The sequence below is a fragment of the Lacrimispora sp. genome (genome assembly GCF_047605665.1).
Lineage (GTDB): Bacteria > Bacillota > Clostridia > Lachnospirales > Lachnospiraceae > Lacrimispora.
Genome location: NZ_JASGFH010000007.1, coordinates 115,344 through 173,014, shown reverse-complemented (window position 1 = coordinate 173,014; position 57,671 = coordinate 115,344). Strand labels below are relative to the sequence as shown.

The window sequence follows — 57,671 nt, the reverse complement described above, 5'->3', positions numbered from 1 at the left end:
GGTTTACCGCCAATTCCTCATCCTCAATCATGGAACCCTTCCGGCTTCTGGAAACCAGACTTCCGTCCCTTTCATAAGCCCTGTCCGCAAATACTTCACTTGCAGCAGATATCCCCATATCCTCTGCCGCCCGAAGCATCTCACTGTTGCTGAGAGCCAGGAGAACCAGACTGTCATCCACTTCTTTTATGGCCTGGCAGATGGCTTTTGCCAGTTCATAATCCTTTACCGCCATATTATACAATGCACCGTGGGGCTTTACATGGCAGAGCCTGACTCCGGCTCCTTTGCAGAAAGCGCTTAAAGCGCCGACCTGATACATGACACTGGCTTTTACCTCTCCGGGCGAAAGACTCATGTTCCGCCTTCCAAACCCTGCCAGATCGGGAAAACCCGGATGGGCCCCTGCTCTCACGCCGTATTTTTTGCACAAGGCCACGGTCTGTTCCATCACTACAGGGTCTCCCCCATGAAAGCCGCAGGCAATATTGGCTGATGTGACAAAAGGCAGTACCTCTTCATCAAGGCCCATTTTATAAGCGCCGAAGCTCTCTCCTAAATCGCAATTCAAATCAATGACCGGCATATTCTCACCTCTAATTTTTTAATTCCGCATTTTTCAAATCCGTAATAAACATGTGTCCCGGAGAATGGGTGATCACAAAGGGCGGCTTGCTGTTCATGACCACTGCCTGAGGCGTTACCCCGCAAGGCCAGAAAACAGGCACTTCTCCGTCATATACGGTCACGGAGTCTCCAAAATCCGGCTTGCTGATATCTTTTATTCCAAGGACTTCCGGATAACCGATGTGGACAGGAGCCCCGTGAACCCTCGGCATGGAAGCGGTGATGGCAACTGCCCCGGAAACCTGATGATGGGGAATGGGTCTCATGCTCACCACCATATTTCCGGAAAACACCCCTGCCGGTATGCAGGGAATGTCGGTATAAAACATGGGGACATTGACTCCCTCCTCAATCTGCCTCACCGGAATTCCCGCTTCCAAAAGTGCTGTTTCAAAAGAAAAGCTGCATCCGATGAGAAAGCTCACCAGCTTTCCCCGGTTTTTCTGATATTCTTCAAATAATTCCGATACATCGGTGTATTCACCGGTACAAATCCCGTATTCATACACCCGGTATCTGGGGATATCCTTTGTGATATCGCTTCCCTTTGCCGTCAGGGGAAAGCTCCTGCTTCCCGCATCCGATACTTCCAAAAGAGGGCAGGACCTGGGATTTCTCTGACAGAACAAGAGAAAATCCCAGGCCAGCTCCTGAGGAAGAACCACCAGATTTCCCTGGGCATATCCGCCGCACATTCCGGTAGTAGGGCTTTGGATCACACCTTCCCTGATCAGGCGGCGGACTTCCTCTGGTTCCTTATCCATGTATTCAAATCCCATGCTTTCTTCCCCTCTTTCCTGTCTCATGACAATTTACCGGTAAACGGTATTCATCAGCCATTCCTTCAGCTTCCCCAGCTTTTCTGCTTCCTTCCGGCAAATTGCCACGGCCTCATCTGGGCTCACATACTGAAAGGCCACCCATTCCCCCGGCTTTAACTGAGCCAGGGCAGGAATATCCGTGCTGATCACCGTGGCAATTTTCGCATATCCTCCGGTGGTCTGATGGTCTGCCATCAGGACCATTGGAAGCCGGTCAGACGATACCTGAACCGAACCTTCTGCAATCCCATCAGATATTATGTCAGCTCCATCCTTCATTTCTATGGGCTCTCCTTCCAGCCTGCAGGCCATGCGGTCACAGTCACTGCTCAACCGGAAAAGATTTCTTACCAGAGTGTTGAGTCCCAGGTCTGTAAATGCATCTTCCTGAGGCCCCATCACTGCACGAAGTAAAACCACGGGGGCATTTTCATAAAAGCGGTAAGGCGTTGAAGAACGGCGCATCCACGGTTCAATTTCTCCCATTGATGCCAGCCCTTTATTTCCTTTTAATCTTTTGGCTGTTTTCTTAAACTGCCGGCTGCCGCTCCCTGATTCCAGGCAATCCCCTTCCAGAAGCTGCCTCCCTTCCAGCCCGCCTATGCGGCATTTTAAATTGGTGGAACGGCTTCCCATGACAGAAGGCACCTGGATTCCTCCGTAAACAGCCATATAAGTCCGCAGGCCGGAAACGGCAAGTTCCATGGTCAGAATATCTCCCTTGTGCACCAGGACCGGAGAAAACATGGGAATTGGACTTTTGTTTACACAGGGCTTCATATCTGCGCCTGTGAGGGCGATGATCTCATCAGAGGTAAAACGGAGCTCGCCGCCCTTTAGTGTAAATTCGATAACTGCCGCTGTCTCCGGTTCTTCCAAGTTCCCGGCAAGGAGATTGGCCAGCTTCATGGAATACTTATCACAGGCTCCGCTTTCCTGAAATCCCTGGCTTAAAAAGCCTCTTCTCCCTTTATCCTGAACCGTGGATAAAGCTCCCGGACGCAATATCTCAAATCCCACCCGATCACCCCTTTTCCTGCTTTCTGCTTATTTCTTCAAATTCTTCCTGACTGATGGGCACAAAACGAATGGAATCACCGGCTTCATAAAGAGGCTTTCCCGCCTCTTCCGGTTTAAAAAGGCGGTAAGGCGTGCGCCCGATCAACTGCCAGCCTCCCGGAGAGTCCATGGGGTAAATTCCCGTCTGCTCTCCGCCGATTCCCACACTGCCCGCTAAAATCCTGGTTCTGGGCGTTTTTAACCGGGGTGTAAAAATCCGTTCATCCATCCCCCCAAGGTAGGGAAATCCCGGAAGAAATCCCAGCATAAAAATGCGGTAATCCCTGCCGCAGTGAATCCGGATCACCTCTTCCTGCGTGATCTTTCCATGCTCCGCTACAAAAGAGATATCCGGCCCAAAGCTGCCTCCGTAGCAGACCGGAATCTCCACCAGCCTTCCTCCTGTCCCTGCCCTGGCTTCCAGTGACTCTGCCAGTTGAAAGAGAACCTTTGACACCGCCTCATAATCCGTTTTCAAAGGATCATAGAAAACGAGAACAGAACAAAAGGCAGGCACTGTTTCAAGAATTCCCTCCAATGAAAGCCCATTGATTTTTTGGTTTAATTCCATTACCTTCGAGTTTACCGCCTCGCTGATGGAATCGCCTAACTCCACCAGGGCGCCGCAGTCGCCAACCGGCTTTATCTGAACCATACTCTATCCCTTTCTTCAAAGAACCCTTTTTCCAGTACAGAACCAAACCAGTGATCGGAATTATGGGAATACCGTACCGCATAAGCCGTACACTGGCGCATCAGGCTGACGATTCCGGTGTTGAGCCGGGTGTTGAACCCGTCGATTCCGGGAACCAGAGAGCCTGTCATATCGATCAGCCCGGTTCTCGATGCCACTCTCATCAGCTCTGCTTCCATTTCTTCCCGATGGAGAATCTCCATATCCCGCTTTAAGTAAGCCAGTGCAGCGATCAAACCGTAACAGCCCCAGTCGGAGCAGGTGGCCGTGATCACATGGTCTGCCCTGCTGGCCGCTAAAATTCCGCCTTTGCAGCCGCACACACATTCTCCGGAACCGGCAAAGGGAATATACTTTTTAATATGGTCTGCAATGGCTCCCATGCCGATCTCATTGCCCAGATCACCGATGGCAATGTTTAAGATTCCCTTTTTGCGAAGCATTTCCCACAGCACGTCTGTCTTGGCTTCCAGCTCCGTCACATCGTTTCCGGCTGCATTGTGATAAACGCCTTTTTCATTGGGACCAGGGGCTTCCACGGAGATCACCGCTCCAGGAGGGGCTTCTTTTATCAGCCATTTTGCTTCGATTTCCGCCCTGGCCGGATTTTTTGTAAAGGCCGCCACTCCCATGCTGTAAGGAAGCGCTTTGACTTCCTCTATATCCTGATATATATGAAGGCCTACCACACCGGCACATTTTTTTACGGATTTCACACAATCCTCCGGGCAGATGATGACAGGCTTTGCCCCGAAAGCCATGACCAGAGCCCGCGCCAGCAGCAGGGAACTGACCATGCCATCCATCTCCGGCTTTTTATGAGGCAGCAGCACAAATCCCGTCAGAATATAAACGAGATCGTTTTCCTTTACCGTTTCACACAGCTTCTCAGCCGCTCTCATGGTAAGAGGCTCTCCCATCTGCTCCCGGCTTCCGGCGTAGAGAATCCGGCACACGCCATATCCTCTGGGGTCTAAATTCATAAGAGCATCCAGGTTTTCCCCCACATTTCTTTTTTCCAGCTCGCCTCTGTCCATCTTAAACTCCTAATCGAATATGCTCGTTTTGCCTGTATACTCCAGGTATTCTTCCAAAACAGCATCCTGAATCCGCTTTAAGGTTTCCGGGTCTTTCCCTCCTGCCGGCTTTCCGTCAATCATATCTGCATGGAGACAGAAGTTGGAAGAAGAGGTCACAATGATCTCATCGGCATCCATCAGCTCCTCCAGGGTAAAGGCCCTCTCCAAAACCTGAATGCCGAGCCTGTAGCAGGCCTCTATCATATGGGTCTTTGCGATTCCCCGAAGGATCAGATTGTCATTAGGATGGGAAATGAAGGTTCCGTTTTTTAAAATGGAAACATTGCTGTGAGCGCACTCCGTAACCGTGTCCCCTCTGTGCAAGACCGTTTCCATGGCTCCCGCCTTTAAAGCCTCCTGAGAGGCGATGACAGAGGGAATCAGGTTTAAGGTCTTAATATTGCAGTGAAAAAACCGGGTGTCTTCCCTTGTTATGAGGCTGACGGGCACATCGGGGTCCCGCAGCTTATTGGGCCTTATCATGACCCACAGCTTTCCGGTCATTGTCTCATCATAAACATGATCTCTGGGAGCCGCCCCTCTTGTGACCTGCCAGTACACAAAATGAGTCTCCCCTTCCACCATGGAAAGAAGCTCCGTCAAAAGCGCTCCAAACGCCTCCTTTTCCATGGGAATCTTAATATCCAAAGCCTTTGCGCTGGAGTAAAAACGGTCCAGATGCTCCTGCATGAGAAATACCCTGTGATTTCCTCCAACAGTGGCATCGTAAACGCCGTCTCCAAAAAAATGAACCCGGTCCTGAAAGGGAACCATCAGTTCCTCCGGGCTTCCGATCTTCCCGTCATAATAAGCAAGCTCTTTCATACTGTCTCCTTCACACTTGGGCCAATCCCAAATTTCAGCTCCACATATTTTTTTATTAATTCCACGCAATTGTCCAGCCCCAGGCTTTCCGTATCGAGACAGAGATCGTAATTTTCAGGGTTTTTCCACATCCTGCCGGTATGGTACACATAGTAGGAACTCCTGTACTTATCCAGTCTGTCTATGTATTTTGCAGCCTCCTGTTCGGATATCCCCTGCCGCTCCATCTCTCTTTTCAAGCGGAATTCCCAGGGCGCATCCAGATATACGGACACCACATTGGGCTCATCCTTTAAGACAAAATCTGCCGCCCGGCCGATGCAGACATAGGATTCGTGATGGAGAAGCTCCTGCAAAACCTTTGCCTGATAATTAAAAAGCTTTTGATCCGATGGAAAATTTCCGCTTTCCCTTGGAATGGTTTCGCCGTTGTAAACTCTTCTTGAGGCGCGGTATAAAAAGGTCTTTTTCGTATTTTCATCTGCATTGGCAAATATGGTTTCATTGATCCCGCTGTCATCCGATGCCAGGCGCAGAAGCTTTCTGTCATATACATCGATCCCGTAATCAGCCGCCAGCTTTTTTCCTATATAGCTTCCGCCTCCGCTCCCGCAGGTGCGGGTAATGGCGACGGCAAAATACTTCTTATTCTCCTCCATGGTCGCAGCCTCCTATTGTCCAAGATATGCTTTCTTTACCCGGTCATCCTTTAACAGATCTTTGGCATTGCCTTCAATGGTGATCTTCCCCGTCTCCATAACATATGCCCGGTTTGATACGGATAAGGCCATTTTCGCATTCTGTTCCACCAGTAAAATGGTGATTCCTTTTTTGTTCACTTCCCTGATAATTGAAAATATCTCCTTTACCAGCAGCGGAGAAAGTCCCATGGACGGCTCATCCATGAGGATCATTTTAGGCTTTGCCATGAGGGCACGGCCTACGGCGAGCATCTGCTGTTCGCCGCCGGACAGGGTCCCTGCCAACTGTTTTTTCCGCTCTTTCAGCCTGGGAAACCGTTCAAATACATCTTCCATATTGGCTGCCATGTCTTTTCCATCGGTAAAGGCGCCCATTTCCAAGTTCTCCTCTACGGTCATCTGGGCAAAAATATGCCGCCCTTCCGGCACATGGGCCAGCTTTAAACTGATGATTTTGCTGGGTTCTGTTTTTATCAGGTCGGCCCCGTCAAAGCTGATCTCTCCCCTGTCTGCCTTTTTTAACCCTGAAATGGTCCTTAAAATGGTGGTCTTTCCCGCCCCGTTGGCCCCGATGAGGGAAACGATTTCTCCGTCATGGACTTCTAAGGATACGCCGTGAATGGCTTCAACGGCCCCGTAAGACACTGCCAGATTCGTTACCTTAAGCATCTTCCTCTACCTCCTCATCGTCTTTACCCAAATAGGCTTCAATGACCTTTGGATGATTGGCAATCTCCTGCGGAGTCCCGGCTGCAATGGTGGTGCCGAAATCGAGAACTTGAATCCTCTCACAGATTTTCATGACCAGACTCATATCATGCTCGATGAGAAGCACGGAAATCTTAAATTCATCCCGGATGTAGTTGATGATATCCAAAAGCTCCTCCGTTTCCGTAGGATTCATCCCTGCCGCAGGCTCATCGAGAAGAAGGAGCTTCATATCCGTAGCCAGGGCCCTGGCTATTTCCAGGCGCCTCTGTTCCCCATAGGGAAGATTTCCCGCTTCATAATCCTCTTTTCCCTTTAAATGCACGATCTCAAGCAGCTCTTTCGCCCTCTTTGTCAGCTCCTTCTCCTGCTTCCAGTAGGCGGAGGTGCGGAAAACCGCGTGGAATAAGTTATAGGAAAGTTTGGCTCCCATGGCTGCCTTGACGTTATCGATCACAGTCATTTTTTTAAATAACCGGATATTTTGAAATGTTCTCGCAATTCCTGCACCAACGATCTGATGAGTCTTTTTTCCATTCATCCGCTGCCCGTTTAAGTAAAAAGACCCTTCCGTAGGTTTGTAAACACCGGTGATCAGGTTGAACACAGTTGTCTTTCCCGCACCGTTTGGCCCGATGAGCCCTACCAGCTCCGACTCTCCGATTTCCATATTAAAGCTGTCCACCGCCTTTAAGCCGCCGAACTGGATTCCCAGGTTCTGTGCCCTTAATACCGGCATGGTTCCTTCCGTCCCTGCCATATTTACACACCCCCTTCTGTATTTTTCCGGCCCTTTTTCCCGCTGCCATCTTTATCTGTCAGCCGGTCATAGATACGGATGAGGGAAAATTCCCACGCTCCAAAGATGCCGCCCGGCTTAAAGATCATGACCATCACCAGAACGACTGAGTATGCCAGCATCCGGTACTGGGAGAACTGGCGCATCATCTCAGGAAGGGAAGAAAGAAAAGCCGCACCGATGATGGAGCCCGTAAGGGAGCCGATTCCTCCGATAATAACCTCGGAAAGAAGCTCCGCAGAGTACATGAAGTTAAAATTAGTGGGAATCATGGCTGTCATGTAATGGGCGTAAACACCCCCGCCGATTCCTGCAAAAAAGGCGGCTACGGTAAAGGTGAGGACTTTATAATAAGTCACATTGATTCCTGAAGCCGCCGCCGCTATGTAATCCTCCCGGATGGCCTTCACAGTTCTGCCAAACCGGCTACGCACATACATGTACATGACGGTAACGCATATGACCATGACCCAGAAACTCCAGTAAAAGTTGGAAAGCTTTAAAATGCCGCTCATGGTCTTTCCGCCGCCTGTAATCGTTAAGTTGCAGAAAAGCACCCGGATAATCTCTGCAAAGGCGATGGTCACAATGGCAAGATAATCCCCTCTTAAACGGAGAGCCGGAATTCCCACCAAAACCCCTGTCATACCGGCCGCAATTCCTCCTGCTAAAAGGGCAATCAGAAATAAGGCTATATCAGGAAGCCCTTTTCCTGTAAGCCCATTGGACACAATGGCCGAAGCATACGCCCCCACCGATACAAAGCCCGCATGGCCCAGGGAAAATTCACCCATACAGCCTACCACCAGGTTTAAGGAAGCCACCATGATGATGGTATAACAGGCCGTGGTGCTGATTCCCTTAAAATACTGGGTGGACTTGCCGAAAGCACCGTTTTCAAAAAGCAGGACAAGCAGGAAAAAGACCGCCAGTACACCAAGGAAATTAAAAAAATACGAAACTTTAAACCTCTTTTCCATGATCCGCCCCCTCACACTTTCTCGCCCACATTCTTGCCGAGAATGCCGGACGGTTTCACCAAAAGAATTACGATCAGTATAGCATAGGTAATAGCCTCATACCAGCCCGGTGCAAAGAGCTTTACAAAAATTTCAATAAGGCCCACAAGGATTCCTCCAAGCATGGCGCCGGGAATGATTCCGATGCCTCCAAGGACAGCGGCAATAAAGGCCTTAAGCCCCATCATGGAGCCCATATCATTGGTGACACGGGGGTATTTGGCGCAGTACATAAGGGCTGCAACTGCGGCCAGACCGGAACCGATGGCAAAGGTCATGGTGATCACCTTATCCACATTGATTCCAGCCAGGATAGAAGCATCCCGGTCCTGGGGCACCGCCCGCATGGCCTTGCCCATTCTCGTATTCTTGATAAACAACTGAAGCCCTGCCATCATAAGGATTCCGATACAGATGGTTAAAATAACATTTAAGGGAAGAGCCGCTCCCAGCAGGTTTACGGAGGGCAGATCAAATATCTTCTGGACATTTTGGGGTTTCGCCCCAAAGAGGACCATAGCCAGATTTTCAAGAAACAGGCTCATGGCCAGGGCCGTAATAAGGGCTGACATGGAGCCTGCCTTGCGGACCGGCTTATAAGCGATCACCTCAACCAGAACTCCCACCGCCGCGCAGATGACCACTGCAAGAAACACGGAAAGCCAGGCCGGCATTCCTGCGTGAGTCATCAAAGGAATGGTGTAAAACAGGGTATAAGCTCCAATCATGATAAAATCGCCGTGAGCAAAGTTGATCATGCGGATGATTCCGTACACCATGGTATAGCCCAGTGCGATCAAAGCGTAGATAGCGCCCTGGTTCAGTCCGTTTATCAGGCTTTGAAAGAATAATGAAAATGTCATAGGACCTTCCTTTCTCAAAAGGAAAATGTGCACCAAAGGTTTTTAAGCCTTTATGCACATCTCCTTATCTTTTTTTCAGACCTTCCTGCAAGATTTATTTCTTTGTTCCTTCCGGTGAAAGAGTCATAAGCCATTTCACCTTGCCGCCTTCAAAGGTATTGATCGCCACGGATTTCTCCGGGTCGCCGTTGCCATCCATGGTAAAGGTTCCTCCCACACCCGTAAAAGTCATTCCCGTCATCCCCTTTACCAGGGAAGCCGTATCAGATGCGCCACCGTTCTTGGCAGCCTCCGCCACCATGTAAATGGCATCGTAGTAAAGAGCCGCACAGGCGTTTAAGCTTTCTGTACCGTACTTTTCCGTATACTTGGATACAAAGTTGACGACAGCCGGAGCCGTATCCTCGGAAGAATAGTGGTTGGTGAAATAACAGTTTTCAAATTTGTCTTCAAAGCCTGCCGTATCCGTTCCATCCCAGCCATCACCGCCCATGACTGCGCCCTCAAAGCCTGCATCCCTTGCCGCGCCGATCAGAAGAGGAACCGTATCAAGAAATGCGGGGTAAAACAGGAAATCCGCTCCCTTTGCCACGACCTGAGAGGTCTGGGACGAAAAGTCCGTATCCTTTGTGGTGCATTCGCCCACATATACAACTTCAATTCCGCTGGCCTTTGCATTTTCAATAAATGCATCCTTTAAGCCGTTGGAGTAATCATCATCTTTTGCGTAAATAACAGCAGCTTTCGTCCAGCCCTTTTCCTTTGCAAACTGGGCCGCCATCTTGCCCTGATAGGGGTCGATAAAGCAGTTCCTGAAAATGGTGGCGCCCTTTAAAGTCACGTCTTTATTGGTAGCCCCTGTTGCGAGAAGGAGCATATTATCTTTAGAAGCCTGTTCGGCAACGGGAAGGGTGACAGAAGAAAAGAAGCTTCCCACGATGGCGCCGGGCTCTTCCTTCATCAGGCTGTTGTAGGCATTGATCGCCTGCTTGGCATCGCCGCCGTCATCCACGATTTTTCCGCCGTTTACAATTTCCACCTTATAGCCCAAATCTCCGGAGTTGATTTCTTCCACCGCCATATCGATTGCATTCTGGGCTCCCTCCCCATAGACAGCAGAACCTCCTGTGACAGGGCCGAACACACCGATTTTAATGGTTTTGCCGTCCCCTCCCTGGGCAGAGGCTGCCGCCGGTGCTGTACTTCCTCCTGCAGCGCTCTGCTGTGCGGATGAGCCGCATCCGGCAAGAAGTGCTGCCGCCATTGCTGCCGTAAAAGCTGCTGATAATAACCTTTTTTTCATAATCGCTTCCTCCTCAATCTTTTATCATTCAGACGGGCAGAATCAAAACAAGGAGGTTTCCCGCAAAATGCAGGGGAAACCTCCTCGTTCTCCATGAAATAAAAAAGAAGCCGCAACCGTACTTTTGTACGCTTGAGACTCCTTCGTTCTCTCGTCTGATATGTTGGTGGCATTATAGCATCCCCGCTTTTTAAATTCAAGGGATTTTGCCACTTCCATGTTTTTCACGGTCATAACCTGATTTTCTTAACTTTACAGCCCCAATTTCCGCTGATTCAAAACCGGAAGCCCAAATTCTGCCGTAAAATGTTTTTACAAGTCTTACCGGCTCATCTGCAAAAGCTTTGCCTTTAACTCGCCTTCCAGCCTGCCCAGCTCGCTTTCCGCCTCCCGGCGTCTGGCCCTTCCCTCTTCCTGAATCCGTACGACTTCATCCAGAGTTGTGATCAGGGATTCATTGGTCTTTTTAAGGGTTTCCATGTCCACGATTCCCCGCTCTGACTCCTTGGCCGTCTGAATGGTGGAGGTCTTTAATACCTCCGCATTCTTTCTCAGCAGCTCGTTGGTCATATCAGAAACCTCACGCTGGGCTCTGGCCGCCTGCTCGGAATGGTTGATGCCGATGGCCAGGACCATCTGGCTTTTCCATAAGGGGATGGTATTCACCAGGGTGGACTGAATCTTTTCCGTCATTAATGTATCGTTATTCTGAACGAGACGGATCTGGGGAGCCATCTGAATGGATATCATCCGGGTGAGCTCCAAATCGTGCAGCTTCTTTTCAAACCGTCCGCACATGGAGGCCAGGTCATTGGCTGCCTGTGCATCCTCCGGAAGACCGCTCCTTTGCGCTTTATCCATCAGCACCGGAAGCTCTTCCCGGCGTACCTTTTCAAGCTTTCTCTTTCCCGCCAGAATATACATGGTGAGCTCTTTAAAATAAACCGTATTCAAATCGTACATCTTGTCCAGCAGGGCCACGTCTTTTAAAAGCTGAATCTGATGATTCTGTAAAACCTTGCTGATCTGGTTCACATTGGTTTCCGCCTTGGCGTACTTGGCTTTCATCCCTTCCAGGCGGTTTGCACCCTTCTTAAACAGGCCGAAAAAGCCCTTTTCCTCTTCCTCTGTTTCAAAGCCCCTCAGCTCTGTCACCACCTGGGACAGCATCTGCCCCACTTCTCCCAAGTCCTTTGACTTTACATTGTCAAGGGCTGACTCGGAAAAATCAGCGATCTTTTTCTGGGCTCCTGCTCCGTATTGAAGAACCAGGTTTGAATCCTTTAAATCAATTTTGGCCGCAAAATCAGCCACCTGCTTTTCTTCCTCAGGCGTCAGCACTTCCTTTGGCGCTTCTTCCACCGCCAGTTCGGCGCCCTCGGTTTTTAATTCCAAAACAGTCTCCTCCAAGGGTCCCAGAGTCAGTTCCGGTCCTTCCTTTAACATCGCTTCAATGTCCTTACTCATGTTTCTTTCCTCCTGTAAAATCACTTCCTGCCCAGCCATCCTGTTTCAGCATTGTCTGTAGGACGGAGGCATCGGTGCTGATGTCCAGGGCAGCGTCCTGATAAAGATCATCAAGAAGCTGCTCAAAAGCCCTGTTAATAGTGTCTAAAGTTCCCTCGATCTCCGCCTTGGCAGAGGCAATATTAGCCCCCTGGGAACCGGTCCGGTCAAAATCCCGGTACGTGGTCACCAGCTTGGCCGTGGTGGGAAGGTAATAATCCATAAACCGTTCCATCTCATCCATCTGCTCCGGATGCTGGGAAACCGTATCAAAAATCCGGCGTATCACATCCTCCAGCCGGGAAATCTTCCCGGAAATCACCTCTCCCGGAATGGCATCATTGGCTTCCCGCAGAATCTTCAAATAGTTCTGTCCTTCCGCCATCATCTGTTCCAGCTCTTTATTTCTCTTAAAGCTTCCGGCTTCTTTCTTTTTCGCCTGTTCCTCCAGAGCTTGTACCCGTTCCCTTTCCTTAAGGGCTTTCTGGGATTCCAGATACTGCCGGTAAGAAGCATCGCCAAGGATGAGGCATGTCTTTTTCTCATCGAGATAAGCCTTTCCCAGGGTTCCAAGCTTAATCATCTTCTGCAAATCTTTTACCACATAGTCCTTCGACTTTCCGACAGCCCCTGCCAGTTCCTCGATCCCGCAGTACATCCGCTTTCCGGCTTGTCTCATATAGAGTTTAGCCCGCTTTAACCGTCCGCTCATGGATATGCCTGCCTTAAGCATGAGGCCAAACCCGCCTGCCATTGCCAGCAAAAAAACCGAAGTGCCGGTCACTGCCCAGAAAACAGGCTCTGCCACCAGCGCCAGAATCCACACCACCAAAAGCACCAGAAGCATGATTCCCAGACCAATGCTGCCAAACACCGTATAGAGGATTCCCGCCACACGGCCCGTCTGATTCACTGACACCAGCTCTCCCTTTTGGGGAACGCGGGGCTCATAGCTCGTCTGAAAAGGCTTGTAGCCCGGCCCTTCTGCCTTCGGCGGCTTTTTCACCATATGGTCTCTGGCCTCCTCCAGGGCAAAATTGACTGTGGCGGATATGGTTTTATTCAATTGCTTAAAATCCATGGAATCAATGGCGTCCTGCACCGAATCCCGGATCTGTTCTCCTAAATTTGAAAAGTCTTTATTATCCATTGTCCTGGTCTCCCAAAATCAAACATTGTGCAGCTTTTATCATACCACGAATCACTCCTGTTTACAAGAAAGTTCGATTTGCCAAACGCCGCCGGAACAAAGGGCTGACCCTTCCTTCCGGCGGCGTTTTATGATCTTAAATCGGTCAGGAAAGGAGGTGGCCTCTCTGCTTCATGACTTCAATAACCTGATTCACACATCTTTCGCAGGTTTCCAGCTCCGATGCCTCCACCATGACCCGCACCACCGGCTCTGTTCCGGACTGGCGCAGCAGGATTCTTCCATCCTGTCCCAGGCTTTCGGCAACCTTCTTCACCTCTGCCTGCACCGCCTCATCATCCTGAGCGGCAGTCTTGTCGTGAACACGGACATTTTTAAGGACCTGAGGATAGATTTCAAGCTCGGAAACCAGCTTGGCAAGGCTCTCCTTCTTCTCCAAAAGAACCTCCATCACCTTTAAGGAGGTCAGAATGCCGTCCCCTGTGGTGGCGTGTTTGCTGAAAATAATGTGGCCGGACTGTTCGCCGCCCAGACAGTTTCCGTAAGTCACCATGTTTTCATACACGTACTTATCGCCTACTGCCGTCTTATCATACTCAATGCCCTCTCTCTCAAAGGCCTTGTATAATCCGAAGTTGGACATGATGGTGGTAACCACCTTGTTGTTCTTTAGAGTTCCCTGCTCCTTCATGTACTTGCCGCAGATGTATAAGATGGCATCTCCATCCACCACGTTTCCGTTTTCATCCACCGCAATACACCGGTCCGCATCGCCGTCGTAGGCAAATCCCACGTCAGCCTTCACTTCCTTTACAACCCTCTGGAGGTGCTCGATGTGGGTGGAACCGCAGTCTGTATTGATATTCAAGCCGTTAGGGGAATTGCTGATGACATAAGTCTCGGCTCCCAGAGCGTCAAACACGTTTTTAGCGATGGCAGAGGCGCTGCCGTTTGCACAGTCCAGGGCCACCTTTTTATTTTTAAAGGACCTGGTTGCGGTGGAAATCAGATAGCCGATATAACGGTTCCTTCCTGCGGCAAAATCCACGGTGCGTCCGATCTTATCCCGCTTGGCAAGAGGAAGCTCCCCTTTTTCTCCGTCCAAGTATGCTTCGATCTCCACGATCACATCCTCTTCCAGCTTTTCTCCCCTTTCATTGATCACCTTGATTCCGTTGTCGTAATAGGGATTGTGGCTGGCGGAAATCATGATTCCGCAGGAAAAGCCTTCTGTGCGCACCACATAGGAAACGCTGGGGGTGGTCGTAACGTGAAGCAGGTAAACATCGGCTCCGGAAGCTGTAAGGCCTGCGACCAGTGAATACTCAAACATGTAGCTGCTGCGCCTTGTGTCCTTTCCGATTACAACCGTACAGGGTTCCTCCGGATTTTTCTGTCCATAATACCAACCCAAAAAGCGGCCTACCTCATAGGCCGCTTCAACGGTCAGATCCACGTTAGCCTCACCCCGGAAGCCGTCTGTTCCAAAATATTTTCCCATCTTCTATCTCCTCTTTGCTTATTCTGCTGCTGTTATAAAAATATATGTACTGCAGCTTATCAGAAATTATCTTTTTTATTTCAAAATAACAGGCGGCTTTAATATACCACAGCACAGCCTATTTTTCAACCTCCGGCACTTCAACGGCATAGAGAATGGTACGTGCATCGTTAAACTCATAGCTGCATGTCACAAAGGACCAAAGCCTTGCGGGCTGCTCCTCCGGCATATCCATGACAAGGCCTCCCTCTGTCATATTCACCACATACTTTTGAAAGCTCTCTTCCGTGTCAAACTTGGTCATACGGCGGATTCCCACTGGAGCCGTATAAAGAACTGCGATGGGCTTTAAGTGAATTTCCCGATCCGGAAGATAGACCGTAATCTTCTGATGCTCCTTAAAATACGCCTCTTCCTTGTACTTGACAATGTCCTTGAACATGGTCCCGTTCTTCATATGATGCCCATATAAAATGTTATGCCTGCCGGAAAAATCCGGTTCACTTTCAAAATCCAGGAAAATGGCTCCCGCCACACTGTGATTTCCTTCAAAATCCGTATCCAGATAAGTTTCATTGTTATCGGTCTGGACAATGGGATAGTCAATGGATGTATTCTCCACCCTGAGCCAGCCCTTTACATCGGGATTGATGGCTGCCAGTTCCTCAAACTGGATCGGAGAAACGTATCTTTCTGTCTCCTTGATTTCCTCTGTTTCCGGGACCGTCTCTGTCGGGGCCTCTGTTTCCGGGACAGTGCTTTCCCTGGCTAAGGCTGCCAGGCTTTCATATTGCTTTTGGGCCCGCACTCTTCTTAAATGCTCAGAGTAGAGACCGCCCACTCCGACAGCAAAAAAGAGGACACCTAATATAAGAACAAAAATGGCTAATTTTTTCTTTTTCATGGCTGCTCCCTTCTTTCTTTATAAATTTGAAGCTGCTACCAGTATACATTATTTTTATAATAATCACAATCTTTTCTATGGCAGCCCTAGACTTTTTCACGATTTTTCTATATACTAGGAGAGAAAATACAAACACGGAGATGTTTATGAACAATCAAGAATCTATCATTTATGTAAATATGCTGGGGGGCTTCTCCATATCAATTGGAGACAAAGTGATCATAGACCAAAACAATCAGGCAAAAAAACCGTGGAGCCTTCTGGAATATCTCATCATTTTCCGGGACCGGGACATCCCGGTGGAAGAGCTGATGGACTTATTCTGGAAAGACGATGCCAGCAACAATCCGGCCGGGGCCTTAAAGACCCTGATGTTTCGGGTGCGCAAGCTTTTGGAGCCGCTGGGATATCCTACTCATGAGCTGGTTGTCCAAAACCGCAAGACCTATGGCTGGACCAAGGAGTTCACCACAGTCTGTGATACAGACCGCTTTGAGGAGCTGTGCCTCCGTACGGAAAATGGCGCCCTTTCCGAAGACGCCCTTTTATCTGTCTGCCAGGAAGCCTTTGATCTGTACAAGGGTACCTTTCTTCCAAAATCTGAGTGGGAGTCCTGGGTCATTCCCATTCACACCCATTATCACAGCCTTTACCGCAAGCTGGTTCATAAGACCCTCATCCTTTTGGATAAAAGAACGGACTTTCCTTCCATCATCGATGTATGCCAGAGGGCCATTGCCATTGATCCCTATCTGGAAGACGCTCACTATTACTTGACTTACGCCTTGTTCCAGAGCGGAAACCAGATGAAAGCCATGGAGCATTACCAGCGGGTGACGGACATGTTCTACAACGAATTTTCCATCACTCCCTCCGCCCAGTTTAAGGAGCTTTACAAGGTGATCAGCGACAAAAAGCACGGAATCACCATGGACCTGGGCACCATACAGGAAGCCCTGCTGGAAGGAAACTCAGACAGCGGCGCATTTTTCTGCGAGCCTTCCGTATTTAAGGATATTTACCAGTTGGAAACAAGAGGCTCAGAAAGAACCGGAGATTCCGTCTTCTTATGCCTTTTGACCATCAGCAACTTAAAAGGAGAGCTTTTAAAGCCGGCAGTCCAGGCCAGAGCCATGGACGAGCTGGGCGAATCCATACGCAGCTCACTCCGCCGGGGAGATGTATATACCCGGTACAGTGTAAGCCAGTACTTAATGCTTTTACCCACCGCCACTTATGAAAACGGGGAAATGGTTTTAAAGCGGATTGTTCAGACCTTTAAGAAGGAGTATTCCAGAAAGGACCTCTCCATCACCTATTCCCTGCAGAGCATTGCTCCCGTTCCAACCGGTTCGAAAGCAAAAGCAAAGGAGGCTTCTGATGTTACAGGATGAATACGTAACACTCACGTTAAAGAAGAAAAAGAACATCGCACTCATCGCCCATGACAACAAAAAGCAGACCCTCATCGAGTGGTGCAGACAGCACAAGGCGATTTTGGAAAACCACATTCTCTGCGGCACCGGCACAACGGCCCGGATGATCACCGACCAGACCGGCCTTTCCGTAAAGGGCTATAACAGCGGCCCCTTAGGCGGAGACCAGCAGATCGGCGCAAAGATCGTGGAAGGCGGCATTGACCTGGTGATCTTCTTTTCCGATCCCTTAACTGCCCAGCCCCATGACCCGGATGTAAAAGCCCTTCTGCGCATTGCCCAGGTCTATGACATTCCCATGGCCTGTTCCAGATCAGCGGCGGATTTCATCATCTCCTCCCCGCTCATGGAATCCACTTATGAGCATCAGGTCATTAATTTCAATAAAAATATTTCAGACAGGGCCAAAACTCTGTAGGAATCTCTTTAAAGTAAAATGAGGCAGCCCCCGGCAAAAAACCGGGGCTGCCTCATCGTTGTTTTTTTATAATCTATCCAAACACCTGTCTGCACAGCATCTTATATTCTTCATAAGCAGGAAGTCCTTCCAGCTCTGTCAGGCGCTCTGCAATTCCTTTATAGTACCAGGCGTGTTCTGACTTGTCTTTTTCATTAAAGCGCTCCCAGACCTTTTCCCCCACCAGCAGGATATCTCTTGCCGTTGTCCGCAAGTTGCTCAGCTTGTCCGCCAGAGCCAGTATCTTGGTTTCCTTAGAGGCCGTCTCCAAATGAATTAAGGTGGCGCCCTTTCTCTCCTTCCAGCATCTGGTCTTGTCCTCTGTTTCCGCCATCACAAATTCTGCCACACGGGGGCCGAATTCTGCCCGCAGCTCTTCCTCCGTAATTCCTGCATCCTCTGCCACATCGTGAAGAATGGCAGCGCAGATCAGTTCTTCATCTTCTGTCATAAGGGAAACAATCACTGCTGTCTCCAAGGGATGGACGATATAGGGAATCCTGGTCCCTTTCCGAAAAGTCCCCTCATGGGCTCTGGTTGCCAATGCAACGGCTTTTTCCACCATACTGCATCTCCTCTTCAGTTTCTTTCTCAGACATACTTCCAGTTTCTATCTTATCACAAATTATTACGATTTAACAGTTAATCTTGTAAGAAACCTGATTTTCTGATATGCTTAGAAACGTAAAAACTATCAGGAGGAACGCAAACCAGTATGAACCACTATAACAACCAATCCAGATCCAACCGCAGGAAAACAGGCTCCGGCTACAAAAAGGGCAGCGGGCGCAGCAGCTTCCTGACAATTCTCCTGTTTTATGTCCTGCCGTTTCTGGTTATAAACGGCCTGATCTTTTTGCTGGTGACCTCCAGGCCAAAGGGCGAGGTCATGATAAGCGAAAGCAAGGACTATATTTCCACCACCATGGAACTGCGGATCAGCTCTCTTCTTCCCATCACCTCCATGGAAATGGCTTTAGACGGAACTCCCGTTGAGGCCACAAAAACAGGCTCCAAGTCCTACACAGCAGTCCTCACCAACAACGGAGTGCTTGAAATAAAGCTGACCAGCTTAAACCAGATGAAAAACATCCTGTATGAGCAGGTCAATGTGCTGGATGACACTCCCCCTTCCATGAAGGAAATCCGGTTTGACGAAGGAGTCCTTTCCTTCTTCTTAGAGGATACCCAGTCAGGCGTGGACTTTTCTTCTATCTATGCCTCTGATGAGGACAACCCTGATATCCTGCCCCTTTCCATTGACAGGAGCACGGGCCTCATCACCTTTGAAATCAAAAAAGAAAATCTGACCGTCAACGCAAAGGACAAGATCGGAAATGAGATGCACAAAACCTTTACCCCAGAGGGAGAAAGCGTCGAAGATTCCGAAGAAGAAACGGAAACGGCAGCAGAAGCCGAAACGGCAACAGAAGCTGAAACGGCAAAAGCACAATAGGAGGAAGCGGTTTAAAACCGCCTCCTCCTGTTTTTATTTGGTTGAAACGTATTCTCTTGTGGATTCTCCAATGACCAGTTGGCCCTTAAACACTTTTTTCTGGTGCTCCGCCTGATTGCGGATCACATCGAATAAAATCCGGATGGTGGCCTCTGCGATTTCCTCCACCGGCTGCCGTATGGTGGTAATAGCCGGATTGTAATAATGAACGATGTCCAGGCCGTCATAACCTGCCACAGAATAATCCTCAGGAATCCGTTTCCCGTGTTCAAAAATAGCCTTGCAGGCTCCGATGGCAATGCTGTCTGAAATGGCATACACAGCCGTAAAGTCCAGCTTTCTATCCAGCACCCGGTTCATCATCTGGTAGCCGTTGTCCATGGTGTAGGATTCGCCGCACCCTTCTGAGTGCATCACCAGCTGCGGACTCCAGACAATGCCGTTGTCTTCAAGCGCTTTCTTATACCCTTCCAGACGAAGGCGGCCAATGCTTTCATCATCAGAAGATGCCGCCAGAATCAATATCTTCTTATGGCCCAGCCCGCATAAATAATTCACCAGCTTCCGGCTCTCTGCAAAGTCATCCACTGACACGCAGGAAAAGGCCGGGGATTCATCAAGGTACTCGGTCATGCCCACAGTGCTGAGGACGTAGGGAACCGTGAGCTGCTCCAGCTTTTCTCTACTGTGGGAGAAGTAGCCTCCAAGGAATACAATTCCCCTCGGCTTTTTCTCCTTAATCAGCTCTAAGGCAACCTCCACTTCATCCTCCCGCTCTTCCACACGCTGCAGGATAAATGAGTATTTCTTTTTCTGAATCTCCTCTTCAAAAATCCGGATCATCTTGCCAAAAAAGGGATTGCTGATGCCCTTGATCAAGACTGCAATAGCTTTGGAATCGGTGCGCTTTAAGTTCCGGGCGCTGTTGTTGGGGATGTAATTATTCTCCTTGATCACCTGCAGAATCATGTTTTTTGTCTCCGGATTGATGTCCGGATGGTTGTTAATAGCCCTGGACACAGTGCTGATTCCAACTCCGCATATCCTGGCAATGTCCTTTATATTTATGGACTCCATCAGAAATACTCATCTCCTTTCGTCACACCCTGCCGTAAAGCCTGGCAATCTTTCTGCATTTCTCCGCAAGTTCCTCTGTCATTTCCCCGGAAATCATGCGCCATCTCCAGTTCTTTCCAAGAGTGGAAGGCTCGTTAATCCTGGCTTCTTCTCCCAGCCCCAGGTAATCCTGAAGGGGGATCACCGCCAGCCTGGCTACACTGGCAAGGGCCAGACGGATGAAATCCCAGTGGATTTCCTCTCTGGGCGTTCTTCCGTTGCCGATATAATCCACGGAAAACAGCCTGTCTTCATAAGACATTTCCTCATACCAGCTTTTTAAGGTGTTGTTGTCATGAGTACCCGTATAGACCACACAGTCGCTGCTGTAATTGTGAGGCAGATAGTCGCTCTCCTCCCTGGAATCAAAGGCAAATTCCAGCACCTTCATGCCTGGAAAGCCGGTGTCCTTTACCAGCTTTAACACGGACGGAGTCAAAAACCCCAGGTCCTCAGCAATGATATCCAGCTTGCCGAACTTCTCTTTCATCCGGTCAAAGATGGCAATTCCAGGCCCTTTTTCCCACCAGCCGCCTACGGCATTTTCATTGGTGGCCGGAATGGAATAATACTCGTCAAAGCCCCGGAAATGATCCACTCTCACCACGTCATAGAGACGGAAGCTGTACTCCATACGCTTTAACCACCATTCATACCCTGTTTTCCCATGGTAATCCCAGCGGTAAAGGGGATTTCCCCAAAGCTGTCCCGTAGCGGAAAATCCGTCAGGCGGGCAGCCTGCCACTGCAACAGGATTGCAGTTGTCATCAAACTGGAACAGCTCCGGATGAAACCAGGAATCCGCGCTGTCAAAGGCCACATAGATCGGGATGTCACCGATGATGCGAAGCCCTTTTTCATTAGCATACGACTTTAACCGGGACCACTGCTCCTCAAACTTCACCTGGAGAAAGCCGTAAAAGCCGATCTCATCCGCCAATTCCTTTTCATATTTTAAAACCGCTTCCTCGCTTCTGAGGCGGATATCCTCATCCCAGAGAATCCAGCTCTTCCCTTCAAAGTGGTTCTTCACTGCCATATAAAAACAGTATCCGGCGGTTTCCTCACTTAAAGAAGCCCTCGCTTCCTCCCCTGTATGGCCCTGGTCTTTCCACCGTCCATAAGCCTTCCTCAGCAGAGGAAAACGGTTATAATACATCTTTTCATAATCAATATCCCTTGGATTATCTCCAAAATCAACGGCTTCACATTCCTCTGTCAAAAGAAGCCCTTCCTTTACCAGCTCATCTAAATCAATGAAATAAGGATTCCCCGCAAATGCGGAAAATGACTGATAAGGGGAATCTCCGTAGCCTGTAGGGCCTAAAGGAAGAATCTGCCAGTAATGCTGTCCCCCCTGCTTTAACCGATCAATAAATTCATATGCCTCTTTTGAAAATGCTCCGATCCCGTACTTTGACGGCAGGCTTGCAACCGGAAGCAATATACCACATTCCCGCATAACCAGTCTCCTTTTTCTGTTTGTTTTCTAACCCTTCACTGCGCCTGCAGCCACGCCCTTAATGATGTATTTCTGACAGCTCAAATAAAATACAACGATGGGAAGGATGGCCAGAACCAGCATCGCCATCATGGCTCCCATGTCAATGGAACCATAGCCTCCCTTTAAATTCTGGATGACCATAGGTATTGTACCTTTTTCCTGCGGAAGAATCAAGCTGGGAAGAAGATAATCGTTCCAAATCCACATAGAATTTAAGATGGCAACCGTCACTGCCGTAGGCTTTAACATGGGAAATACCACGTTAATGTAAGTTTGAAGGGGAGAACAGCCGTCAATCATGGCCGCTTCCTCGATTTCAAGAGGGATAGCCTTTACAAAGCCGCAGAATAAGAACACCGCCTGCCCGGCCCCAAAACCCAGGTAGAGAAGGACCAGTCCGTACATGGAATTCAAGTACAGATCATTGGCTGTTTTGGACATGGTGAACATGACCATCTGGAAAGGCACGATCATGGCGAACACAAACACGTAATACAAAAGGCTGGTAAATACGGACTTCACCCTGGTTATAAACCAGGCTGTCATGGAGGTAAACAGGATGATGACGGCAACGGAAGCCACCGTAATAAAGAGCGAGCGGCCAAATGCCTGGAAAAATCCTGTTTTCCGTATGCCCTCCGTATAATTGGCAAGGCCTACATAGGTGTCCCCATTGGGAAGCTGAAAAGGCGCATTGCTGATAAAAAGCTTGCTCTTAAAGGAGTTGATCAAAACCAGCACAACCGGAAACAAAAATCCAAGGGAAAGGGCGGTCAGACATACGGTGAGAACCGTTCCCGTGGTTTTGCTCACTTCCATTTCTTTGTTATCCATCAGCTTTCCACCTCCCTACGCCTTGTGAGGAAGAGCTGGGTCAGGGAAATGAGCGCCACCATGAGAAAGAACACTGTGGCCTTTGCCTGGCCTACACCCTCCCAGCCCACTCTTCCGTAAAATGTGCTGTAAATATCAAGAGCCAGCATGCTGGTCTGTCTTCCCGGCCCTCCGGCGGTCAGCGCCAGGTTCTGGTCAAAGAGCTTAAAGGAATTTGTCAGGGTCAGAAACAGACAGATGGTAAAGGAAGGCATGACCATGGGAACCATGATCTTTCCCAATATCTGAAACCTTCCGGCCCCGTCGATCTTTGCCGCCTCAATCAGCTCTCCCGGAACATTCTGCAGTCCTGCGATGTAAATGATCATCATGTAACCGATCAACTGCCAGTTCATCAAAATCACCAGCCCCCAGAAGCCGTACCTGGCATCAAAGGAAAGGGTGACCCCAAACCTGGCTAAAATACCGTTTAACAGAAGCTGCCAGATATAACCCAGCACGATTCCGCCGATTAAGTTGGGCATAAAAAATACCGTACGGAATAAATTAGTCCCTTTAATCCCTCTTGTGAGGACGTATGCCAGCAGAAATCCCAGTACATTGATGGTCACCACCGACACAACCGTAAATTTCACCGTGAACACCAGAGCATTCACGAAATTCTGATCCATAAATATCTTTTTATAATTTGATATTCCAACCCAGTCCGCATCCTTTACCGTGGTGAACTCCGTAAAAGATAAGTAAATGCCTATGATAAAAGGGTACAGGAATGCAATGGTGAATGCAGCCAGTGTGGGCAGAACAAAAAGCGGAAAATACCGTTTCATCGTCTTCTGCATGGCAGGCCCTCCTTTCTTCCTATGGAAAATGGGTGAGACATTTCCCCGCTCTCACCCATCTCCCATTTCATCTGTGTTATTTTGTCATAGCCTTTTCATTGGCCCAGTCTGCCTTCATATCCTCAACCACTGCGGTCCACTCCTTGCCGCCCTGAGTGTACTGAAGAAGGGAAGCGCCGAAATTGTCCTTAAAAGTCTGGCTTGGGAAGGAAGTGAAGTTCCAGGTAACAGAGTATAAATCGCTGTTGTTCATGTACCGGTCAATTTCCTTTGCCAGAGGATCGGTTGGTTTCTCATCTTCTGCAAAAGTATCAAAGGGAGCGATAAAGCCCAGCTTGTTGGTCACATAATCTTTTCCCGTATCAGAGGTAAAGAGCCACTCCAGGAAATCCAGGGAAGCCTGCTGATCCTCTTCCTTTGCCTGGCCGTTGATGGAGAAGAAGTTTTCTGTACCGATGCAGAGACCCTGTTTTTCTTCTCCGCTGACTCCAGTGTAGATAGGAAGGAATTTCACGTTTTCTTCCTTAACAGTGTTTCCTTCTACTCCTGAAACCTGACCCCAGCCCCAGTTTCCGTTCTGTACCATAGCTGCCTTGCCCAGAGCGAAATCCGCCATGGAGTCTTCAACCGTCTTGGCGCCTACCATCTTGGGATCGGTGCAGGAATTGTTGATGTATAAGTCAAAAATGTTTTTGTAGTTATCGGAATAGGTGAAGTCAAGGGCATCCTTATCAGCTACGTTTCCATCCTTATATTCATAATAAACAGGAAGGTTTGCCAGATGGGTCTGCCATCTCCAGTCCTCGCCGGGAGCGAAGGAGGTGGAGGCGAACACGCCTTCAATTCCAAGGTCCGCTTTTCTGGCCTGCATATCCTCAACAACTGCCTTTAAGGCTGCGAAGTTATTCACTTCATCCATGGATTTTGCCTTTGCGCCGTCCAGGGCGAAGTATTTCTGCATAATGGCATCGTTGTAAATGATTCCGTATCCTTCCACTACATAAGGAATGCCGTAAACGCTGCCGCCGTCTTTAACTGCCATATCCTTATCAACCAGATGGCTGTAAATAGCGGAATCCTTTAAATCCCTGGTGTACTTGGACCAGGACTTGTAGCCGATGGGTCCGTTGATCTGGAACAGTGTGGGCGGTTCCTTCTTTGCCACTTCTGATTTTAAGGTCTGCTCGTAAGTTCCTGCTGCTGCGGTCTGAACCTTCATGGGAACTCCGGTTTCTGACGTATATTTTTCAGCCAGCTCTGTCCAGATGTCTGCTACTTCCGGCTTAAAGTTCAAGTAATAAATCTGTCCTTTTCCCTCTGCTGCTGCCTGGGTCTCTCCTGCGGCTTTGGTTTCACCTGCCTGGGTGGTTTTCTGTTCCCCTCCTGCATTTCCTCCGGAATTTCCGGAAGAACAGCCCATCAGGGTTCCGGCTGCCATAGCTGCTGCCAAAGTGATTGCCGCCAGTTTTCCTAATTTCATAATATCCTCCTTCCGTGCTCTGCGCACATGCCGAAACCTGTCGGTAACGATTTCGGTAACGTTTCCAATACCTTATGTCATTACAATAGCATATTGCACAAAGAAATGCAATAGTTTTATGAGATATTTTACTCTTTTATTTTTTCTCCGTATGTTTCCTATGCCGGTTGTACGTATTATATACATTTTGTCCTCTTTTCCTTCCTTTTATTATTGTTTTGGTCAGGAAGGAGCTGCTGTTCCATTTTCCGGAATTTTTGTAAATAAAATCTATGAATTTCGACCTGGAATGTTAAGATAAAAGAAAGACTTAATTTGAAATTTTCCGGTACAATAGAATCATGAAAATAAAGGAGGAAATATTTATGAGAAAAATAAAGAAACCATTGGCTGCCGCTCTTATTGCAGCCGCAGCACTCAGCATAACAGCCTGCAGCCAGGCAGAAAACCTTTCCGCTTCAGCGGCCAGCGTCACTGCATCCAATCCACAGACAGGTGCAGCTTCCATTGATGCCCTGTCAGGAAAGACCGTTCAGGTTTTTAGTTCAGAAGCAATTAAAGTAGTTCCTGATATGGCTCAGGTCACCTTTGCCGTGATCACCCAGGATGGCAACCCCCAGAAGTGCCAGGAGAAAAACAGCACAGACACCGCAAAGGTCATTGAATTTTTGAAGAACTTCGGCATTGCCGATACTTCCATCCAGACCTCAGGCTACGGCTTAGAGCCCATGTATGACTGGAAGGAAACAGGGCAGACCATCATCGGTTATCAGATGCGCACCAGCATTACCGTATCCGATATTGCCCTCGATAAAGTAGGAACCATGCTTTCCTCCAGCATTGAGGCAGGAATCAACAGCATTGAAGGCGTCAGCTATCTTTCCAGCAAATACGACGAAACCTACAAGAGCGCTCTTAAAAAGGCCGTTGCCTCCGCTAAGTTAAAAGCAGAGGTCATTGCAGAAGCCAGCGGTTCTTCCCTGGGCGATGTAGTCTATGTAGAAGAACAGGTTACTTATCAGAATGTCAGATATATCGGCATGGCAGGAGACGGAGCCGCCAAGGCAGAAGCTCTTAAGTCCGTGGTCGTGGAACCCGGCCAGATCGGCGTGGAAGCACAGGTTAAGGTTACGTATAAGATAAAATAAGAGAGAACCAAAAGAGGTCAGAAAAGGCGCCCCATATCACATGGCGGCGCCTCTTTTATACCATTCTTTCTATATCAGGAATGCCGTTCCTTGACCTGCACTTCCATCCGGTTATAGGGAATTTCAATTCCCGCCTCATCAAAGGAGGTCTTGACCCGCTCCATGATCCCGCAGCGGGCAGTCCAGAAATCACTCGTTGCAGTCCAGCCTCTGCCTCCCAGCATGACGGCTCCCTGAGCCACCTCGCTGACAAAGACTTCCACAGGCTCTTCCTTTAAAATCCCTTCCTGCTCCCGGAAAATTCTTTCCATGATCTCTTTTGCTTTCTTTAAATCAGAATCATATCCAATGCCGATGACAATATCCACTCTCCGCTTTTCCATGGCAGTCACATTGGTCAAGGCCGAGTTGGAAAGGGTTCCGTTTGGAATGACCACCTGTCTGTTGTCAATGGTGGTCAACACCGTATAGACCAGACCAATGGTCCGGACCGTTCCCTCCCCGTCTTTGGCGATAATGTAATCCCCTACCCGGAAAGGCTTCATGAGCAGGATCAGCACCCCGCCTGCAAAATTAGCCAGACTGCCCTGGACCGCCAGGCCTATGGCAATACTGGCAGAACCCAGCACTGCCAGTATGGACGCAGAATTAATGCCGATCTGCCCTGCTATGATAAATCCCAGCAGACAGTAAAGGAAGGCCTTTAATACGGACAGCAAAAATTTCTTTAAGCTGATCTCCATATCCATCTTTACGAAAGAACGGTTCATCATTCGATAAATGAGTTTGATAACCCTGGAGCCCACAAACAGTATGATCAATGCGATCAAAAGCTTGATTCCAAAGGCGATCAGCTCAGGAAGCCAGCCCTTTATGGTCTCCATAAGGACATTGGGCTTTAACTGGTTTAAGTTTTCCTGAACCTCCTTTTGCAGCTCTGCCAGGGATTCTTCCGGAAGTACGGTGGAAATGGAAGCAAATATCATTACTTAGAGACTCCTCTCTCTTTCACTTTTGCCGGAGACTTTGTCTTTTCGGCTTTCTTCACAGTGGCCTGTTTTCTCTTTTCAGGCGTACACGTAAACACCATCACACTTAAAGGCGCCACAGTTATTTCAATGGAATTGGGCCTTTCATCTGCCTCTTTCTTCTTGGAAGTTCTCACCCTGGCATTCACCCGGCCTTCTCCTCCAAAGACAGCGGCGTCGCTGTTTAAGATTTCCTTATATTTGCCTTCAAAGGGAACTCCCACAGGGAATTTCTCATGGGCAATGGTATCAAAGTTGCAGACAAAGAGCAGCGTTTCCTCTTTTTTCTTCGTCTTTCTCAAAAATGCGATAATACTGTTCTCAGAATCCGTACACTCCACCCATTCAAAGCCCTCAGGATCAGAGTCGAACTGATACAGGGCAGGCTGGCTCGTATAAAGGAGGTTTAAGGCCTTTACATAGTCTTTTACCTGGCTGTGAAGAGGATACTCCAGAATATCCCAGTCCAGACTCCTGTTTTCGCTCCATTCCCGGATCTGGCCGAATTCCTGGCCCATGAACAGAAGCTTTTTGCCCGGATGACCTGTCATAAAGCCATAGGCAGCCTTTAAATTGGCGGCCTTTTCCTCTAAATCCTCTCCCGGCATCTTGCCCATGATGGTGCCTTTTCCATGTACCACCTCGTCATGGGAGAACACTAAAATGAAATCTTCGCTGTAAGCATACAGCATGCTGAAGGTCAACTCTCCGTAGTGGTGCCTTCTGAAATACGGATCGCACTGCATATACCCGGTAAAGTCGTGCATCCAGCCCATATTCCACTTATAGTCAAAGCCCAGACCGTCTTCCTTTACATCAGCCGTGATCTTGGGCCATGAGGTAGATTCCTCTGCAATGAGAACCGCCCCATCCTTACGCCCCTTAAATATGGAATTCAAGTGCTTTAAGAATTCCACTGCCTCCAGATTTTCATGGCCTCCGTAAATATTGGGGACCCACTCTCCCGGATTCTTGCCGTAGTCCAGATACAGCATGGAAGCCACTGCATCCATGCGGATTCCGTCTGCATGGTATTTTTCCGCCCAGAAAAGCGCATTGGCAATGAGGAAGTTTTTCACCTGAGGCCTGCCGTAATTATAGATCAAGGTTCCCCAATGAGGATGGGCTCCCTGTCTGGGGTCCTTGTGCTCATAGACACAGGTCCCGTCAAAGTTTGCCAGTCCAAAGCTGTCCCTTGGGAAATGGGCCGGAACCCAGTCTAAAATCACGCCGATTCCCTGCTTGTGCATGTAATCCATGAAATACATGAAATCATCAGGCGTTCCATAGCGGCTGGTAGGCGCGTAATAACCTGTCACCTGATACCCCCAGGAAGCATCCAGAGGATGTTCCATGACAGGAAGCACCTCTATATGAGTATACCCCATATCCATCACATATTCCGCCAGCTTTTCAGCAATTTCACGGTAATTATAAAATTCAGAGCCGACAACGGGCTTTCCGGCCTCATCCAGCTCCGGTTCCCTGCGAAGCCATGAGCCCAAATGAACTTCATAAATGGACATGGGCTGCTGCTTTGCACTGCTCTTTGCCCGTTTTTTCATCCACTCCTGATCGCTCCACTGGTATGTTCCAATATCCCACACAACAGAAGCGCTGGCAGGGCGCAGCTCGCAGTAATTTCCATAGGGGTCGCTTTTTAGCTGGACATCGGTATTCGTATGCTTGATTTCATATTTGTAAATGGTTCCAATCTTAAGGCCCGGAACAAACAGTTCAAAAATCCCGGAATCCCCAAGCCGTTTCATCTGGTGGCGCCTGCCATCCCAGAGGTTAAAATCTCCCACCACGCTGACACGCATGGCACAGGGGGCCCATACGGAAAAATGCACGCCTTCCGCCTGACCCATCTTCATGGGATGAGCTCCCATCTTTTCATAAATGCCGTAATGAATTCCTGACTCAAACTTTTTCAAATCCCCCGCTGTATAGTTGGAATCAAAGGAATAGGGATCAAAAAGCTCTTCCTGCACATCATTGTCATAAGTTACCAGCAGGGTGTAATCCACAACGGTCTTAGACGGAATGAGTACGGCATAAAAGCCTGCCTCATCTGCCTGCTCCATGGGATATTCCTTCCCGTCTTCCCTGGTTTTAACGGTTATCTTTGATGCGCTCGGAATAAATGCCTGAATCAAAAGGCCCGCCTTTGTCACATGAGGCCCCAGAAGCCCATGAGGATTGGTAGCTTCGGAATACACGATTTCCTCAATTCCGGCCCAATCCATCAGATCATATAATTTTTTGTCCATTCATTGCTCCTCCTAGTCCTTCCTGATAAAAATATTTTATCATTGAGACAGGTAATTTTCAATAGATTTCCCCAATACTGGAATCCTTTTCCAAAGAGATTGTGAATATTTTCTTACCATTTTGTGAAACCCCTTGCGTAATAAATCAATCTCATTTAAACTTTGTTATGGAACCATCAGGAAGGGAAGCGAAATATCATGAAAAGAAACGAAGACACACAAAAAGAACAGGGGACATTTAGCTGGAGGGAAGAGATTATAAGCTGGGTCAAGATCATCCTCACAGCCGCTGTCATCGCATTCCTGCTCAATAACTTTATTATTGCGAACAGCAGAGTGCCTACCGGGTCCATGGAACAGACCATTATGGCAAAGGACCGGGTTATCGGCTCCAGGCTGTCCTATTATTTTGACGATCCCCAGCGGGGTGACGTGGTCATCTTCCATTTTCCCGACGACCCCACCGGAAAGACTTATTATGTAAAGCGGGTCATCGGACTTCCGGGAGATGTCATCGACATTAAAGGCGGAAAGGTGTATTTGAACAATTCCGATGCTCCCTTAGAAGAGCCATATCTGCCGGAACCCATGGAGCCTGAGCCTGACGCCCACTTCGAGGTGCCGGAAAACAGCTACTTCATGCTGGGCGACAACCGGAACTTCTCCGCGGATGCCAGACGCTGGAAGAACAAATACGTGGAAAAAGATAAGATCATCGCCAAAGTCCTGTTCCGCTATTTCCCCTCAATCAATAAAATCAATTAAAAAAACGCAGGCCAAAGCTCATCCTTTGCCTGCGTTTTTGATTGTTTTTCAACACCTGTTTTCAATTTCTGCCAGCATATCCACACGGCGCTGATGTCTTCCGCCTTCATAGCTGGCTTTCAGCCATTCCTCAGTGATCATCTTTGCCATTTCCACGCCGATGACCCTGGCTCCGAAGCAGAGCACATTGGAATCGTTGTGCATTCTGGAAAGCTTGGCCGTATAAGGCTCGCTGCATACGCAGGCCCGGACTCCCTTCACCTTGTTGCAGGCTAAGGAAATGCCCACTCCGGTTCCGCAGATGGCGATTCCCAAGTCCGCCTTGCCATCCACAACGGCCCGTCCTACTTCTTCTCCGTATTTGGGATAGTCGCAGCTTTCTGTGGCATTCGTTCCAAAGTCAAGGACTTCATATCCCATTCCTTCTACAAATGCCTTGATTTCGTTTTTCATCTCTATGGCCGTATGGTCATTTCCCATTGCAATTTTCATCATCGTTTCTCCTCGTTTTTAAATGTAAGCGCTTAACAGCCGTAAAAGGCCTGGATTTTATCCAGCCTGGAGGCCATATTGGACAGAAGCAGGTCCGCAGTCGTAAGAGCTGCCATGGATTCCACCACCACCACTGCCCTTGGAACAATCACAGGGTCATGGCGTCCCTTGACCTGAACCTCCAGTTCCTCGCCCTGGCGGTTTATGGTCTTTTGGGTCTGGGCGATGGAGGCCGTAGGCTTAAATGCAGCCCGGAACACGACCTGGGTGCCGTCACTGATTCCTCCCAGGATTCCTCCTGCGTGGTTGGTCCTCTTTTTGGCTCCTCTTTCATCTTTTCCGGAAAAACTGTCGTTGTTTTCAGAGCCCAAGGCGCGGGAAGCCTGGAAGCCGTCTCCGATCTCAAAGCCTTTTACCGCACCGATGGACATGACCGCTTTCGCAAGAGCCGCGTCGTACTTGTCAAATACCGGATCGCCAAGGCCTGCCGGAACTCCGTCGATGACGCATTCCACCACGCCTCCCACAGAGTCGGTCTTTGACATCATCTCCTCCACGTACTCCGCAGCAAGGGCTGCCGTTTCATTGTCAGGCATGTAAAAGCTGTTCTGATCCCGTTCCTTTATATCAAAGCGCTCCGGATTGACATCGTACGGTCCGATGGACTTTGTATATGCCGTAACCGTGATCCCAAGGCTTTTTAAAAAGCAGGCCGCAATGGCCCCGGCAGCCACCCTGGCGATGGTTTCCCTTCCGGAAGAACGCCCGCCGCCCCGGTAATCCCGGATTCCGTACTTGGCATCAAAGCCAAAATCCGCATGGCCCGGCCGGTAGACATTCATAATATTGCTGTAATCCTTAGACCTCTGATCCTGGTTCCATACTACCATGGAAATGGGAGCTCCTGTCGTCTGCCCCTCAAAGACACCTGACAGTATCTCCACCTTGTCGCCCTCCTGGCGCTTGGTGGTAAATCTGCTCTGGCCCGGTTTTCTCCTGTCAAGGTATTCCTGGATATCCCCTTCCTCCAGCTTAAGCCCTGCCGGACAGCCGTCCACAACAACGCCTACTCCTTTTCCGTGTGATTCCCCCCAGGTTGTCACCTTCCATATTGTCCCCAGTGTTGATCCTGCCATGTATCATTCTCCTTTTAATTTCTGACTTTCACAATGGTGCAGCTGTTGGGCTCATTGACCCTTAACTCCTTGCCGTTCATGATGAGAAGGCCCTTTTCATAGTCCACCGTAAAGAAGGTGATGCTGCCTGACTCATGGTTGACGGAAGCGATATGCTTATCATCCGGGAAGGCCGTAACGTCTTTTGGATAGCTGCCGCTGATGGGAAGGCAGCATACGGGATCCAAAAGTCCCGTATCCGGGTCCCTCTTATAGACTGAAACAGAATCATCTCCGGCATTACCGCAGAATAAATGCTTTTCATCGTGGGCTATGCGCATGGAGCTGGCTGCAGTGAGCTGGCTGCGCTTTGCTCCTGTGGTGGAAATGGTCTGTATCTTTTCGATCTTCGGCTGGCGGTCTCCCGTCTCATAGGTGAATACGTCTATGACATTCTTTAATTCATAGAGCAGATAGAAAAACTTTCCGTCTGAGCTGAACCGGAAACACTTTGGCGCGGATTCCCGTTCACACCGGATGGCGTCAACCAAAATCATTTCCTCCATCTTTTCATCAAAGCGGTAAATCTTCACCTGGTCAATGCCCAAGTCCGCCACCATGACGTATTTTCCGTCGGGAGTTCTTCTGGAGCAGCTCACATGAGGCCGAAAGTTTCTCTCCGCCACGCTGCCAAGGCCCTTGTGAAATACGGATGTTACGATCTCACCTACGGAACCATCCGTATTCAACCGGAGCACCGTGCACTTTCCGTCGTGATAGCCGGATACAAATATGTATTTTTCAGAGCTGTCAATGGATAAGTGACATCCCCTCATTCCCTTTATATTGGCAGAATTAAGCCTTGTAATCGATCCGTTTTCATGAATTCGGAAGGAGATCACTCCGGTATCTGTAATGGAATAAAGGGTTCTTCCGTCTCTGGAGGAAGTGATATAAGAAGCGTTGTCAACCTCTACCTCACACCGTTCCGTAAAACGTCCCTTTTCCACGTCAACATCATATACCGTAATCCCTTTGGCCTGTCCGCTGTAGGAGTAAGAACCCACATAAGCCATATACTTTCCCTTCATCATACATTCCCTCGCAGAAATAAGCTTATCGGGCTCATTTCTTTTTTATGGTATAGAAAATATCTATACAGTTGACAGTTGCACAGCAAACCTTTTAAACCCAAGGCGCTCATTTCCATAAGTATAAGCCGTATCCATTTTCCCGTCAATATTTTTTACATTTTTCACGTAAAACCTCCATAAAAACTATTGACATACAATGAAAAAACAGTATAATGAATCATGCTGCATGTTTATTAATACTAAACTTTTTAATTAATTTTACCGTTAGTCCGGTCTTGCCTTACGGGCGCTTTACAAAGGAGGAACTTATGGATATAGGTGGAAAATTAAAGGAGCTGAGGGTCTTAAAGGGCCTCACTCAGGAAGAACTGGCCGACCGGGCAGAACTGTCCAAGGGGTTCATATCCCAGCTGGAACGAAATTTAACCTCCCCCTCCATTGCGACTCTCATGGACATCCTTCAGTGCCTGGGGACCTCCACGGCGGAGTTCTTTCACGAAAGCAGGGAGGAACAGATCGTATTCGGCAAGGCTGATTATTTTGAAAAATACGATGCAGAGCTGAAAAGCGAAATCAAATGGATCATTCCCAATGCGCAGAAAAACATGATGGAGCCTATTCTCCTCACGTTAGAAGCAGGGGGGCAGACTTATCCGGACAATCCCCATGAGGGCGAGGAATTCGGATATGTCCTGCAGGGAAGTGTTTCCATTCATATAGGAAATAAAACATATAAAGCCAAAAAAGGGGAATCCTTTTACTTTATATCAGACAAAAAACATTACTTAAGCAGCAAGGCCGGCGCTGCCCTGATCTGGGTCAGCTCTCCGCCGAGCTTTTAACAGGAGGATAAGAGGTTATGGGGCAGCCACTCATTCATTTACAGAATATCACGAAAAATTTCGACGGTACCATGGTGCTGGACGATTTAAACCTCTCCGTCAAGGAGAATACATTTGTCACATTGCTGGGACCCAGCGGCTGCGGAAAGACCACAACCCTGCGCATCATCGGCGGCTTTGAACGCCCGGACAGAGGTCAGGTGATCTTTGACGGACAGGACATCACAGGCCTGCCTCCCAACAAGCGCCAGTTGAACACAGTTTTCCAGAAATATGCGCTTTTCACACACATGTCCATTTCGGAAAACATCGCCTTTGGCCTAAAAATCAAGAATAAATCCAGGTCCTACATTCAGGACAAGATCAAATATGCCTTAAAGCTGGTCAACTTAGACGGCTTTGAAAACCGCACCGTAAGCTCGTTAAGCGGCGGACAGCAGCAGCGTATCGCCATTGCAAGGGCTATCGTAAACGAGCCAAGAGTCCTTCTTTTGGACGAGCCTTTGGGCGCTCTCGACTTAAAGCTGAGACAGGACATGCAGTATGAGCTGATCCGTCTGAAAAACGAGCTGGGCATTACCTTCATCTACGTCACCCATGACCAGGAAGAGGCCCTCACCATGTCCGACACCATTGTGGTCATGAACCAGGGCTATATTCAGCAGATGGGAACTCCGGAAAACATCTACAATGAGCCGGAAAATGCCTTTGTGGCCGACTTCATCGGCGAAAGCAACATTGTGCCGGGAATCATGCTGCGGGATGAGCTGGTGGAAATCTTCCATGCCAAATTCGTCTGCGTGGACAAGGGCTTTGGAACCAACGCCCCGGTGGATGTGGTCATAAGGCCTGAAGACATTGATCTGGTGGAACCGGAACAGGGCTCCTTAACCGGAATTGTCACCCATCTGATTTTCAAGGGCGTTCATTATGAAATGGAAGTCAAGTCTCCCGACGGTTTTGAGTGGCTGGTCCACAGCACAGACATGTTCCCAGTGGGACAGAAGGTGGGAATCCATGTGGACCCATTTGACATCCAGATCATGAACAAACCGGCTTCAGAGGATGAGGAGGCCGTGGGAATCAATGAGTAAGAAATTATTATCAGGTCCTTATATCATGTGGATGATCGGCTTCATTCTGATCCCTCTGGCTTTGATCGTATTCTACGGCCTCACCGACAGGTCCGGGGCCTTTACCTTAGCAAATGTCATTTCCATCGGATCGGCAGAACACGCAAAAGCTTTGTGGCTTTCCCTGGGCCTTTCCTTTATCAGCACCATTCTCTGCCTGGTTCTGGCTTATCCTCTGGCTCTGGTTCTTCGCTCCAGAGGCATGGGACAGGGAAGCTTCATTGTTTTTATCTTCATCCTGCCCATGTGGATGAATTTTCTTCTGCGCACCCTGGCATGGCAGACTCTTCTTGAGAAAAACGGAGTCATCAACGGGATATTATCTTCCCTTCATCTGCCCACCCAGAGCCTGATCAACACACCTGGGGCCATTATCCTGGGCATGGTTTACAACTTCCTGCCCTTCATGGTCCTTCCTATTTATAATGTCCTTTCCAAAATTGACGACAGCGTCATCAATGCGGCCAGGGACTTGGGAGCCAATTCCTTTCAGGTTCTGCTGCGCATCCTGATGCCTTTAAGCATTCCGGGAGTGGTAAGCGGCATCACCATGGTATTTGTGCCTGCCCTCACAACCTTTGTTATCTCAAACATTTTAGGAGGAAGCAAAATCCTTCTCATCGGAAATGTCATTGAGCAGGAGTTCACCAGGGGAAGCAACTGGAATTTAGGCTCCGGCCTTTCCTTAGTCTTGATGATATTCATTCTGATCAGCATGGCCCTCATCGCCAAATATGACAAGAACGGGGAGGGAACAGCATTCTGATGAAAAGAAAAACTGGTTTAATCAAACGCTTTATCCAGGACTTTTACCTGGTGATCATTCTGGTGTTTTTATATGCACCCATCGCCACCATGATGGTGCTGTCCTTTAACAGCTCCAAATCCCGCACCCAGTGGGGCGGCTTTACCCTGCGCTGGTATCAGGACCTTTTTGCCAGCAGCACCATTATGACAGCCCTTTACAACACTCTGCTGATCGCATTTTTGTCCTCCCTCATTGCTGCTATCATCGGCACGGCAGCAGCCATTGCCATCAACAGCATGAACCGGGGGCCGCGGTCTTTGCTCATGGGAATTACAAACATCCCCATGCTCAATGCGGATATTGTAACAGGAATTTCTCTGATGCTGGCATTTATCGCCTTTGGGATTTCCCTAGGCTTTCAGACGATTTTGATTTCGCACATTACCTTTAACATTCCGTACGTGATTTTGAGCGTTATGCCCAAGCTGAAGCAGACGGATAAGAGCACTTATGAGGCTGCCATGGATTTGGGCGCCACTCCGGTCTACGCCTTTTTTAAGGTCATTTTCCCGGATATCCTTCCGGGTGTGCTTTCCGGATTTTTGCTGGCTTTTACCATGTCCCTGGACGATTTCATCATCACCCATTTTACAAAGGGAGCCGGCATCAACACCCTTTCCACCTTGATTTACAGCGAGGTGCGCCGGGGAATCAGGCCATCTATGTATGCCCTGTCAACCATCATCTTCATCGCAGTTTTAGTGCTGCTTCTGCTCACCAACTTTGCACCGAAAAGAAAAAATAACAGGAGAACAACCATATGAAAAAAAGATTATTTAAGGTTATGACCGCAGTTTCCCTGGCTGCCATGATTGCCTCTGCTGCTGCCGGATGCGGAAAGCAGTCTGCAAAGGCAGGAGCCGCAGGCGAAGTTTACGTCTACAACTGGGGAGAGTATATTGACGAATCCGTCATCGAAGAATTTGAAAAAGAAACAGGAATCAAGGTGGTTTACGATATGTTTGAAACCAACGAGGAAATGTATCCTGTCATCGAAGCAGGCGGCGTGAAATACGATGCCGTATGTCCTTCCGACTACATGATTCAGAAAATGATCGAAAACAACCTTCTGTCAGAAATCAACTTTGACAACGTGCCTAACTTAAAGGAAATCGACCCTCAGTACCTGGAAATGGCAAAAAGCATTGACCCGGAAAACAAGTATTCCGTGCCCTACGCCTGGGGAACCGTAGGAATCCTTTACAACACCAGCCTGGTGGCACCGGAAGACGTTCCGACCAAGTGGTCTGACCTTTGGAATGACAAATTCAAGGACAACATCCTGATGCAGGACAGCGTCCGTGACGCCTTTATGGTAGCTTTAAAGTCTCTGGGATATTCCATGAACACCGCCAATGAAGCGGAAATCAACGAAGCAAAGGAACTTCTGATCAGTCAGAAGCCTCTGGTTCAGGCCTACGTCATTGACCAGGTCCGTGACAAGATGATCGGCGGCGAGGCCGCTGTAGGCGTGATCTACTCCGGAGAAATGCTTTATATTCAGAATGAAGTGGAAGAGCTGGGCCTCGATTACTCCCTGGAATACGTGATTCCGGAAGAAGGAACCAATCTCTGGCTGGATTCCTGGGTAATCCCTGCCAATGCTCCTAACAAGGAAAATGCGGAAAAATGGATTAACTTCCTCTGCCGCCCTGACATTGCCAAGAAAAACTTTGAATACATCACCTATGCCACTCCCAACAAGGGCGCTTTTGACTTATTAGACCCGGAAATCCAGAGTAACAAGGCTGTTTTCCCGGATTCTGACAAGTTGAAGAACAGTGAAGTATTCCAGTATCTTGGAAATGATGTGGACTCACTTTACAACGAAGCGTGGAAAGAGGTAAAGTCCAACTAAAAAAGAGATGGGGAGGGTTACAGTTATGGCTGAGAGCATGGAAATACTTCTGCGGCAAGTCGTGGACATAGCCATTTTATTCTTCGAATTTATGGGGGTAATTGCAATCATCGTCACAGGTATTCGGGGAATCCGTGACAGTATCAGACACAATATGGATATCCGCTTAAATCTGGCTCAGGGTATGGCCCTGGGACTGGAATTTAAGTTGGGAAGCGAGATTCTCCGTACTGTTGTGGTACGGGAATTATCGGAGGTGGCAGTGGTGGCAGCCATCATCATCTTAAGAGCCGCCCTTACCTTTCTGATTCATTGGGAAATCAGGATCGAGAAGGAATCAATTGACGTAAAGTAAGAACAAAAGAAGTGGCTGTCAGGAAATAAGATAGTCCGATGAATAGAGGCGGCGTTGCAAAACAGATGAAAAATCTTCTGTGGAGCAACGCTCCTTTTTTGTTCTAAATCAGGAAAAGATGGAGAGATCATTCCAAGCCGTTTTAATGTTATTTTTCTTTATTTATTATGTGTTGATTATACTTTCTTAGGCGTCTAAGTGTAGATATAATACTGCTTAACAGCTCTTTGACTATTCGAATTCCAAAATCAATTTCCATCAGCTTAGCACAATCATCCCTGATTCCTGGCAATACACGGCAAGTATTCGGGTATCATAGCAGTTTTATAGATAAGATTTAATTATAATTATTTTGTTATGTTTTATAAATTTATATCGAAGTTTGTTATATTTAGCATCTGAAAATTGTCTTACTTATTTAGAAATATAAATATACAGAAAGCAAATGATTATATAAATAGAACAATCAATGAATATTGTACACCGTAAAAATCTTTGCAATGGTGATAATGCTTTGATATAATGCAAGGAAAGCATATTACAAATGGGGGAGTATGAAAATGTTATCTGACCTAATAGATAGTAAAGAGGATTTGTCAAAATTTCAACGTATTTATGAAAGGCACAAAAATACAATGTATTCAGTTGCATATGATGTCTTGAAAAATTCTCATGATGCAGAAGATATTGTTGAACAGTCTTTAATCAAGGTAATCGAAATTTTGAATAGTATCGACGTAGAAGATATTGACAAACCCAGGTGCAAGAATCTGATGATTACAATAACTAAAAATACAGCGATTGATTATCTGAGGAAAAATAAGAACGAGTCGGTTTTATATAAAGATATTGAAGTTCGGCGAACCGAAAAAAGCACTGAGGATTTGTACATAGAGATGGAAAATTATCGGGATGTAATATCATGTATAGATAAGATGGATGATAAATATAAGGATGTTCTGCGGTTAAAGGTACTTCATCATTTAAGCTCGAAAGAAGCAGGGAAAATCTTGAATATAAGTGAGTATAATGTTAATGTGAGATTTATGAGGGCCAAGGCAATCTTGAAAGAGAAACTAGAGGAGCGTGGAGGAAAATGAATGATGATTTTAAAAATAAAAAAAGTGATTATCTGTTAGAACTTGCACTTGAAGAACAGCTGGAACATGATATTGAAATGGAAAAATATAAGGGTGACAATAAAATATTGAATCCACACGTGTTCTCGCAGGAACATGAAAAGAGAATCCGGGAAATATTCAAGATGGCAGAAAAAGCCGAGAAAAAATCCAGGCGTACAAAAAGATTCCACCAGATGGCCGCAGGGGTTTTGTTGTTTCTTGGTATTAGTACATTTTCAGTAACACAGGTGGAGGCATTCCGGCTTCCAATAATCCGTTTTTTTACCGAGATAAAAGAAAAATCGACTTTATTTAATTTCAATAAGGAGAATAACACTGGCCTTACTGAAAATTATAAAGAATATGAACCGTATTATGAACCGGAAGGATTTTCCTCACTGGCAGTGCATGAAGAAGAAGGGGAATTTCATATTGAATATTTAAATGAACAAAAACAACAGGTATATACGTTCTTTTTTTTCGATAGTGTAGACAGTATAGCTATTGATACGGAGGAAGGGGATACCGCAGAAATTAAAATAGATGGGAACCAGGCATATTTAGTTCAGAAAGAAGAAGAAATCAGAATGTTGATGATTAAAGATAATAAACAGTTTTATTTAGCAGGTCCTATATCTTATGAAGAAGCTGTAAAAATCATGAAAAGTATAAAATAATTTTTGCTTTTTGTTATATTACAGTCCCTTCAATCGTAAAAGATAGAAAGAATATTATTTTAGGAGGGATTTTATGAAACATTTAAAAAAGAGATTTTTAGTATCCTTATTTTTAATGGTGTTGGCGGTATCTTCAATCACTGCATATGCATCTCCAGTGGTCGGGCCTCAGTGGTCATATCTCACAATGATAACTGGCCGTATGAAAGTAGATGATAAGAATTATGCTAAGATAACGGTAGCTTGCAGCAGTGATAAAATTGAGGTCACTAAAGTGACGGCAAAATGTGAATTACAGCAATTGGAGGGCTCTTGGAAGACAATTAAAAGTTGGAGTGAATCCAGTGCGGGCAGGAATATTGCATATACAAAAGAATATGGAATTGCCAAGAACTATAACTATCGTTTAAAAGTTACAGCTTCAACATATAAAAATTCAACATTATTGGAATCAGCTACAGAATACTTTGATTATGGATATTATGAATAAACAAGGTATCGGGTAAATTCGTAAGCACGAAAAATCTGAGTATTGGGTTACTGCACTATATTAATTAGTGTGGTGGCCCCTTTTTTTACCACAAATAAATAAACTTTTAAAAGAATGGAACCTTAAATTTTTGCTAAAAAGATTTTAAAAGTCTGAACAGCTATTATGCTGATTTTGACAGAACAACCAGGAAAACAGACACTATATAGTTTTTAATATGAAATATCTCCAATATCATGTTAGTCAGCTTATAAACAATTAAGAATTGTTACATTATTTCTTAATTTTCTGTAAATAAATACCATTTTGTTATGTTAGCTTCATAAGAAACGTATAACTTATGAACTACAAAAAAGAGGGATAATTTCAATGCATATTTAAAAACTGTATTCTAAGAAAACCCAAGCCTATGTTACACATCTGGAAACACGATTAAATTAATATAGATCATGATTATTTCAATCAAGTTTGCTCTGTATAGTCGGATGAACTTTTTCACTGAGAAGACTATTTATGTGTGTATTCATGGCTGTGGGGGTAATGATTAGACTGGCAGTCTGCGGTAAAAACTACTGGTTCCGGTTTGTGGCTTTCCCATAATACTGTTAAACGTGTCCGAAATGATATAGTTTTTAGACTGCTCCCGTTGAAAAGGGCTGCTATACCGGGATAACTGGGAAGTTTTCTAATCGTATAATTTTGAGAATATAACAGATTACAGTTAAAAAATGGCATCTATATCCTTGGGGGGAGAGTGGTTGCTTCGTTTGTTAGCATTAGTTGCAATAAAGATAAAACGCCGGCAAAGCGATACTTCTACCCAAAGAAAGCATGCTGAAAATGCTTTATGTGGCCCATAATAGGCACTACGAAAAAGAAGGGAGGCTCAAGCATAAATTAGTCTTAAATGCAGAGTTACTTTGAAACGTAATTATTCTTCTGTCATACTATAAGTTTATTTTTAGTTATTAATGTAACACTTTAAATCTGTTCAAAAATAGGTATGGATTTATTTTTTCATAAGAACGGATGGGTATATTGAAACAGCCAAAATATTTAATGATTTTAGTTTCTAAATTTGCATTTTATTCCTTTTTACATTCAAAAAGGGAGTATGCAAAATGGAAAATACAATCAGGCTGCTTGTCAAACAATATCAGAAAACTGGAGATGAACAATATTTTGAAGAGTTAGTTGATCGTTTTCAACCTCTCATAAAGTCATATGCCCGTAAACTGTATTATCTGGAATATGAAGATTGTTTACAGGAATTAACACTGGCCCTTTATGAAGGGGTAACTAAAATGACCAGAACTGATGATGAATATAGCTGTATTGCTTACATAAATAAAGCAGTTAAACATAAATTTTGTAAATTATATTATGACAGTATTGATGCCCAAAAACAGCAAGAATCCAACATATACCCGGATCTTAATCAAATATCAGGTTCCCGTCCAGACTATGAAATAGAGAAATGTATTTGTAAAATGGACTTAGAGAATTTCTTCAAAGGAAAAAACGAACTGGAATGTTCGATTATTAGTTTAATCTTATATGGTTATAGTGATGATGAAATTGGGAAAAAGTTAGGTTATAGCCGCCAGTACATCAATCGGATAAAGAAAAGAATATTAATACCATAATTATAATAAACAAAGACCGCCATAAAGGCGGTCGGTGTTTATTCGGTATTTCTGTTCTGTGATGCACATATGTTGGCTAATTTCTCATTCATAACATTGATAATTGAGATCTTATCGGTCAATTCCGATATTAGTTCCTGATACTTTTTCTCTCTGGCATCCTGCATTTCATCAAGTTTATCACTTTTCTTAATTGTATACAGTAATAGAAATACAAATAAAACGGCCCAAATTCCTTGGGATTGAGTAAGTTGTATTACCAGTTCCTCCACTTCAAACCTCCTTTCAGTGTTTAGTCACATATTAATAAGGAGAGGAAGGTGAATTTAGAAACAGACATTAAAAAAGCCTGTATATTATTAAGAGTAAGAGAAATATTACTTTTTGAAAGTTTTTGAATAGAAACAACGTGGTTCTTTCATCATGTATAAAAGAAACTATTAAGATATGCATATGAATATATAAAGAATATTTGCCGGCTATTGACATGCAGTAATAGATTTGTTATATGTGAAGCCAGATATAAAGGCCTATTTAACTTAGACAATTTTACTGTTGGTGTAGTAAAATGAAAACCCTACCGGAGTGGGTAATGTGGATTTTTTCATAGATAGTTTAATAAAAGTGACTAATACAATCGTTTATCAGCACGGGCACTAGCCTAAAATCTTTACTCAGAAAGGGAAATATTTTATGAAACGGAAATTAATTGGATTTATATTTCTAAGTTTACTTATCATTGGTAATACAGCTTGCCAGCCGCGTCAACAGGAAACCGTTCCTTTGGAAACTCTGGAGGTAAGTACCCCTTCGGAACCAACAAAATATTATGCAGGCAGCCTTGACGAGGCGGTAAAAGAGTTCGCAAACATAGAGAGTAGATATATTACAGATCGATTCAACATAGGAAACCATTTTTATATAGATCATGAGAACGTTCTGTGGGGAACCGGGCAAAATGAATACTGGCAATTAGGCATACCAAAAGAGGAGGATCGAAATGAACTTGCTGCCATCTATTCCACGCCCGTTATGATTGCTGAAAATGTAATCCATGTGGATGCCTCTGAAAATGGATATTTTATGATATTTTTAACGGAAGACCATAAGCTGTATGGCATGGGGTCCAACAGACTGGGAGTATTGCGCCTTCCCCTAAAAGAGAGTGAGGAAGGGAACTATCATCTGAATATTACTGCAGAGCCTGTCCTGCTAATGGAAAACGTGTTATTTGCTTCTGCAGGCAGAGAAAGTATTTCTGTTTTAACAGAGGATAATAACGTATGGTGGTGGGGGAGATTCAATAGTACCACAGGTACTGATAAGCTGGATCAAATGTATAGTGAGACTCCCCTTTTAATGGTTGAGAATGCAAAATACACAGTCTGTGGGGCGGATATGGCGGCGGCTATTGATCAGAATAATAATTTATGGACCTGGGGAAATAATGTGTGGGGGCAATGCGGGATCCGTTCTGAGAGAGACTACCTAAGAGAGGCACAAATGGTATGCAGCGAGGTAGATATGGTATGGCTGGATATGCTGAATTCAAAGCAAAACCGGATACCGAGCGATGATCTGCCAGATTTTGATCCGTATGATGACGTCCGGTATTCCTATACTACTTTTATCAGAAAAGAGGACGGAGAATTATATGCATGCGGTATTAACTTGGGGACGGAAGAAAAAACAGTGAATCTTTATGGAGATATCCTTGCTTCCGACCAGGAAGATAAATCCGGATATACATTTAATTTTTCTGCGGAATTTTTAGAGGTTGGAATTAAATCTACAGATAAAAAGTAAAGGAAAATCGTGATTAAAATTTTTGACAGATATGCAAAAGTAGGCCTCTTATTTTTAGTCAAACCGTGCATGACATGTTCCTATATCTGTCATGCCCCAAAGAAATGGAATAAAGGGCTGTTAAAGCGCGTATTGTCAGATAACCAGCAGCAAAAGGGACCTCTTCATCCTGAAGGAAAGGAGGCATTACCTGATATCCGCAAGTGATGCATTCATAATATCTATCTTCCTGGAGCATCATGGAATGTCTGGTACAGTCTCTGAAATTTTCACCGCACATAGTTCCCCCCTTATGCAAAACCGTTGTCTTTTCCAGAAGAAACATTTTTATCTACAGCAAACTTAGTGCCATCTGATGCCGTTACAGGCAATTAGTCCTATTAAATTTGTTTTTCTTACGTAATTGGCATTCCAATATTACTGCGCTTCCCGAATATAGGTCTTTCCCTTTTTAACCGTTTTAAAGGCATCAGAATTTAATAAAGCACGAATAAAAACCGGCTGCATATTTTCATCTTTATTTGGAAAACCGAAATCTGACTTGAAGAAATGATCTGCACTTATTGTAAGTAAACCGTAATCGCCATTAATTCTTCCACAAGCATACCCTTTACAATAAAAGCCACATTGCAGAATTTTTATTAAATTTTCAGAAGTTGTATCAGCACCAATAGTGGCACAACTGTTCCTTGTTCCATTGCCAAATACTCCATCTGCTGTTAGTCCTAATTCGTATTGAAGGGCATGCACTAAGGCTTTGAAAGTTCATGCCCCTGTAATTTCATCCTCTTCAATATAAACATATCTGGGAATCCTTATGTATGTTTGATTATACCATTCCTGAACTTCTAAAACCTTTAAATTCATATTGATCACATCACTGATTACAGGTTGTTAAAGCGCCTTCTTCCCAGCTGTATAATATTTGATTGGAAAGAAGGCATATGATTGATTTCATTGCTGCCTAAAAAAGCAGAATGTCCTACGATTGGTTACGCTTTGTAGAGGCAGAAATTCTTGGAAAACATCGATCCACCGGCATAATTGAGCGTTAAGAATCCTGTATAACTGGTCACGCCGGCACTTCCTTTTTTATATCCGATAATGTGCATGTTCGCGGGATTACTTTCACCACAAGTTGCCCCACGTGTGTATACGTAATCTCCGGTGCTTAATGTTGTGTGATGACTTCCGCTTGAAGATACCACATTCATATTTTTTCTGAGCTTAAAGCGGTAGCAGGCACTGCCCAAGGCGGATTCCGTTACACTCTGTCCAGAATAAGCCAGGTTTCCATACTGTCCACTATTGATGAAGCCTAATTCATATGAACCATTGTTTTTAAGGAATCTGATTTCGTAGTGGCCGAAATACCCCATGTGCTCTCGGACGAGAGTAAAAACTTCACCATTGTACAGTGTTCCTATTTTTCCGTCACTAGGACAATCGGATGCCCAGTATACTGGAATATTTGACCCTTCATTTATTGCATGATAACCCATATTTATCTCTCCTTTTTCATTTTTGATTTTGATGTTGCGATACTATTTAAATAAATCTTAGTAAACAAGGTGCTCTTTTCCGATAATTAGATAAAACTTTTTTTATTTGATTCATACCCAATTGGTCATCACCGCCTTTCGTTTATTCTCATTAGTTAATAAGGAGCAAAAATAAAAAGTGTAAACTATATAAATAAAAATTGTTATCTTCTGCAATATGTGAATGGAAGTAACTGCACCATAGATAGTTTTTTCGATACAGAGTAAGCGCTAATATTTAAGGTGGACTGTGCATCACACTGATTTTATGTATAATTGTTTAGTGGCAATGTGAGTATTTCACTCCATTATCGTTGCGATATATAAGCATTCACTATAAATTCTAGAAGTGATTTATAAATGCCAGCTGCCTGAAGCCCTATAGAAAGACAGTACTAGTTGATCATGGAATACCACACCAGAGGTATGTCTGACTATCAGCAGTATACAGAACACTGCATTAATCACTAGATAAAGTGCCTCCGGCGCAAAATCTGCTATAGGCGGTTTAGTCTCAGCAATAACCTTGAGAATTTCATTCGTCCCATAACTAGGGAAAACCGCATCTTTAGTGATACTCAGTCTGATGCCAGTATGCTTGTCTGAATGATAAGCAAAATGGCTAAGACTCATAACCCGAATCATTATAAGTACCTGAATTATCCGCTGGAATAAAATGGAAATCTCTAGGCTGGAACGTCTGCTTAGCTCCAGCCTAAAATTTTGTGTTTACGGTTAAAACAGCTTTTTTGTTGCATTCTAATTTGATATCATTTATTCTATATATAAAAACTGTATAGTGCTTGGCAGCTAGTAAGATTTGTATGAAATAAATTGATAGTTTTTCATTCCCGATGAAATATAATTAGATAGCATTTAGTCTGCATATATCTAAAGGAGGTACATATGCTATGCGCTGTAAAAAGATATATTTAGTACAAGTTATTTCAATGTTGAGTTTGCTGTTGTTACTAACAGGCTGTTCAAGGCACAAATATGAAATAAATGATAATAAATCCATTATTCTCGATACAGAATATAACGAATTTAGAGATGGAGAAACAACATATTCATACGAGATTTATGACTCAAGGATTAGCTTATATTATCCAGAGGGGTATAGATTTACCTATGATTCATATTTGGAGAGGTTTACTGGTTTTGATGAAGAAGAGTATCAAGATGCGAAAGAAAAATATGTTGATCCGGAAGAATTGGTCAGAATTCTCGATTCACAGCCTAAGCGTGAAGGGGTGTTGGGATTCATAGGAATGATGCTTTTGGCATATGGATTTGCAATTTATTTTTATCCTGATATGTTTTATACTATTCGTGGATTATGGAAAAGTCAATTTCTTATTCCTTCTGAAAGTGAATATCCTGTTATTAGAAAAATATCAATTTCTAGCATTATACTTGGAATTTTCTTGTTTTTTTTGTATATGATTGGTTAGATTTAAGGGAGGCCAGAATATGGCCTCCCTATTGCATTTAGACAATAGATTTCTGCCTCCAAAATACAGATGGCTGATCGCTATCAGCATAAATAATATTTTCAATTAATGTAGCCTGCATTGTTACTGGATCATCATATAAAATGTTTAACCGTACATAAAAATTTTCGGGAACAATTTTAAATTTTTCTGCACCTTCAGAGACACCTCCAGCGTTTACAGTATAATAGAATACGTCCTCATCGGCCCACATTGAAATAATGTCAGCTATACCATATAATACATATAGATATTTTAAAACAGGAGCATATTTCGCATATATAGGAGTTCCTTCTAAGGCTTCAACAGCTTGATCTACAAAGTAATCCTGTGTGACACCCTCAAGAAAATCCAAAGAGGTTTTTTGTTCATCCTCGCTTTGCTGGCGTTCAAACAGATAAGTTGTAATTGGCCCAAGAGCGGTTCCTACAATTGGGAGAAAGCCGGCAAACATGGCAATTGCTGCGTCACTTTGTTTTAATTGAATGATAATTTCCCTGGTGTATCGGACATTGTCCATAACTGTATATGCAAATCGAGAACGTTCCTGGGCAGAAGTTTGATAAACATAATCGCTTTCAAAAAGTCCTGTTTCATCTGAGTAAATACCTGGATATTTATCTTTATACTTGCTTTTCCTTCTAGTAGCCCTCATTTCTCCGTAAAGTATATCGCATATTGCATAATTTTCTTCTCTTAAATATGTTAAAAACATACGGGATAGAGCGACTACCAGTCGATAATCTTCATCCGATAATATCGTAAAGTCTAAGGTAAGTAAGTCTATGTTAGAAAGAAGGTCATTATTAACACTGCTTTCTCCCATATCTGATCCAGCTCTTGTCACAATATTATCAATTGGAAATGTAGTTCCATCCGATGCGGTTATGGAATATTCACGGATTTGATCATAGTTCCAGTTCTCAGGAAGGGGATGGCCAATATTTCCACTGAACCCGGAGGACATATCACTTACAAAGCTCCTCACAGCAAGATTTTCCTCACTTATTTTCTGGCAAATCTGACGAGGTCCATAAATTCCTACCTGATAATGCAAAGGATTTTTATTCTGATTGGAAAAATGATAATTAATTCCTCTAAAAAAATCCATGACTTCCTTGTTTAACTGACTTTCAGAAGCATCAAAATCTACTGGGAAATAAATAATAGTATCTTCTAAAAAACCGTATGATAAAGCATTTTTTAAAGCATTAAATGCCTGATCCTGCCCCTGCTTGTATGAAAAGCAATCCAACGCGTTATTACTTTCCTGATAAATAGGAAATACTTTTAATCCTGAACTTAATAATAGGTCCAGTTCTTCTGGCCGGAGTTTCTTAGAGGTTCCGGAAATATAACGGCCAACCGTTTCTTTACCCTCTGCTTTTATTGCAGCCACTTCTGCAGCACTTGCAATTACATGTGCTGTATCACAGGCTTTGCCTACCCGGTTCTTGTCACCATAACTAATCATTAACGAAGCCCAGGTCTGCTTTCCTACAACACCATCAGAAGGTAATCCGACATATGCCTGAAATTTTTTAACTGCTGATTCCACGCCTCCGCCGAAACCTCCATCGAAGCCGTTAGGATCATATCCGTTGAAATACAAAGCATATTGCAAAATGTATACAAACTGTTTGTTAGTAACCGTTCCGTAACGTCTTAATAACGGACAATTATTAAAGGTATTATTTCCCCAAATTCCATCGATAGAAACTGAGGGTATTGTTTTATGTTCTTCAACTTGTAAAGCCAAAATTAACGCTTTGCTCATTTTCCTGTCTTTGATACCGTTAGTTGGTATTAAATCCATATAACTGTAATAATCTTTATTAAGATTTTGCTGGATAATACGGATATTGGAATCACCCTTAGAAGATAACACAAAGCCGTCCATATTAAGCAAAGCTTTAAATATTTTAGGTTCTGTACTGCCGCCAGGATTTGCCAAACCAGCATCTGTTTTGAATTTTTTAATAGCATTTTTTAATCCATCTCCATAAACCCCATCCAAGCCTGAAGGATTATATCCCTTACAATATAATGCTCCTTGTAAAATATAAATAACATGCTCCAGGTTATTGTAGGTGTTTTCTGGTGTGTTATCGGATAGGACGACTAATTTATCTAAAGTATCTTTTCCAAATACTCCGTCAATCGGATACGCCGATAATTCAATCTGTAACGCTGTGGTTAATGCACGTACAGTCGTGTTTCCAGTTATACCATCGGGATCTATGTTTCCGATCAGATCTGGAGTGTACGTTTGATTAAGCCAAATTTGCACATTTCTTACCATTTCATCTGCCATTTTTTTGTTCTCCTTTTTGGATTTATTTTGTAGGCGCTTACATAAATGTAAAAAGGAGAATTTTAGGAAAATGTAAACTTCATTATTAATAATTTCAAGAAATATAGAAAAAAGACATTATATGCATGGTATTAATTTTTTTATATAGTGCTGCAGAATGACGAAAAAAAATCTATGTTATTCACTGACTATAATATAAATAACGCTTCACAATTAATTTGTATTTGCGAGGCGTTATCTTTATACTTTATAAAGTTCTTAGCTTGAAACGTTGATTGCGTTACATTATCTCCCTGTTAATACTAATTTAGGTAAATACCATCCACACATTTACGAGGTCATTTTTAACGAGTATTAATATCTCCTTTAGTATCAGGAATTGCATCCTCCAGGATATAGCCTGGTGAATTGCTGCCGTTAACGCCATAACCTGTAATTCGGGAATCATCTGCATATCTCCATACTTTACACACCTTGTTGGAGAGGTTTCCTTCAATTGTATAAATTTTATTAGTTCTTTCATCATAACCAACCGTAATTGCAGTGTGAGAAGCATCATTTTTTAAGAATAAGATATCTCCATATCTTGGCAGATAGCTGCCTTTAGCACCAAAGCGTGATTTTCGCTTATACCAATGCAAACCTGTAGAAACTGCAGCATATTTGGGGATGATACCATTCGCATTGTTTGCAGTAGCTAACAGGCCGGCTTGATGAGCACACCAGGATACGAACATGGCACACCAAGGCTCCCCGTCCATTCCGTACCAATCCCCGTACTTTGTAAGATTATCATATTTTTCTACAATTCCGTTTTCATTTAAGGCGATACTTACAAAGTTATCTAAAAAGGCCTCATCATTAATGCTTTTCACAATATTATTTGTCTCTGAAATCACTGAGGGTGCAGGAATTTCTACTTCATATCTTTTGGGAGTTGAAGAATATAACAAGGCAAGAGTATTGGGTCCCGCTATTCCGTCAACAGGCAATCCATTAACTCTCTGAAAATCCCATACAGAGTCGTATGTTCCATTTCCAAAAATGCCATCTGCACCAGCTACACCGCAGGAATACCCTAAAGCAATTAATCTCAACTGTGCTTCTTTAACATTTTCGCCCTTAGCGCCTCTTGATAATACATATGGTGTAGTGTCATTGTTATCAGGGAAGAGCAACTTTAAAGTTCCTGTCCCTGCCATACCATCTGCAGTTAATCCATGGCTGCTTTGAAAGTCTAATATACCGTTATATGTCTTTGCTCCCACAATGCCATCAATTGTGCCAATGTTGTACCCTGCGTTTTTTAATCCTCGCTGTAATGGAATAATCTGTTCACATAACACATTCCAAGTAAGGTCATCAACGATTCCTGTAGTCGTTATTCCATTTTTATTTTGAAATCTTATAACTGCACGCTCTGTTTGGTTTCCATATATGCCATCCATACTGCAAGAATTGATACAAACTAGACGCAATCCCTGCTGTAAAAATTTTACATTGTTACCTGAATCTCCTTTTTTTATTAACATAAACTTTCTCCTTATCAGTTAGATCTTTTAAATGCACATACAACCAACTAAAAAGTTAAAAACAGCGGAATTGTAAACTGAATTATAAAAAACAGGATCAGCAACTAGCCAATCCTGTTTTCTTTGCATTTTACCTGCATAATCTCTACCTACGGCACTAATAATCAATACATTTAAAGGGGTTGATTAATCAATGTCAGATATGCATATGAGTCAGCATCCAACAACTAAATCGGAGCCTGCCATGATGCGTTTGCAAATCAGTATCATTCCAGCTCAGATAACAGATCTACTAGCAATTGGAGATTAGCAACTTCATATTCATTAAATACATTATCGAAAAATTCTGATACCTTTACTGCCGGTGAATACCAAGTATATTTTTCAAAATAATTACTTCTACTCAATATTTATTCTGTACTTCTCCTGTTTTTTGTAATTTAATATTAATATAACTTTTAAAGGGCATAAGTACATATCAAAATTTGAGATGTATAAAAGAAGTATAATAAAAAGAATATCATAAAGCAGTAACAGTGTTAAAGCAATTGTAGTATTTTAAAGGTTAAAGTTAGGAAAAGAAATTCAGGAAATACGGAAAATGAGCAATTTATGTGCCTAAAAGCGAAATTTATGTGTTATGTATTGAAAAAATACCAAGAAAAACAGAGCAGGAAATTCCTTAGAAAAAGGGAGCTTTATTAAGGAGAAGCCTTTATTTTGGTCGTGCTAAAATAAAGACATAGGTAAAACAAACCAATAGAAAAATCCCAGAATAAAGTGTTAGATGCTTATAAAGCATACTTTATACTGGGATGTTTTTATTTATGAGCATTTGAGTTAAAAACTCACATTATCCGGCTGCCCCTTTTTTTCATTAAGTATTAGTAATTGGTTATGAGCACCTCAACCGTAACCGCATCCCTCTCCTTAAACTGATAATTACAGTTAGAATACGTCTTATCGATGTAATGAACCTGATACCGCTTACTCCAGTCGATCAAAAGCTCATTTGACAGGCCCTTGTGGTACAACACATTGGATAAGGCAAACCGGATTCCCCGTTCATCCAGCCTGTCCAGAAGCTCTAAAAGCTGCTGCTCTTCCCTTTCCTTCCAGTCCTTAAACCCCCTGTTTCCATCGTTATAATTTCCCGTGGAAATCAGATAAGGAGGGTCGCAGTAAACCAGGTCCTCTGCCCCAAGGCCGGTAAAGTCCAGCACGGTGAAGTCCTCATTTGAAAACTCAATATTTTTCTCATGAAGAGCCCGGCAGAATTCGGTCAGGTTTTTTTCGATATTTCCATTAAAGGAGCTTCTGTTTCTCCCGAAAGGGGAATTAAACTCATGGCTGTTATTAAAACGTATCTGATGGTTAAATGCATAGCAGGCCAGCACAAACAGCTCTGTTAAGTCCTTGGTCCGGTTATAATGGGACCGGAGGGCATAATAGCCTTCCTTGTTCTGCTGGGTCAGCTCATACTGCTTGATCAGGCCCTTAATCCGCTCCAGAAGGGTTTCCATATCCGACTGCCCAAACATCTGAAACATCTCAATGACATAAGTGATCTGGTCATTGCAGATGATTTTCTCCGCTTCCACATTGATTCCCACATTAAAGCCCCCAGCAAAGACATCCACAAAGGTGCGGATATTCTCAGGAAATGCCTTGAAAATGGGCTCCAGAAGCTTGTATTTTCCCCCCGTGTAGTTTAAGGGACTCTTTATGTACATGGCGGCACCTGCTTTTCTATATAAAACAGCAGCTCCTTTAACCGCTCTGTTTCTTTCACCTTCCGGCTCTTGTACCTGCGGTAAGGGATTTCGTATATATGAAAAGTTTCCGGCTTTCCGTATTTTTTCATGGCCGCCTCGATCTCCTCTAAAGACATGAGTCCGTCGGTGCTGTAGCTTAAGATGATATGCTGAAACCGGGCATTTTCAAGCAGCTCTTCAAATGCGGGAACCGCCTTGTGCTTCATGCAGAAATCCGATTTCTGCCCCTCATCCGGCCTTTGGCCTGTCACGCCTTTTACCTCCGGATAATCGTACCGGGCGGCTGTTTCAAGGACGTGGTAATTGGAAAGGTACTGGCGGGCATTGTAAGGGGGGTCTATGTAGAGAACATCTCCCTGAATCCGCTTTAAAAGCCCGGTTCCGTTTTCATTGAAGCAGTGATTTTGCTTTCCGTTGTGGGGTACGGACAGGCGGAACAGCTCGTAACGCTTATAGCTTCGCCTCTCCCACTTTTTATGAAAAGCCCCGTAGGTGCCGGAGGTGTTGGACACAAACGGAATCCCCTCCACAATACAGGCTGTCAGGTAATAATACTCGTCCTCATTTAACAATCCGGCCTTTTTCCAGTCCTCTACCGTACATCTGGCGAAGTCAATCCGCAGGGCGTTGTCGTCATTTAAATACATGCGGCCCCCGGTGGGCGCATAGGTGTTCTGGAAAAAGCGCCGCTCCTTTGGCAGTTCCTCCAGTTCCTTCTTTTCCCTTCCGTTAAAGTGATCTATGGGGTCCTGAATTCCGGTTTCCTCCCGCAGGCGGGCAAATTCCGGCACACTGTCATTTTCAACCGTAGCCCTTTGCAGCACGTAGGAAAAATAAAGCAGGTCATTGGAATAGACCTGATACCACTGTTTAAAATACCTGGCTACCGCAGCGGTTCCGGAAAATATATCACAAAAGCTCTGGGCATCCGGTGCCTTTTCATCCACTACATATTTAATCTGGTCCAGCAGCAATGTCTTGCTTCCAATAAATCTCATTCTTTTCTTGCTCCCATTTATCTAAGGAAGTTCGATGGGCCTTAGCTCACCGAACTTCAAAATTATGCCTCATATGATTATAATGGAAAAGCGGAAAAAACACAAGGAAAGGATTAATTCTGATAGACCCGTATGGCATTGCGGCTTTCCTTTGCCTGATACAGGGCCTGATCGGCATGGGTAAAAAGGCGCACCGGATCAATGCGGCCGTTGTAAAAAGCCAGGCCAAAGCTGGCCGTCATCTTTACGCAGATCTTCTCCTCCGGGCAAAGCTTTAAAAGCTCTCTGCTGAGCTTTTCACAGACCGCTATGGCCTCCTCCAGCTCTGCATTGCAAAACAGAAGGCAGAATTCATCGCCTCCGTACCGGTAGGGAATATAAGATTTGGAATTCTCCCTTAAAAGCCCTGCAAAGCTCTTTAAGCAGAGGTCTCCCATCTGATGACCCCAGTTATCATTGATGGCTTTAAACTTGTCCAAGTCCGCAATAGCCAATATGTACCGGTTGCTCTTGTCATCCTCAATGTCCTTTAAAGCCTCATGAAGGGCTTTCCGGTTGAAAATCCCCGTCAGCTCGTCGACTTTCAGCCTCTGCCTCAGTTCAAACCGTTCCATCTCCATCTGTATGCTGGCTTCATTTTTCTTCTTCACATACCGGATCACCACCATACTGGCTACGGAGATAGCCAGCAGGATGATGAGTGAAATGATAAAGTCTCCGAGCCTTAAGGTGCTGTCAAAAATACTGACCTTATCCCGGTCCCATTTTACAAACAGCTCTGAAAAAATGATGGCCGCCACACACATGAACGCCGTGATGCTGGTCACCCGGTAACTGGAATAAATCGTGGTCAGCAAGATAGCCATGGTGAAGATATAATAGGTCGATGTAAACGTACTGTGAACAGAGAACAGGATAAAGCAGACAGCCACCAGCATAAGGGAAATGGTGTAAATCTTGTAATTTTGTGATAAAGTTTTAGACCTCATTACCGCCGTATCAACCGCAATGCACAGGAAATTCAAGGTGCCCGGCACCATAATATACTTTAAAACATACCGGTCTAAGGTGGTTCTGAGTAATTCGGAATTGACAAAGATCAGGCTCATGGCGCATTCTGCCGCAAGGGCTAACATCACCAGCCCGATTGATATTTTATAATGAAGCAAAAGCCAGTCCCTGTCAATTTTCCTGTATTCTTCCTGGATATCGGCTGCATGTCTGTCAGCCGGATGCCCCTCTTCTCCCATTCCATTAAATGCCGTTAACATACTTCATCTTTTCCTCATCGTAATGGTATCATTCATATCATTCTTCGAATCCGATAAAATCTCCCCGCTTTTCCACAATCTCATAGCCTACAGAAGCAACCCGGTTTCTCAGACAGACATTGCACTCCGCCGCCTCTTCTCCCGTACATATCTTGTTGTCATACAGCTCGTACTTTTTCCTCACTCCGATAGGGGATAAATTGGGCATCAGGACGTTTGCCCCTGCCAGAATCCCCGCTTCCCTGCCTTTGGGATCAATGGTTCCAAGGGCTGTGGTGGAGGGCAGAAGCCCGTTGGGAATCATGAGCCTTAATATGCCGATGAGAAAAAGGGTCAAGTCCATGCTGCCTGCCGGAAAGTTTCCAAAAGGCGTGTCCTTGTGGGGAATAAAAGGCCCTATGCCCACCATCTGGGGGGACAGCTCCTTAATAAATAAAAGGTCCTCTGCAAGACATTCCGTGGTCTGGTAAGGAGAACCCACCATAAATCCGGTCCCCACCTGATATCCAATCTTCTTTAAGTTTCTCAGGCATTCCTTCCTGTTTTCCAGGGATAAGGAATCCGGGTGAAGAGCCCTGTAGTGGGCGTCGTCAGCCGTCTCATGGCGGAGCAGATAGCGGTTTGCCCCTGCTTCGTAATATTTTAAATACTGGTCATACGTCTTTTCCCCAAAGGAAAGGGTGATGGCGCAGTCGGGATAGCCTTCTCTTATGCTCTTTACAATGTCCACAACCACTTCATCCGTAAATGCGCCATCCTCTCCGCCCTGGAGCACAAAGGTCCGAAAGCCCAGCTCATGGCCTGTCTCGCAGCAGGAGAGAATTTCTTCTTTTGTTAAACGGTAGCGGTCCACATTTCTATTGCTTTTTCTTATTCCGCAGTAGTAGCAGTCATTTTTGCAGTAATTGGTGAATTCGATCAGGCCTCTGGTGTAGACCTCATTTCCGAAATATTTCCCGCTCAAGGACCTTGCCAGGGAAAACAGATATTCGCTGGTTTCCTTATCGAAGTGTTCCAGCAGGTAAATAAATTCGTCCTTTTCCAGGGTCTGTTCCTGGTACAGTTTATCAATCAGGTTTTTCATGGTTTACCACTCCTTTTACGGGTCAAATTCCTGACCTCACTTCGCCAGATTCTCAACGATCTGAATCTTCATGCCGTCCGGGTCCTTGATAAAGAAGTACCTCACGCTTGGATTTGGCTGTACCGGCTCTCCCGCTACGGCAATTCCCTTTTCCTTTACTAAGGACAGAACTGCATCTAAGGAGTCCACTTCAAAGCCCCAGCTAATGTCGTCTCCTGCATGGACGCTCTTTTCCGCTCCGATGCATATGAGCTCGATCTGGGTCTCTCCATCGCCTAAAAATGCGATTTCAACACCGGGACCTGCCGGAAATCTCCTTGCCACGGAAAGGCCTATGATTTCCTCATAAAACTTAATTGATCTCTCTAAATCGGTTACCCTCAATGTGCTCCAGCAAAATTTCATCAGATTTTCTCCTGTCATATTATTATTTTCATCTATATACTTTCTCAATTTGGATGTAATGATTATTATACACCTTTTTTAGCAAACCGGCAATTCTTCTGCCTACAGGGTAAAATACTTTTCAAACAAATCGTGAATGCACTGCTTTGCTTCCAGGCAAAAAGCTGTGTAACGCTCCATCAACTGCCGCCCCTCCTCCGTTACAACAGAGTATCCGCCGTCCTTTCCTCCCTGACGGCTTTCAATAACGGGCTCTCCAAGCTGCTGCTCCATAACCGCTATGATTTTTCTTCCCTTGCTGTAGGATATGCCCATACGGCGGCAGGCCTCCAAAAGAGAACCGGTCTCCTCCGTCAGTTGTAGTAGAAGCTGTGCTCCCGGACCATAAAAGGGCTTTTCCCTGACGATCTGAATCTTGATCTCAGGGCTGGATTTTCTGAGGCTGTGCTCAGACAGCAGATGGTCGCAGCTATCCTTATCCTCTATATTGGCAAGGACGCCCTCATCCTCCACCTCGATAAAACGGCGCTGAAGCCCGGACGCCCTCACTGCCCCGGCAAGGCCGTCTTCCCCTTCATAGGATAAGATTTCCCCAAAGTAATCTGCTCTTAAAAGCAGGGGATGGCCTGTCCTTCCTCTGTAAAAAGGGACGTAGACAGGGCCGTCACTGGCAAACATCAGAGCGCGGACCGTTTCCACGGAAAACAGGGGCACCGCCACATGGGTGACCATGGCCGCCGTGCACTTATCCTGCAAATAAGAAAGCCCGATCTTCACATTGTCGAGCATCTGGCCCCCTTCCTTTCCAGGCAGATAAACCACATTCATATGGGAACCGGGCTTTTCACTGTCATTGCAGACCACCGCAATCCTTTCGATTCCGGCCCGCTGGAACACCCGGATGATGCGGTGTATGGCGGGAATGGTTCCCACTTCCCTCAGCGGTTCAAAATCAGCCCTGTCCTTTGTTTTTCCTGAGGCAATAATCAAAGCAGCAACCATGTGTATTTCATCCCTTCTTTTTATTTAGTTAGATAGTATAGAATTTCCCTGTAAAAGTCAACCGTTTCTGATGAGGCTTTCAGGCAAATCCGTACACATAAAAAATATAACAACTTTTTCTCTGTAACTCCCCGCCTTTATTGACACGTCCCCATAACATGTTATACTTATTCCATGGGGAAGAAACAGTATTCTCACCCAGCCGCAGCAGGGGGGAACTGCTTTTGGCAAAAGTTCTATAATCTTATAAAGATGGAGGAATTGTAGTATGAAAGACAAAATTTTTGGTGTTTTGCAACGTGTAGGCAGATCGTTTATGCTGCCTATTGCCATCCTGCCTGTAGCAGGATTGTTTCTGGGCTTTGGAGGCTCCTTTACAAATGAAACCATGCTGGAAACCTACAACCTGATCGGAGTTATGGGACCGGGAACCTTTCTTTATGCTTTTCTCACCGTATTAAAGGCAGCCGGAGATATTGTATTCGGAAACCTTCCTTTGATATTTGCCATGGGTGTGGCAATCGGAATGGCAAAAAAGGAAAAAGAGGTAGCCGCACTGGCAGGCGCAATCGCCTTTTTCATCATGCATGCTTCCATTGGGGCCATGATCGATATAAACGGCGGTTCCGATCAGATGCTGGCAGGCTCCACAGCCTCTGTTCTGGGAATCAACTCCCTGCAGATGGGCGTGTTCGGCGGTATTCTGGTAGGCCTTGGCGTAGCGGCATTGCATAACCGTTTTTATAAAATACAACTGCCTCAGGTTCTGTCCTTTTTCGGCGGAACGAGGTTTGTACCCATTATTTCTTCCGTGGTATATGTGCTGGTGGGCATTCTGATGTACTTCGTCTGGCCTGTGATCCAGCAGGGTATCTTTGCAGTGGGCGCCCTGGTGAGAGGCTCCGGATATGCCGGAACCAT

At 45.4% G+C, this 57,671-nt stretch carries 55 protein-coding genes and 1 pseudogene (2 of these 56 cut by a window edge); 18 read left to right on the top strand and 38 right to left on the bottom strand.

Features of this window, described 5'->3' with window-relative positions; translation table 11 throughout:
• The 16 genes from QM657_RS07975 to srtB form a co-directional block, all read right to left on the bottom strand.
• On the bottom strand, positions 1 to 586 hold the 5' portion of the coding sequence (locus tag QM657_RS07975; RefSeq protein ID WP_415066073.1) for a LamB/YcsF family protein. Its footprint begins 170 nt before the window's first position; only the first 586 of its 756 coding nucleotides appear in the window; it begins with the start codon at positions 584 to 586; the stop codon falls past the left edge of the window.
• Positions 587 to 596: 10 nt separating this feature from the next.
• Positions 597 to 1,433, bottom strand: coding sequence for a putative hydro-lyase (locus QM657_RS07970; protein WP_415066072.1), 837 nt, complete (start codon positions 1,431 to 1,433; stop codon positions 597 to 599).
• A 6-nt stretch (positions 1,434 to 1,439) separates the two neighbouring features.
• Positions 1,440 to 2,468, bottom strand: a complete 1,029-nt coding sequence (locus QM657_RS07965) for a biotin-dependent carboxyltransferase family protein (protein ID WP_415066071.1) — start codon at positions 2,466 to 2,468, stop codon at positions 1,440 to 1,442.
• Positions 2,469 to 2,472: 4 nt separating this feature from the next.
• Positions 2,473 to 3,162 (bottom strand): 5-oxoprolinase subunit PxpB, encoded by a 690-nt coding sequence (pxpB, locus tag QM657_RS07960; RefSeq protein WP_415066070.1) that lies wholly within the window; start codon positions 3,160 to 3,162, stop codon positions 2,473 to 2,475.
• Positions 3,150 to 4,238: a DUF4392 domain-containing protein gene (locus QM657_RS07955; protein ID WP_415066069.1), complete on the bottom strand. Its 1,089-nt coding sequence runs from the start codon at positions 4,236 to 4,238 to the stop codon at positions 3,150 to 3,152. The genes pxpB and QM657_RS07955 overlap by 13 nt, the downstream gene beginning before the upstream one ends.
• Positions 4,239 to 4,247: 9 nt before the next feature.
• Entirely contained in the window at positions 4,248 to 5,105 is an 858-nt protein-coding gene (locus QM657_RS07950) for an aminotransferase class IV (protein WP_415066068.1), read from the bottom strand.
• The gene (locus QM657_RS07945) at positions 5,102 to 5,764 is read right to left on the bottom strand and encodes an AAA family ATPase (protein WP_415066067.1); all 663 of its coding nucleotides are present in this window, start codon (positions 5,762 to 5,764) and stop codon (positions 5,102 to 5,104) included. The genes QM657_RS07950 and QM657_RS07945 overlap by 4 nt, the downstream gene beginning before the upstream one ends.
• A 12-nt stretch (positions 5,765 to 5,776) precedes the next feature.
• Positions 5,777 to 6,475 (bottom strand): ABC transporter ATP-binding protein, encoded by a 699-nt coding sequence (locus QM657_RS07940; RefSeq protein ID WP_415066066.1) that lies wholly within the window; start codon positions 6,473 to 6,475, stop codon positions 5,777 to 5,779.
• A complete protein-coding gene (locus QM657_RS07935) occupies positions 6,468 to 7,253 on the bottom strand; it encodes an ABC transporter ATP-binding protein (RefSeq protein ID WP_415066085.1) in 786 nt (261 codons plus the stop codon). The genes QM657_RS07940 and QM657_RS07935 overlap by 8 nt, the downstream gene beginning before the upstream one ends.
• Before the next feature lie 23 nt (positions 7,254 to 7,276).
• Positions 7,277 to 8,293, bottom strand: a complete 1,017-nt coding sequence (locus QM657_RS07930) for a branched-chain amino acid ABC transporter permease (RefSeq protein WP_415066065.1) — start codon at positions 8,291 to 8,293, stop codon at positions 7,277 to 7,279.
• Positions 8,294 to 8,304: 11 nt separating this feature from the next.
• Entirely contained in the window at positions 8,305 to 9,195 is an 891-nt protein-coding gene (locus QM657_RS07925; RefSeq protein ID WP_415066064.1) for a branched-chain amino acid ABC transporter permease, read from the bottom strand.
• Positions 9,196 to 9,289: 94 nt separating this feature from the next.
• Positions 9,290 to 10,498 (bottom strand): ABC transporter substrate-binding protein, encoded by a 1,209-nt coding sequence (locus QM657_RS07920; protein ID WP_415066063.1) that lies wholly within the window; start codon positions 10,496 to 10,498, stop codon positions 9,290 to 9,292.
• Between the two features lie 321 nt (positions 10,499 to 10,819).
• A complete protein-coding gene (locus QM657_RS07915) occupies positions 10,820 to 11,965 on the bottom strand; it encodes a toxic anion resistance protein (RefSeq protein WP_415066062.1) in 1,146 nt (381 codons plus the stop codon).
• Positions 11,958 to 13,154: a 5-bromo-4-chloroindolyl phosphate hydrolysis family protein gene (locus tag QM657_RS07910; protein WP_415066061.1), complete on the bottom strand. Its 1,197-nt coding sequence runs from the start codon at positions 13,152 to 13,154 to the stop codon at positions 11,958 to 11,960. The genes QM657_RS07915 and QM657_RS07910 overlap by 8 nt, the downstream gene beginning before the upstream one ends.
• 145 nt (positions 13,155 to 13,299) lie before the next feature.
• A complete protein-coding gene (gene glmM, locus QM657_RS07905; RefSeq protein ID WP_415066060.1) occupies positions 13,300 to 14,655 on the bottom strand; it encodes a phosphoglucosamine mutase in 1,356 nt (451 codons plus the stop codon).
• Between the two features lie 118 nt (positions 14,656 to 14,773).
• A complete protein-coding gene (srtB, locus tag QM657_RS07900) occupies positions 14,774 to 15,559 on the bottom strand; it encodes a class B sortase (protein WP_415066058.1) in 786 nt (261 codons plus the stop codon).
• A 146-nt stretch (positions 15,560 to 15,705) separates the two neighbouring features.
• Here srtB and QM657_RS07895 point away from each other — a divergent pair, with 146 nt between their 5' ends.
• Positions 15,706 to 16,953, top strand: a complete 1,248-nt coding sequence (locus QM657_RS07895; RefSeq protein ID WP_415066056.1) for a BTAD domain-containing putative transcriptional regulator — start codon at positions 15,706 to 15,708, stop codon at positions 16,951 to 16,953.
• A complete protein-coding gene (locus QM657_RS07890; RefSeq protein ID WP_415066055.1) occupies positions 16,940 to 17,413 on the top strand; it encodes a methylglyoxal synthase in 474 nt (157 codons plus the stop codon). The genes QM657_RS07895 and QM657_RS07890 overlap by 14 nt, the downstream gene beginning before the upstream one ends.
• A gap of 73 nt (positions 17,414 to 17,486) precedes the next feature.
• On the opposite strand, the gene QM657_RS07885 is transcribed toward QM657_RS07890, so the two are convergent.
• Positions 17,487 to 18,017 carry an HD domain-containing protein gene (locus QM657_RS07885; protein WP_415066054.1) on the bottom strand — a complete coding sequence of 177 codons (531 nt, stop codon included), beginning with the start codon at positions 18,015 to 18,017 and terminating at the stop codon, positions 17,487 to 17,489.
• 150 nt (positions 18,018 to 18,167) lie between these two features.
• Here QM657_RS07885 and QM657_RS07880 point away from each other — a divergent pair, with 150 nt between their 5' ends.
• Entirely contained in the window at positions 18,168 to 18,908 is a 741-nt protein-coding gene (locus QM657_RS07880; RefSeq protein WP_415066053.1) for a hypothetical protein, read from the top strand.
• 33 nt (positions 18,909 to 18,941) lie between these two features.
• Here the strand turns inward: QM657_RS07880 and QM657_RS07875 are convergent, their stop codons facing one another.
• From QM657_RS07875 to QM657_RS07855, 5 genes are all read right to left on the bottom strand, one after another.
• Entirely contained in the window at positions 18,942 to 19,985 is a 1,044-nt protein-coding gene (locus tag QM657_RS07875) for a LacI family DNA-binding transcriptional regulator (protein WP_415066052.1), read from the bottom strand.
• A 22-nt stretch (positions 19,986 to 20,007) separates the two neighbouring features.
• Positions 20,008 to 21,486 (bottom strand): 4-alpha-glucanotransferase, encoded by a 1,479-nt coding sequence (gene malQ, locus QM657_RS07870; RefSeq protein ID WP_415066051.1) that lies wholly within the window; start codon positions 21,484 to 21,486, stop codon positions 20,008 to 20,010.
• 27 nt (positions 21,487 to 21,513) lie between these two features.
• Positions 21,514 to 22,362: a carbohydrate ABC transporter permease gene (locus tag QM657_RS07865; protein ID WP_415066050.1), complete on the bottom strand. Its 849-nt coding sequence runs from the start codon at positions 22,360 to 22,362 to the stop codon at positions 21,514 to 21,516.
• On the bottom strand, positions 22,362 to 23,204 hold the full coding sequence (locus tag QM657_RS07860; RefSeq protein ID WP_415066049.1) for a carbohydrate ABC transporter permease: 843 nt from the start codon (positions 23,202 to 23,204) through the stop codon (positions 22,362 to 22,364). The genes QM657_RS07865 and QM657_RS07860 overlap by 1 nt, the downstream gene beginning before the upstream one ends.
• 76 nt (positions 23,205 to 23,280) lie before the next feature.
• Positions 23,281 to 24,684, bottom strand: coding sequence for an ABC transporter substrate-binding protein (locus QM657_RS07855; protein ID WP_415066048.1), 1,404 nt, complete (start codon positions 24,682 to 24,684; stop codon positions 23,281 to 23,283).
• A gap of 365 nt (positions 24,685 to 25,049) precedes the next feature.
• Between QM657_RS07855 and QM657_RS07850 the strand changes: the two genes are divergently transcribed.
• Positions 25,050 to 25,832 carry an SIMPL domain-containing protein gene (locus QM657_RS07850; protein ID WP_415066047.1) on the top strand — a complete coding sequence of 261 codons (783 nt, stop codon included), beginning with the start codon at positions 25,050 to 25,052 and terminating at the stop codon, positions 25,830 to 25,832.
• Positions 25,833 to 25,906: 74 nt separating this feature from the next.
• Here QM657_RS07850 and QM657_RS07845 read toward each other — a convergent pair whose 3' ends face one another.
• A complete protein-coding gene (locus tag QM657_RS07845) occupies positions 25,907 to 26,818 on the bottom strand; it encodes a mechanosensitive ion channel family protein (RefSeq protein WP_415066046.1) in 912 nt (303 codons plus the stop codon).
• A gap of 26 nt (positions 26,819 to 26,844) precedes the next feature.
• Positions 26,845 to 29,133 (bottom strand): annotated as a pseudogene (gene glgB, locus QM657_RS07840) (1,4-alpha-glucan branching protein GlgB); the annotation flags it as partial.
• A 198-nt stretch (positions 29,134 to 29,331) separates the two neighbouring features.
• Here glgB and lepB point away from each other — a divergent pair.
• A complete protein-coding gene (gene lepB / locus QM657_RS07835; protein WP_415066045.1) occupies positions 29,332 to 29,898 on the top strand; it encodes a signal peptidase I in 567 nt (188 codons plus the stop codon).
• A 48-nt stretch (positions 29,899 to 29,946) separates the two neighbouring features.
• On the opposite strand, the gene rpiB is transcribed toward lepB, so the two are convergent.
• From rpiB to QM657_RS07820, 3 genes are read right to left on the bottom strand one after another with little or no spacing between them, the layout of a single operon-like run.
• The gene (rpiB, locus tag QM657_RS07830) at positions 29,947 to 30,390 is read right to left on the bottom strand and encodes a ribose 5-phosphate isomerase B (RefSeq protein WP_415066084.1); all 444 of its coding nucleotides are present in this window, start codon (positions 30,388 to 30,390) and stop codon (positions 29,947 to 29,949) included.
• A gap of 32 nt (positions 30,391 to 30,422) precedes the next feature.
• Complete coding sequence (aroC, locus tag QM657_RS07825; RefSeq protein ID WP_415066044.1) at positions 30,423 to 31,526, bottom strand: chorismate synthase; 1,104 nt, start codon at positions 31,524 to 31,526, stop codon at positions 30,423 to 30,425.
• Positions 31,527 to 31,540: 14 nt separating this feature from the next.
• Entirely contained in the window at positions 31,541 to 32,596 is a 1,056-nt protein-coding gene (locus QM657_RS07820) for a lactonase family protein (RefSeq protein WP_415066083.1), read from the bottom strand.
• A 311-nt stretch (positions 32,597 to 32,907) separates the two neighbouring features.
• On the opposite strand from QM657_RS07820, the gene QM657_RS07815 reads away from it, so the two are divergent.
• The 10 genes from QM657_RS07815 to QM657_RS07770 all read left to right on the top strand — a co-directional run bounded on the left by QM657_RS07815 (position 32,908) and on the right by QM657_RS07770 (position 41,529).
• Complete coding sequence (locus QM657_RS07815; RefSeq protein ID WP_415066043.1) at positions 32,908 to 33,441, top strand: helix-turn-helix domain-containing protein; 534 nt, start codon at positions 32,908 to 32,910, stop codon at positions 33,439 to 33,441.
• Positions 33,442 to 33,458: 17 nt separating this feature from the next.
• Positions 33,459 to 34,535, top strand: a complete 1,077-nt coding sequence (locus QM657_RS07810; protein ID WP_415066042.1) for an ABC transporter ATP-binding protein — start codon at positions 33,459 to 33,461, stop codon at positions 34,533 to 34,535.
• Entirely contained in the window at positions 34,528 to 35,340 is an 813-nt protein-coding gene (locus QM657_RS07805; protein ID WP_415066041.1) for an ABC transporter permease, read from the top strand. The genes QM657_RS07810 and QM657_RS07805 overlap by 8 nt, the downstream gene beginning before the upstream one ends.
• Positions 35,340 to 36,146 (top strand): ABC transporter permease, encoded by an 807-nt coding sequence (locus QM657_RS07800; RefSeq protein ID WP_415066040.1) that lies wholly within the window; start codon positions 35,340 to 35,342, stop codon positions 36,144 to 36,146. The genes QM657_RS07805 and QM657_RS07800 overlap by 1 nt, the downstream gene beginning before the upstream one ends.
• Positions 36,143 to 37,240 (top strand): ABC transporter substrate-binding protein, encoded by a 1,098-nt coding sequence (locus tag QM657_RS07795; RefSeq protein ID WP_415066039.1) that lies wholly within the window; start codon positions 36,143 to 36,145, stop codon positions 37,238 to 37,240. The genes QM657_RS07800 and QM657_RS07795 overlap by 4 nt, the downstream gene beginning before the upstream one ends.
• Positions 37,241 to 37,265: 25 nt before the next feature.
• Complete coding sequence (locus QM657_RS07790; protein WP_415066038.1) at positions 37,266 to 37,595, top strand: DUF1622 domain-containing protein; 330 nt, start codon at positions 37,266 to 37,268, stop codon at positions 37,593 to 37,595.
• A 554-nt stretch (positions 37,596 to 38,149) separates the two neighbouring features.
• Positions 38,150 to 38,695 (top strand): RNA polymerase sigma factor, encoded by a 546-nt coding sequence (locus QM657_RS07785; RefSeq protein ID WP_415066037.1) that lies wholly within the window; start codon positions 38,150 to 38,152, stop codon positions 38,693 to 38,695.
• Positions 38,692 to 39,393: a DUF4367 domain-containing protein gene (locus tag QM657_RS07780; protein ID WP_415066036.1), complete on the top strand. Its 702-nt coding sequence runs from the start codon at positions 38,692 to 38,694 to the stop codon at positions 39,391 to 39,393. Before QM657_RS07785 ends, QM657_RS07780 begins: the two co-directional genes overlap by 4 nt.
• Positions 39,394 to 39,466: 73 nt before the next feature.
• Positions 39,467 to 39,883, top strand: coding sequence for a hypothetical protein (locus QM657_RS07775; protein ID WP_415066035.1), 417 nt, complete (start codon positions 39,467 to 39,469; stop codon positions 39,881 to 39,883).
• 1,121 nt (positions 39,884 to 41,004) lie between these two features.
• Entirely contained in the window at positions 41,005 to 41,529 is a 525-nt protein-coding gene (locus tag QM657_RS07770) for a sigma-70 family RNA polymerase sigma factor (protein ID WP_415066034.1), read from the top strand.
• A 38-nt stretch (positions 41,530 to 41,567) separates the two neighbouring features.
• On the opposite strand, the gene QM657_RS07765 is transcribed toward QM657_RS07770, so the two are convergent.
• The gene (locus QM657_RS07765) at positions 41,568 to 41,801 is read right to left on the bottom strand and encodes a BhlA/UviB family holin-like peptide (RefSeq protein ID WP_415066033.1); all 234 of its coding nucleotides are present in this window, start codon (positions 41,799 to 41,801) and stop codon (positions 41,568 to 41,570) included.
• Positions 41,802 to 42,222: 421 nt separating this feature from the next.
• On the opposite strand from QM657_RS07765, the gene QM657_RS07760 reads away from it, so the two are divergent.
• On the top strand, positions 42,223 to 43,335 hold the full coding sequence (locus QM657_RS07760; protein WP_415066032.1) for a hypothetical protein: 1,113 nt from the start codon (positions 42,223 to 42,225) through the stop codon (positions 43,333 to 43,335).
• Positions 43,336 to 43,752: 417 nt separating this feature from the next.
• Here the strand turns inward: QM657_RS07760 and QM657_RS07755 are convergent, their stop codons facing one another.
• The gene (locus QM657_RS07755; protein ID WP_415066031.1) at positions 43,753 to 44,085 is read right to left on the bottom strand and encodes a hypothetical protein; all 333 of its coding nucleotides are present in this window, start codon (positions 44,083 to 44,085) and stop codon (positions 43,753 to 43,755) included.
• A gap of 242 nt (positions 44,086 to 44,327) precedes the next feature.
• Positions 44,328 to 44,837, bottom strand: a complete 510-nt coding sequence (locus QM657_RS07750) for a hypothetical protein (protein ID WP_415066029.1) — start codon at positions 44,835 to 44,837, stop codon at positions 44,328 to 44,330.
• 950 nt (positions 44,838 to 45,787) lie between these two features.
• Between QM657_RS07750 and QM657_RS07745 the strand changes: the two genes are divergently transcribed.
• Positions 45,788 to 46,330, top strand: coding sequence for a hypothetical protein (locus QM657_RS07745; RefSeq protein ID WP_415066028.1), 543 nt, complete (start codon positions 45,788 to 45,790; stop codon positions 46,328 to 46,330).
• Positions 46,331 to 46,367: 37 nt separating this feature from the next.
• Here the strand turns inward: QM657_RS07745 and QM657_RS07740 are convergent, their stop codons facing one another.
• From QM657_RS07740 to QM657_RS07705, 8 genes are all read right to left on the bottom strand, one after another.
• Positions 46,368 to 48,683, bottom strand: a complete 2,316-nt coding sequence (locus tag QM657_RS07740) for a glycoside hydrolase domain-containing protein (RefSeq protein ID WP_415066027.1) — start codon at positions 48,681 to 48,683, stop codon at positions 46,368 to 46,370.
• A 344-nt stretch (positions 48,684 to 49,027) separates the two neighbouring features.
• Positions 49,028 to 50,215, bottom strand: coding sequence for a peptidoglycan-binding protein (locus QM657_RS07735; RefSeq protein WP_415066026.1), 1,188 nt, complete (start codon positions 50,213 to 50,215; stop codon positions 49,028 to 49,030).
• A gap of 884 nt (positions 50,216 to 51,099) precedes the next feature.
• A complete protein-coding gene (locus tag QM657_RS07730; protein WP_415066025.1) occupies positions 51,100 to 51,948 on the bottom strand; it encodes a Dam family site-specific DNA-(adenine-N6)-methyltransferase in 849 nt (282 codons plus the stop codon).
• Positions 51,939 to 52,988 carry a DNA adenine methylase gene (locus QM657_RS07725; protein ID WP_415066024.1) on the bottom strand — a complete coding sequence of 350 codons (1,050 nt, stop codon included), beginning with the start codon at positions 52,986 to 52,988 and terminating at the stop codon, positions 51,939 to 51,941. Before QM657_RS07725 ends, QM657_RS07730 begins: the two co-directional genes overlap by 10 nt.
• A 113-nt stretch (positions 52,989 to 53,101) precedes the next feature.
• A complete protein-coding gene (locus tag QM657_RS07720; RefSeq protein ID WP_415066023.1) occupies positions 53,102 to 54,259 on the bottom strand; it encodes a GGDEF domain-containing protein in 1,158 nt (385 codons plus the stop codon).
• A gap of 37 nt (positions 54,260 to 54,296) precedes the next feature.
• The gene (hydE, locus tag QM657_RS07715; protein ID WP_415066022.1) at positions 54,297 to 55,343 is read right to left on the bottom strand and encodes a [FeFe] hydrogenase H-cluster radical SAM maturase HydE; all 1,047 of its coding nucleotides are present in this window, start codon (positions 55,341 to 55,343) and stop codon (positions 54,297 to 54,299) included.
• 36 nt (positions 55,344 to 55,379) lie between these two features.
• Positions 55,380 to 55,748, bottom strand: coding sequence for a VOC family protein (locus tag QM657_RS07710; protein ID WP_415066021.1), 369 nt, complete (start codon positions 55,746 to 55,748; stop codon positions 55,380 to 55,382).
• 102 nt (positions 55,749 to 55,850) lie between these two features.
• Positions 55,851 to 56,750, bottom strand: coding sequence for an NTP transferase domain-containing protein (locus QM657_RS07705; RefSeq protein ID WP_415066020.1), 900 nt, complete (start codon positions 56,748 to 56,750; stop codon positions 55,851 to 55,853).
• Between the two features lie 268 nt (positions 56,751 to 57,018).
• Here QM657_RS07705 and QM657_RS07700 point away from each other — a divergent pair, with 268 nt between their 5' ends.
• A protein-coding gene (locus QM657_RS07700) for a glucose PTS transporter subunit IIA (protein ID WP_415066019.1) crosses the window boundary here: on the top strand, positions 57,019 to 57,671 show its 5' end (the start). 1,483 nt of this gene lie beyond the right edge of the window; only the first 653 of its 2,136 coding nucleotides appear in the window; the start codon lies at positions 57,019 to 57,021; its stop codon lies off the right edge, out of view.

What these genes read in the sequence shown, in the direction of transcription:
- QM657_RS07970 (WP_415066072.1), bottom strand. Translation starts at nt 1,433, where the DNA reads ATGAGACAGGAAAGAGGGGAAGAAAGCATGGGATTTGAATACATGGAT.
- pxpB (WP_415066070.1), bottom strand. Translation starts at nt 3,162, where the DNA reads ATGGTTCAGATAAAGCCGGTTGGCGACTGCGGCGCCCTGGTGGAGTTA.
- QM657_RS07955 (WP_415066069.1), bottom strand. Translation starts at nt 4,238, where the DNA reads ATGGACAGAGGCGAGCTGGAAAAAAGAAATGTGGGGGAAAACCTGGAT.
- QM657_RS07950 (WP_415066068.1), bottom strand. Translation starts at nt 5,105, where the DNA reads ATGAAAGAGCTTGCTTATTATGACGGGAAGATCGGAAGCCCGGAGGAA.
- QM657_RS07945 (WP_415066067.1), bottom strand. Translation starts at nt 5,764, where the DNA reads ATGGAGGAGAATAAGAAGTATTTTGCCGTCGCCATTACCCGCACCTGC.
- QM657_RS07940 (WP_415066066.1), bottom strand. Translation starts at nt 6,475, where the DNA reads ATGCTTAAGGTAACGAATCTGGCAGTGTCTTACGGGGCCGTTGAAGCC.
- QM657_RS07935 (WP_415066085.1), bottom strand. Translation starts at nt 7,253, where the DNA reads ATGCCGGTATTAAGGGCACAGAACCTGGGAATCCAGTTCGGCGGCTTA.
- QM657_RS07930 (WP_415066065.1), bottom strand. Translation starts at nt 8,293, where the DNA reads ATGGAAAAGAGGTTTAAAGTTTCGTATTTTTTTAATTTCCTTGGTGTA.
- QM657_RS07925 (WP_415066064.1), bottom strand. Translation starts at nt 9,195, where the DNA reads ATGACATTTTCATTATTCTTTCAAAGCCTGATAAACGGACTGAACCAG.
- QM657_RS07920 (WP_415066063.1), bottom strand. Translation starts at nt 10,498, where the DNA reads ATGAAAAAAAGGTTATTATCAGCAGCTTTTACGGCAGCAATGGCGGCA.
- QM657_RS07915 (WP_415066062.1), bottom strand. Translation starts at nt 11,965, where the DNA reads ATGAGTAAGGACATTGAAGCGATGTTAAAGGAAGGACCGGAACTGACT.
- QM657_RS07910 (WP_415066061.1), bottom strand. Translation starts at nt 13,154, where the DNA reads ATGGATAATAAAGACTTTTCAAATTTAGGAGAACAGATCCGGGATTCG.
- glmM (WP_415066060.1), bottom strand. Translation starts at nt 14,655, where the DNA reads ATGGGAAAATATTTTGGAACAGACGGCTTCCGGGGTGAGGCTAACGTG.
- srtB (WP_415066058.1), bottom strand. Translation starts at nt 15,559, where the DNA reads ATGAAAAAGAAAAAATTAGCCATTTTTGTTCTTATATTAGGTGTCCTC.
- QM657_RS07895 (WP_415066056.1), top strand. Translation starts at nt 15,706, where the DNA reads ATGAACAATCAAGAATCTATCATTTATGTAAATATGCTGGGGGGCTTC.
- QM657_RS07890 (WP_415066055.1), top strand. Translation starts at nt 16,940, where the DNA reads ATGTTACAGGATGAATACGTAACACTCACGTTAAAGAAGAAAAAGAAC.
- QM657_RS07885 (WP_415066054.1), bottom strand. Translation starts at nt 18,017, where the DNA reads ATGGTGGAAAAAGCCGTTGCATTGGCAACCAGAGCCCATGAGGGGACT.
- QM657_RS07880 (WP_415066053.1), top strand. Translation starts at nt 18,168, where the DNA reads ATGAACCACTATAACAACCAATCCAGATCCAACCGCAGGAAAACAGGC.
- QM657_RS07875 (WP_415066052.1), bottom strand. Translation starts at nt 19,985, where the DNA reads ATGGAGTCCATAAATATAAAGGACATTGCCAGGATATGCGGAGTTGGA.
- malQ (WP_415066051.1), bottom strand. Translation starts at nt 21,486, where the DNA reads ATGCGGGAATGTGGTATATTGCTTCCGGTTGCAAGCCTGCCGTCAAAG.
- QM657_RS07865 (WP_415066050.1), bottom strand. Translation starts at nt 22,362, where the DNA reads ATGGATAACAAAGAAATGGAAGTGAGCAAAACCACGGGAACGGTTCTC.
- QM657_RS07860 (WP_415066049.1), bottom strand. Translation starts at nt 23,204, where the DNA reads ATGCAGAAGACGATGAAACGGTATTTTCCGCTTTTTGTTCTGCCCACA.
- QM657_RS07855 (WP_415066048.1), bottom strand. Translation starts at nt 24,684, where the DNA reads ATGAAATTAGGAAAACTGGCGGCAATCACTTTGGCAGCAGCTATGGCA.
- QM657_RS07850 (WP_415066047.1), top strand. Translation starts at nt 25,050, where the DNA reads ATGAGAAAAATAAAGAAACCATTGGCTGCCGCTCTTATTGCAGCCGCA.
- QM657_RS07845 (WP_415066046.1), bottom strand. Translation starts at nt 26,818, where the DNA reads ATGATATTTGCTTCCATTTCCACCGTACTTCCGGAAGAATCCCTGGCA.
- lepB (WP_415066045.1), top strand. Translation starts at nt 29,332, where the DNA reads ATGAAAAGAAACGAAGACACACAAAAAGAACAGGGGACATTTAGCTGG.
- rpiB (WP_415066084.1), bottom strand. Translation starts at nt 30,390, where the DNA reads ATGAAAATTGCAATGGGAAATGACCATACGGCCATAGAGATGAAAAAC.
- aroC (WP_415066044.1), bottom strand. Translation starts at nt 31,526, where the DNA reads ATGGCAGGATCAACACTGGGGACAATATGGAAGGTGACAACCTGGGGG.
- QM657_RS07820 (WP_415066083.1), bottom strand. Translation starts at nt 32,596, where the DNA reads ATGAAGGGAAAGTATATGGCTTATGTGGGTTCTTACTCCTACAGCGGA.
- QM657_RS07815 (WP_415066043.1), top strand. Translation starts at nt 32,908, where the DNA reads ATGGATATAGGTGGAAAATTAAAGGAGCTGAGGGTCTTAAAGGGCCTC.
- QM657_RS07810 (WP_415066042.1), top strand. Translation starts at nt 33,459, where the DNA reads ATGGGGCAGCCACTCATTCATTTACAGAATATCACGAAAAATTTCGAC.
- QM657_RS07805 (WP_415066041.1), top strand. Translation starts at nt 34,528, where the DNA reads ATGAGTAAGAAATTATTATCAGGTCCTTATATCATGTGGATGATCGGC.
- QM657_RS07800 (WP_415066040.1), top strand. Translation starts at nt 35,340, where the DNA reads ATGAAAAGAAAAACTGGTTTAATCAAACGCTTTATCCAGGACTTTTAC.
- QM657_RS07795 (WP_415066039.1), top strand. Translation starts at nt 36,143, where the DNA reads ATGAAAAAAAGATTATTTAAGGTTATGACCGCAGTTTCCCTGGCTGCC.
- QM657_RS07790 (WP_415066038.1), top strand. Translation starts at nt 37,266, where the DNA reads ATGGCTGAGAGCATGGAAATACTTCTGCGGCAAGTCGTGGACATAGCC.
- QM657_RS07785 (WP_415066037.1), top strand. Translation starts at nt 38,150, where the DNA reads ATGAAAATGTTATCTGACCTAATAGATAGTAAAGAGGATTTGTCAAAA.
- QM657_RS07780 (WP_415066036.1), top strand. Translation starts at nt 38,692, where the DNA reads ATGAATGATGATTTTAAAAATAAAAAAAGTGATTATCTGTTAGAACTT.
- QM657_RS07775 (WP_415066035.1), top strand. Translation starts at nt 39,467, where the DNA reads ATGAAACATTTAAAAAAGAGATTTTTAGTATCCTTATTTTTAATGGTG.
- QM657_RS07770 (WP_415066034.1), top strand. Translation starts at nt 41,005, where the DNA reads ATGGAAAATACAATCAGGCTGCTTGTCAAACAATATCAGAAAACTGGA.
- QM657_RS07760 (WP_415066032.1), top strand. Translation starts at nt 42,223, where the DNA reads ATGAAACGGAAATTAATTGGATTTATATTTCTAAGTTTACTTATCATT.
- QM657_RS07750 (WP_415066029.1), bottom strand. Translation starts at nt 44,837, where the DNA reads ATGGGTTATCATGCAATAAATGAAGGGTCAAATATTCCAGTATACTGG.
- QM657_RS07745 (WP_415066028.1), top strand. Translation starts at nt 45,788, where the DNA reads ATGCGCTGTAAAAAGATATATTTAGTACAAGTTATTTCAATGTTGAGT.
- QM657_RS07740 (WP_415066027.1), bottom strand. Translation starts at nt 48,683, where the DNA reads ATGGCAGATGAAATGGTAAGAAATGTGCAAATTTGGCTTAATCAAACG.
- QM657_RS07735 (WP_415066026.1), bottom strand. Translation starts at nt 50,215, where the DNA reads ATGTTAATAAAAAAAGGAGATTCAGGTAACAATGTAAAATTTTTACAG.
- QM657_RS07730 (WP_415066025.1), bottom strand. Translation starts at nt 51,948, where the DNA reads ATGTACATAAAGAGTCCCTTAAACTACACGGGGGGAAAATACAAGCTT.
- QM657_RS07725 (WP_415066024.1), bottom strand. Translation starts at nt 52,988, where the DNA reads ATGAGATTTATTGGAAGCAAGACATTGCTGCTGGACCAGATTAAATAT.
- QM657_RS07720 (WP_415066023.1), bottom strand. Translation starts at nt 54,259, where the DNA reads ATGTTAACGGCATTTAATGGAATGGGAGAAGAGGGGCATCCGGCTGAC.
- hydE (WP_415066022.1), bottom strand. Translation starts at nt 55,343, where the DNA reads ATGAAAAACCTGATTGATAAACTGTACCAGGAACAGACCCTGGAAAAG.
- QM657_RS07710 (WP_415066021.1), bottom strand. Translation starts at nt 55,748, where the DNA reads ATGAAATTTTGCTGGAGCACATTGAGGGTAACCGATTTAGAGAGATCA.
- QM657_RS07705 (WP_415066020.1), bottom strand. Translation starts at nt 56,750, where the DNA reads ATGGTTGCTGCTTTGATTATTGCCTCAGGAAAAACAAAGGACAGGGCT.